The sequence below is a fragment of the Paenibacillus sp. GCM10027628 genome (assembly GCF_042676385.1).
In the GTDB taxonomy this organism is placed as follows: Bacteria; Bacillota; Bacilli; order Paenibacillales; family NBRC-103111; genus Paenibacillus_E.
This window is the reverse complement of the sequence record NZ_JBHTHA010000026.1, coordinates 57,672-115,342: the sequence shown is the minus strand read 5'-3', so window position 1 is coordinate 115,342 and position 57,671 is coordinate 57,672. Positions and strand designations below refer to the sequence as shown.

The window sequence follows — 57,671 nt, the reverse complement described above, 5'->3', positions numbered from 1 at the left end:
GCAAAGCGATTAGGTGGTTGTTATGATATAATTAGAAATTAAATGAATTCCTTTTAGGAGTGAGTGTTATGTCAGTTAAAACGGGCCAAGAACTTCAGGAAGTTCTTAAGAAGGCAAGTCAGTCGGTTCGAGAGAAAGCAAAATCCACAGGTGCACCCCTGTATTATTTGCGTAATGGTAAACGAATACGTGAAGACGCAAATGGGAAAAAGTACGCTCTTGTAATCGATTCTGAAGGCAATTTGTTAGAGTTTGACATGGAATAGAGGTGTTTACTTTGCCTGAAATCTATATATTTGCTGGTTGTAATGGAGCTGGGAAATCAACACTGATCGATCATTTTGGTGGTGGATTTGGTATCATTATTAATCCCGATCAGATTGCCAAACAATTAAATCCTACCGATCCGCGAAGTGTCGATTTATCAGCTGGGAAAAAAGCGGTCGATGAAATTCGTAAATCTTTGGAGCAAAAGCAATCATTTGCGATGGAGACAACATTATCTGGGAAATTTGTTATAAGGCAAATGATAGCGGCAAAAGAATCAGGATATAAAGTATATCTTTACTACATTGGTCTTCAGGATGTTCAGATGCATATTGACCGTGTAAGGACTCGCGTTCTGGAGGGTGGACATTTTATTGCTGCTGAAGATATTATTCGTCGATATGACATTTCCCTCAAAAATTTAAAGAATGCTATTTTGGTCGCTGATATATCTGTTATATTGGATAATTCCGGGGAAGAGTATGAAATATTATTGGAAATTGAGTATGGCCAAACAAAATACCATTCTAAGCTATTACCACAATGGCTGAAAGGAATAGTACAATAGAGATCTGCAGATGCGCTAAGCACGTATACTGCAGATTCTTTGTTTTATGTCATGCAAACGAATTTTACGGAGTGGATATGAGCCTCCGCTTGACATCAAAAATTACTCTGTGTTATATAGAAATTAAGAATTAGCACTCTAACTATTTGAGTGCCAGCATACGAAGCGCTTTATTTTGAAAGGAGACCCATTCATGGAAAAAAAGCAATTTCAGGCCGAATCGAAACGACTTCTCGAAATGATGATCAATTCCATTTATTCGCAGCGGGAAATCTTTTTAAGAGAGCTCATTTCGAATGCGAGTGATGCCATTGACAAAATTTATTACAAAGCTTTAACCGATGACCAGTTGACGTTTAACCAGGAAGATTATTACGTCAGAGTAACGGCAGACAAAGCAAGCCGAACATTGACGATCTCCGACACGGGTATCGGGATGACCAAAGAAGACCTTGAAAATAACCTGGGGGTTATCGCCAAGAGCGGTTCCTTAGCTTTCAAAAAAGAAAATGAAGCCAAAGACGGGCACAATATCATTGGCCAATTCGGTGTGGGCTTCTACTCCGCGTTTATGGTGGCGGATGTCGTTACCGTAATCAGTAAGGCGCTCGGCAGCAATGAGGCCTTCAAATGGGAGTCCGAGGGCGCGGACGGATACACGATTGTCCCTTACGCGAAAGATACGGTCGGTACCGAGATTACTTTAAAAATCAAAGAGAACACCGAGGATGATCAATATGACGAGTATTTAGATGAGTACCGTTTAAAAGCGATCATCAAAAAGTACTCTGACTTCATCCGCTACCCGATCAAGATGGATGTGACTGGGCGGAGACCTAAAGAAGGCAGCGACAACGAATTCGAGGACTATAGCGAAGAACAAACCGTCAACAGCATGGTCCCGATCTGGCGCAAAAATAAAAATGAACTCACACCTGAAGATTATGAGAATTTTTATTTTGAGAAGCGCTACGGTTTCGACAAGCCGATCAAGCATATCCATATCAGTGCCGATGGCGCGGTGGTTTACAATGCGATTCTATTTATCCCGGAGAATACGCCGTTCGATTATTACACGAAGGAATATGAGAAGGGCTTAGAGCTTTATTCCAATGGCGTACTGATCATGAACAAGTGTGCAGACTTGCTTCCCGACTATTTCAGCTTTGTCAAAGGGATGGTCGACTCGGAAAATTTATCGCTTAACATTTCCAGAGAAATTCTGCAGCAGGACCGCCAGTTAACCCTGATCGCCAAAAACATCAAGAACAAAATCAAGAGTCAATTGCTGAGCTTATTGAAGGATGAGAGAGAAAAGTATGAAAAATTCTATAAATCGTTTGGCAGACAGTTGAAGTTCGGCGTCTACAGCGATTATGGAACGCATAAGGAAGATCTTCAGGATTTGCTGTTGTTCTACTCTTCCAAAGAGAAGAAGCTGGTGACCTTAGACGAGTACGTATCGAGAATGCCGGAAGATCAGAAGTACATTTACTATGCTTCCGGAGAATCGATTGAGCGCATTGAGAAGCTGCCGCAAACCGAGCTGGTAGCCGACAAGGGTTATGAGATCTTATACTTCACCGATGATATCGATGAGTTTGCGATCAAGATGATCATGTCCTATAAAGAAAAAGAGTTCAAATCGGTATCGAGCGGCGACTTAGGAATCGAGCCGGATGCCGATCAGAATCAGTCCGATGCCGAAGAGAACGATAGTAAAGATTTATTTGCTTATATGAACGACATTCTTACCGGCAAAGTGAAAAACGTCAAAGCGTCCAAGCGTCTGAAATCCCATCCGGTCTGCCTGTCCACGGAAGGTGAAGTCACGATCGAGATGGAAAAAATATTGAAAGCCATGCCGAACAACCAAGACGTGAAAGCGGACAAGGTTCTGGAAATCAACGTTCATCATGAGGTCTTCCAATCCTTGAAGGATGCGTATCAAAAAGATAAAGAGAAGCTGAATCTGTACACCAATCTATTGTACAATCAAGCGCTTCTGATCGAAGGCTTGACGATTCAAGATCCTGTAGAGTTTACCAATGATATTTGCAAGATCATGGTTTAATCAGGCTTGCACTGAGACAAATAACCCGCACTGGCATAACCCGCACTGGCATAACCCGTGCGGGTTATTTGTCATTTTTTCTGATATGCCGTCATTTTAAATAAATGTAAAAAAGTGCTACCCAGCACAGATAGACTTTATTATAATGTAAATAGATTGTAACCACGCTTTAACAAAGTCAGGACGAAGGAGGCTCGCCTTGAATGCTTTGGATGAACGGATCCGGCAGTTGATGGACAAGCACCGGATTGTTGGTTTAGCGGCCTCCGTGATAGAGGATGGGCACCGGCTTTGGAGCGGAGGGTATGGATGGGCGAATCTCGCCAGACGTGTTCCGGTTTCGGAGCATACCGTTTTCCGGATTGCTTCCATATCCAAGACGGTGGTTGCAACGGCAGTCATGCAGCTCGTGGAAAAAGAGCTATGCCATCTCCATCAGGATATCGGTGAAATACTAGGATTTCCGGTGCGGAATCCCAAATACCCGGATGTTTCGGTAACGCTTTCACAAATCATGACGCATACTTCCGGGCTTCAGGACGAATACGTTCGCTTTGTCGTCGATTCGCGTAACGAGAATCCGCCCAAGATCAAACTCGCGGATATCCTGTTGCCCGAAGGGCCGTATTATACGGAGCGCCTTTGGGGAGACGGAAAGCCTGGAGATCCAAGCCGGTTTGAGTACTCAAATCTTGGGGCCGCGGTTCTGGCAACGGTTGTGGAGAAGCTTTCGGGTGAACGGTTCGACCTGTATTGTAAACGGCATCTGTTCGAACCGCTTCAGATGAACGAGACAAGCTTCAATATCGGCGATTTCACGAATATGGACGATATTGCCGTGCTCTACGAATATGCAGAGGCCGAGGACCGGTTTTTTGTCGGTACTGACGATTTCGGGGGCAAGAAGCCGGATGCCATCGATTACAGCAGCTACGTACCGGGCACTAATGGAGCATTGTTCAGTCCTCAAGGAGGACTTCGGACGTCTGTACACGACTTGACCCGGTTTATGGAGGCGCACGCGGGGGGCGGCGAGTTGAACGGGATCCGGATCTTGAAGCCGGAGACGGCGGAGCTCATGCATACCCCTCAGTGGGCAGGACATCGGATGGATGGCTTCTTCCGCAATAGCGGGCTTCAATTTCAGATTACCGACGATCTGATCCCCGGACAACGCTTGGTTGGGCATGCAGGCGATGCTTATGGACTGCTCAGTGATATGTATTTTCACAAGCAAGAGAGATGGGGCCTCATTCTGGTGATGAACGGTCTTGTTCAGACCAAAGGGCAAGGCGTCTATTTTGAGGCGGAGGAAGAGCTTGCGCAGCTATTGCATGCTGCCTTTCTGAGCTAGCTCCGGACCCAAAGAGATTCGCTGTTTACAACATGTTATTATGATGTTAGAATATGTTACATCCTAAGGTTTTGGCTGTCTGGCGGTCGTTGGAAGCACCACTTCCCACATCCCGCACAGACGTTGGCTGATGATCGAGCGGATGCAGCAGAAGCCAGTTTTGCTCCGCAATAGCTGAAGGAGAGTGGCCTGGTGTTATACGACAAAGATACGGTTTATATCATCGGCGACGCGCAAGCTTCCGTGAACAATCCGATTACCCAGCAGTACAACGCGTTTTTTATCGGACTTGTTGTAGATACGACGAGCCATAAAATCGTGGATGCCGGATGTTCATCGACGATTCCGCTCACCTCGGAATTTGTCCGCTCCATCTTTATCGGCCACAATATGCTGCTGTTAGAAGGGGTAGCGGAGGAAATCCGGCGCAGGTATCACGGATCGTCCCAGAAAGCATTAATCGTCGCTTACAAGGACGCGCAAAAAAAATATAAAATAGCACTTAACGGCCGGGAAGAACTGGGCAACCAAGCTACCGGTACAGTGTGAGCTGCTTTATTTATCCGTATGGCAACATACACGTAAATAAAACCCGGCAGATGGTTCTTTGGGAGTAGTCGTCCCAAAGCTGTTTGCGGGGTTTTTGTCATTTGACCAAATAGGAGGATCACCCATGAAACTGTATATTTCCATCGATATGGAAGGCATCACCGGACTAGTCGATAACACTTTTGTTGATTCCAGACAGTACAACTACACGCGTGGGCAGCACATCATGACGAATGAGGCCAATCATGTGATCGGCACGGCTTTTGATGAAGGATGGCAGGAAGTCATTGTCAATGACAGTCATTCGAAAATGAACAATTTGCTGATCGAGAAGCTTCACCCTGAAACGCAATTGATCTCGGGCGATGTCAAACCTTTTTCCATGGTACAGGGACTGGATGCCTCTTATACTGGGGCTGCTTTTCTGGGCTATCATACGAGAGCGGCAAGAAAAGGCGTCCTTAGCCATACGATGATCTTCGGCGTACAGAACATGTACATCAACGAGATGGCGATCGGCGAGATGGGTTTCAATGCTTATGTGGCCGGACATTACGGCGTGCCAGTGCTTTTGGTGGCGGGAGACGACGAAACCGCCATCGAAGCGGAAGAGCTGATTCCGGGCGTCACGACAGCCATCGTGAAAAAGCGCATATCGCGGACTGCGGCGCTGTGCTTGACCCCGCAAAAGAGCGGAGAGCTGCTTCGCGAGAAAACGAAAGAAGCGCTGGCGAACGCCGATAAGGTGAAGCCGCTTGTGCCTCCGGAGAATCCGGTGCTGACGATTGAATTCGCAAATTACGGCCAAGCCGAATGGGCCAACCTGATGCCGGGGACGACGATTGATGCCAATAGCCCTGTCGTCACATATCAGGCCAAAAACATTTTGGAAGCTTATCAAGCCATGCTGGTCATGACTGAGTTGGCGATGCGAACGGCATTTTGTTAAGAAGCGGGTGATCCGGTGACACAATTTATTCTTCGCAGATTTATTTCCATGGTGGTCACACTTTGGCTGATTATCACCATTACGTTTTTCCTGATGCATGCCGTACCGGGGTCGCCATTTGAAAAAGACGGCAAGAATTCGAATCCGACCGCGGTTCAGAACATGATGGAATTTTACAATTTAGATAAGCCCCTCCCCGTCCAATACCTGATGTATTTAAAATCGCTGTTGACTTTGGATCTCGGGCCTTCCATCGGGCATTTCCCCGATAGTGTAAATTCGATGATCGAGCGGGGATTTCCGGTTTCCTTCAAACTCGGCATAGTATCCATCCTGTTTGCCATCGTTTCGGGCATAGCGCTCGGAACGGTCGCCGCCTTAAGGCAGAACCGGCTGATCGACTACTTCGCGATGGTCTTTGCCGTCATCGGGATCGCGGTGCCGAACTTCATTGTGGCGACATTGTTGATCAAATATGTGGCAGTGGAGTGGAAAATGCTGCCGGTCGCCACGTGGGGCAGTTGGAAGCACGTGATTCTGCCGGCACTTGCGCTGTCAACCGGACCGCTGGCGATCATCGCCAGACTGACCCGGGCCAACATGGTGGAAGTGCTGACGGCTGACTACATCGAAATGGCAAGGGCCAAAGGTCTCTCGCCCGCGACGATTGTCATTAAGCATGCGCTTCGCAATGCGGTACTGCCGGTCATCACGCTTCTGGGCGCTTTGGTCGCCAACATTCTCACCGGAAGTTTCGTTATTGAGAAAATTTTCGCCATTCCGGGAATGGGCAAATATTTCGTTGACGGCATTAATAATCGTGATTATGCGGTCATTATGGGTACGACCGTTTTCTACAGCGCTCTTTTGATCTTTATGATGTTCTTGGTGGATATCGCCTACGGTCTCATTGACCCCCGCATCAAGCTGCACAGAAAAGAGGGATAAGGATGAGCATTCCGGATTCATTATTTGTAGCTATGCCCAATCGGCCGGGAAATGCGGAAAAGATTGTCCGGCCTAGGCTGTCATTCTGGCAGGAAGCCTGGCTGAAGCTGCTTAAAAACAAGCTGGCCATGGCGGGCCTTATCGTCATTATTTTGATGGCACTCCTCGCCATCTTCGGCCCTATGCTAACCGACCAAAGTTACTCCAAGCAGGTGCTGCTGGAGACCAACCAGAAACCGAACGCCGTGCACTGGTTCGGTACCGATGAGCTCGGGCGCGACGTCTACGCCCGCATCCTCTACGGTGCCCGCATCTCGTTATTTATCGGGCTTATGGCGGCGTTGATCGATTTTCTGATCGGTATCGTTTATGGGGGCATCTCCGGTTACTTCGGGGGTCGCATCGACAACCTGATGATGCGGTTCGTGGATCTTTTGTATGGAATCCCTTATTTGTTGATCGTTATCTTGCTGATGGTCGTGATGGGTCCGGGCCTTCTAACGATCATCGTGGCCTTAAGCGCCACCGGCTGGATCGGCATGGCTCGAATCGTTAGGGGACAAGTGCTGAGCTTGAAATCCGCCGAGTACGTATTGGCGGCGCGGACACTTGGCGGAGGTGCAGGCTACATGATCCGTAAGCATTTGCTGCCTAATGCGCTAGGGGTCATTATCGTGCAGGTGACGTTTTCCGTTCCGTCTGCGATCTTTGCGGAAGCTTTTCTCAGCTTCCTTGGCCTCGGCATTCAGCCTCCGTTAGCAAGCTGGGGTGTCATGGCCAACGATGGTCTTCCGACCATTTTATCCGGACACTGGTGGAGGCTGTTTTACCCGGCGTTCTTCATTTCGCTGACGATGCTTGCCTTTAATCTGGTGGGCGACGGTTTGCAGGATGCGTTCAATCCAAGGCAGAGGAGGTAGCAAAATGAAAGCAACGAACCCGTCTGACGTGCTGCTGAACGTGAATAATCTGCATGTCTCGTTTACGACCTACGGCGGCGAAGTCCAGGCCGTCCGCGGTGTCAGCTTTAAACTGAATGAGGGAGAGACGCTGGCCATCGTAGGCGAATCCGGCTGTGGCAAAAGCGTAACCGCCCGCAGCGTCATGAGGCTGCTCCCCGAGCACAGCTCCAAGATCAAGGAAGGCAGCATCCGCTTCAAAGGCAAGGAGCTGACCAAGCTGAGCGAGAAGCAGCTGAGGGAGCTGCGCGGATCTGAAATATCCATGATCTTTCAGGATGCGATGACAGCCTTGAATCCGACCCTCTCCATTGGCGAGCAGATTATGGAAGGGATCATCCGCCATCAGAAGCTATCGCGTGCCGAAGCGCGCAAGCAAGCGCTAGACATGCTCGGGCTTGTGGGCATAACCAACCCTGAAATGCGTCTCAAGCAGTATTTGCATGAGTTCAGCGGCGGCATGAGGCAGCGGATCATGATCGCGATTGCGGCGGTTTGCAACCCCTCCATCCTCATTGCTGATGAGCCGACAACTGCTCTGGATGTAACGATTCAGGCGCAAATCATCGACCTGTTCAAAATGCTCCAGAAACAGACCGGCGTCTCGATCATCATCATCACGCACGATCTCGGCGTCGTTGCCAAAATCGCCGATCGGGTGAACGTCATGTACGCCGGCAAGATTGTCGAAACCGGGACGGTTACGGAGCTGTTTCACAATCCGCAGCATCCGTATACCAAAGGGCTGCTCGCTTCCATGCCGCGTCTGGACATGGACAGGAAGCTACCGCTCACACCGATCCCGGGAACGCCGCCGGATCTGTTCGCTCCGCCCCAGGGCTGCGCTTTTGCAGCGCGCTGCAGTTACGCCATGGCGGTTTGCGGAGCGTATCAGCCTGAAGAAACCCGGGTGTCTCACAGCCACTCCGTAGCCTGCTGGCTACAAGATCCGCGTGCCAAAGCTGTATTCCGGCCGCCAAACACAACGGAAGTTGGAGCCGAGGCGGTTTTAGGATAAACAACATCATTTATAAAAGGGAGATGTGTGCATGAAAAAAGGTTTTGCATTGCTTATCAGCTGTACATTGATTGTCGGTTCATTACTAGCGGGGTGCAGTAAAGATCAAGGGGCCGAGCCTAAGGCGACGACTAGCGGCGGAAAAGACGCGAAGCCCAAAATCCTCACGTACAACAATTTAAAAGAGCCGACATCGATCGACCCTCCTATTGGCTTTGACCAAGTTTCTTATGATGTTGTCAACAATGCGTTTGAAGGACTGACTCGCCTCGGCAAGGATCAAAATCCGGAGCCGGCCATGGCGAAAGAGTGGAAGGTCGCGCCCGACGGCAAGAAATACACATTCACGCTGCGCGACGGCATCAAATGGTCGAACGGCGAGCCGCTGAAAGCAGCCGATTTTGAATACGCGTGGAAGCGTCTGCTCGACCCTAAAACCGCTTCCGATGCGGCTTTTCTTGCCTATCCCATTGAAGGCGCGGAGGCTTATAACTCCGGCAAAGGCACTGCCGATGACGTGAAAGTAAAAGCTCTTGACGACAAGACGCTCGAAGTGACTCTGGCACAGCCTGCTTCTTGGCTGATAGGGATGGTAGCCAGTCCTGCATTTTTCCCAGTAAATAAAGCCGCCGTGGAAAAGAATGCGAAATGGGCCGGCGAAGCGGCAACGATTGTCAGCAACGGGCCTTTCAAAATTGCCGAGTGGAAGCATAATGATGAACTCAAAATGGTTAAAAACGATCAATATTGGGATGCCGCCAATGTGAAGCTGGATGGCGTGACGTTTAAAATGGTCAATGATTCCAGCACGGCTTACCAATTATTCAGCACCGGCGAGCTGAACACGTCCAATACGACCGGAGCTTTCCCGGCTGACATGAGCGATAAACTGTTTGCCGATAATAAAGTAAAGGTTGAAGACGGGGCGGGCACCGCGTTCTACCGCTTTAATACGAAGTTGGCGCCATTCAACAACGTCAACATTCGTAAAGCATTCGTCGCTGCGGTAGACAGACAGAAACTTGTTGATTTGGTATTGAAGCAAAAACAGCAACCTGCTGTCGGTTTTGTTTCTCCCGGACTTAAAGATCCTGCGGGCGGGGATTTCCGCAAAGTCGGCGGAAGTCTGATTAAATTCGACGCAGCCGAAGCCAAAAGCCTTTTGGCGAAAGGAATGCAGGAAGCCGGCTATACGACGCTGCCGGAAGTCACCTTGACTTATAATACTAACGATGTCAGCCAAAGAATCGCTCAGGCGCTTCAAGCCATGTTCAAAGATAACTTGGGCATTGACGTGAAAGTAGCCGGCAAAGAAGGAAAAGTAATGACAGACGAGCAGAAGAAGCTGCAGCTCCAATTGTCCCGTTCTTCGTTCCTTCCGGACTTTGCCGATCCGATCAACTTCCTGGACGGATTCCAATCGACAAACCCGTTCAGCCGAACAGGTTGGGTCAATCCGCAATATGATAAATTGATTAAAGACGCATATAATGAACCAAATGATGCCAAACGTTACCAAATGATGCACGATGCGGAGAAAATTTTGATGGATGAAGCTCCGATTTTGCCGCTTTATTTCTACAATAACGTTTACCTGCAAAACGATAAGGTTGAGGGTGTCGTCCTACACGCTTTCGGTTTTATCGACTTTAAATGGGCGAACTTGAAATAATCACGGTTAGGGGTGCGCACCTGTAGAGGGTGCTTCCCCTTTTTTTTCAAGCGGGTAAGGAGGGAATGTCGTTGATGGATGAGCTTATCAAGCCTCGGCGGTTAAGCCCGGGGGATACGGTTGGCATCACAGCGCCGGCAAGCCCGGTCGACTGGGAACAAACGATAGCGGCTGCGTCCTATCTGGAGAGGCTGGGGCTGCGAGTTCGGCTTGGAAGCACGCTGTCCGAGCAGTACGGTTACCTTGCAGGAACCGATGAGCAGCGAGCGACTGAATTGAATGCGATGTTCGCCGATCCGGACATCAAAGCGATCATCTGCGCACGTGGAGGCTACGGCACCGGAAGAATTGCAGATCGGCTCGACTATGCGCTTATCCGGGCCAACCCCAAAATATTTTGGGGTTATAGCGATATTACTTTTTTGCATGCGGCAATAGGACGTTGCGCGGGATTGATTACGTTTCACGGACCTATGCTGATCGATCTGGGAAAAGAGGATTTGCACCCGCTGACGGTGCAAAACTTTGAAACGCTCCTGCGGCCTTCGGTTCTCCGTTATACGGAAGAGATCTCCACTTTGCAAGCTTTAGTGGAAGGTGAAGCATATGGGTCCCTCGTCGGCGGGAACATCTCCTTGATCGCAAGCACTCTTGGAACTCCGTATGAACTGGACACGAAAGGCAAAATTCTTTTTATGGAAGATATCGACGAAGAACCTTACCGGTTAGACCGGATGTTAAACCAATTGAAGCAGGCTGGAAAATTTGCCGATGCGGCGGGCATTTTGATTTGCGATTTTAACAATTGCGTACCTAACAAACGTAAAGTATCGCTTACGTTAGAGCAGATTTTTAACGACCACATCGTTTCCGCAGGGAAACCTACCCTCTCTGGATTTAAAATTGGCCACTGCTCCCCGAATATTGCGGTTCCCATCGGAATCGCAGCAAGGATGAGCACGTTTGATAAGGTGCTGGAATGCACGGAACCGGGTATAGCATGAGGAGGCAACTAGCATGAATATACAAAAGATTGAAGTCATGAGGCAGGCCACGCCGCTTAAAAAACCGTTTAAAACAGCGCTGCGAACCGTGTATGAAGCGGAGTCCATTCTGGTCCGCATTCAGACAGACGATGGCAGGTTCGGTTGGGGTGAGGCGCCTGCGACCATCGTCATCACGGGAGATAGTTTGGAAAGTATCCATTCGGCCATTGTCCATACGTTTACTCCGCTTTTAATCGGCAAAAATCTGCTCGCCTACGAGCGCATTTTGCAGGAAATTCATCACTCGATGATCGGTAGCAGCAGTGCCAAAGCCGCAGTGGATATGGCTGTCTACGATCTGGTTGCGCAGTATTGCGGTCTGCCCTTGTATCAGTTCCTAGGAGGGTATAAAGATCAGATCGAGACGGACTTCACGGTAAGCGTCAACTCCCCCAAGGAAATGGGAGAGGACGCCATTCGATATGTGCGCGAAGGATTTAACGTGTTAAAGATCAAGGTCGGCAAAGATAACATTCAAGAGGATATCGAAAGAATCAAGGAAATTCGCAGTTGCATCGGGAACGGCGTGAAAATTCGCGTCGATGCCAATCAGGGCTGGCAGGTGAAGGATGCGATCCGCACGATCCGCCGTATGGAGGACTTGGGGCTTGATATCGAACTGGTGGAGCAGCCGGTGAAAGCTACTGATATTGAAGGGTTGAAAACGGTTACGGATGCCGTTGAAACGCCGATTATGGCCGATGAGAGCGTCTTTTCTCCCGCGCAGGCCTTTGAAGTCCTAAAGCACCGCGCAGCCGATTTGATCAATATCAAGCTGATGAAATCAGGCGGTATTTATAAAGCGCAGATCATCAACCATATCGCCGAAGAATTCGGGGTCGAGTGTATGGTCGGCAGCATGATCGAATCGCGCGTAGCCGTAACGGCTGCCGCCCATCTTGCGGCAAGCAAGAAGAACATTACACGCTTCGATTTCGATGCCCCGCTGATGATGCTGAACGATATTGTAGTTGGCGGTGTACAATATGACGGCCGGATGATGACGTTCCCTAAGGAACCCGGACTTGGCATCCTTGATGTCGTCCACAGCCAAAGCGTGGTGGGATCATGAGCCGGCATCAACGAATGACAGTGGCTGTTTCTGTCGCAACCGTATGGACGAGGCCGGAGTCTCCGAGGCCTTTGGATGAGCCTGCTTTGAGGAATCCCGCCGGCATCAGAGAATGGCTAGCGGGCATGACGCTGGACGATAAGCTGGATCTGTGTTTAGCGAACCGTGTGCAGACGCAGATCCTTTACGGTGCTTCCGTTCTCGCTGTGGAGGAAGCGGGAGATTGGGTCAAGGTGCTCATTCCCCAGCAGACTACTCGCAAGGAATCATTGGGCTATCCGGGCTGGGTGCCGAGATGCCAGTTGGTTCCCGAGACCGGGTCGCCTGCCGGCCCGCAGCGTGCAGAGGTGGTATCCGATAAAGCTTGGTTGTATGCGAATCCCAATCCGGCCGAAGCTTTGATCGAATTGAGCTATCTGACCTCCCTGCCTGTACTGAAAGTTACAGAGGAATGGGTGACGGTGAAGACGCCGGAAGGTGTGGGATATGTGAAAGCGGGAGAGATCCGCTTAATCAACGGTCCCCTGGCACCTAAGCCTGGAGAAAGCCACATCGGACGCGCCATCGTGGAACAGGGAAGCAGGTTCCTTAATCTGCCTTATCTGTGGGGCGGCATGTCTTCATTTGGTTACGATTGCTCCGGTTTTGCCTACAATATGCACAGATATGTTGGGATATCGATCCCAAGGGATGCCTCGGATCAAGCCAACCAGGGGATCCTCGTTGCGAAAGAACAGCTGGAACCGGGTGATCTTCTCTTTTTCGCAGAGGAGGAAGGCAAGGGAGCCGTCCACCACGTAGGGATTTATGCCGGAGACAATCGGATGATCCATTCGCCTGAAACGATAAAATCAATTGAAATCGTCGATTTGAGCAGCTTTCATCTGGCTAAAGAGCACTGTGTATCCAGGCGTTACTGGGGATAGTGCGGGTTCTACAATGAAGTGAAAATAAATCGTCCCGACCCCTCATATACATAGATACAAGCGAAGGAGGGGTCAGGGATGTGGTTGTTAATCCTTATCATCGTCGGATGTCTTTCCGGCTTTTTGCTGTTTAGAAAAAATACGCTGACCATCTGTCGTGAACCCGGTCAGGAATTTGGTAAACTGTCCGTGATCATCCCCGCCCGCAATGAAGAGTGTAATTTGCCGACTCTTCTCCATTCACTAAGGCTTCAAACCTATCAACCGTACGAAATTATCGTTGTAGATGATTTCTCGGACGACCGAACGAAAGAAATAGCCGAAAGCTATGGGGTCAAGGTCATAGCGAACAGCAGCCTTCCGCAGGGATGGACAGGTAAGAATTGGGCGGTATGGAACGGTTATTTGCATGCTTCCGGTGATACTTTCGCTTTTCTGGATGCCGATATACGGCTGGCTCCTGGCGCGTTGGCTTCGCTGATGAAGGCGAGGAAGCACTCGGAGGGCGTCGTTTCCGTCGTTCCTTTTCACCATACGGGGAAGTTGTACGAAAAGCTCGCGATGATTACAAATATACTGGGGGCATTTGCATTTACGTCACCATTTGAAAGTAATAATCCGAAAAAGGGTCTTTACGGCTCCTGCATCCTGACCTCAAGGGAAGACTACGAAAAAATCAATGGTCATGCAAGCATTAAAGCTGAAATATTGGATGATCTGTTCCTGGGCTCCAAATTTATGGAGGCCAGCATCCCAATTGCCAACTATATCGGCTTTGGCTTAGTTTCGTTTCGGATGTACCCGCAAGGCATCAAAAGCGAAATCGAAGGCTTTAGTAAAGGAGCCGTTTTAAGCACTTCAACGCTGAGTCTTTGGACGGTCATTCCCATTGCCATCTGGGTGGTGGGGTTGCTGGCTTCTGAAACGGTGTTTATTTTCGCCGGCACTTCGTGGGCTGTGCCTCTGCTCATCGGCTATCTTCTCTATATGCTTCAATTATTTTACCTCGTTAAATATATAGGTGTGTTCGGGATTCTCATGCCTGTTCTGCATATTGTTTCTTCGTTGTTTTTCCTCGTAATCATGCTGTATTCAGCCTATCAAGTGCTCTTTCTCGGGCACGTCAGATGGAAAGGAAGGCTCATCCGAGTGGGAGGCCGGCAGGATACATGATCATTTTATTGACTGTGGGTGCATGTCTATCCGGCTCTCTTATGTTTTCGTATTGGATGGGTCTACTTGTTAAGAAAAATCTAAAAGCCGTCGGCGACGGAAATCCGGGCGCCTTGAACCTGTGGAAAGCTTCGGGCTACAAGCTTGGTATTGCTGGCATTTTACTGGACTTTTTAAAAGGGTATCTTCCGATCTTTTTGCTTGTTGGAAGCGATTATGCCCAAGGCTATGCAATCGTGCCGCTTGCCATAGCCCCTATACTGGGGCATGCCTTCTCGCCGTTTCTGAAAGGAAAAGGCGGCAAGGCCATTGCCGTCACTTTCGGCGTATGGAGCGCGTTGACCCGGTTCGAAGTTTCATTGGTCTATGCAGTGATTTTAGCGTTGTTTGTGGCGGCCACACGTTTGATAAACAAAAGCAAGCCCAAATCCGCGGAGATGGATGGCTTGCAGGTCGTAAGCGGCATGCTGCTCCTCTTTGTCTATTTATACTTGAGGGAGTTTTCAGGCGCGATCCTGTGGATTTGGTTTGGAAATGCAGTTATCTTGATTTATACGCATAGACGCGAGCTTGCCGTTTGGCTGAAAAGATGGTAAAAGAAAAAGCCCCCGGTATGAGGGGCTTTTCACGCATCTTCTACTTCTTCTTCCGTTCGGCGGCCCATGCATCCAACTGCCGCTGTTTCTCCTCGATGACTTTCTCCGCACCGGCCCCTTTCAAGGCTTGCAACAGCGCGGGAAGAATTTGCTCAGGATCGTACTCTCCGGAATTGAGCGCGCCTGCGTACTGAAGGAGGACGTTCCCGCATGCGATCACTTCATTTTTTACCATGTCGGGGTTAAAAACGAATCCAAGGGCCAGAGATTTGTCTGCCGATTGATTAAAGATTCGGTATTTTTCCCACAGGTTGGGATCGTCACTCGGCCAAATATAGGAGTTCAGCTGGTTGCCGAACATCCACGGCAAGTTGAGATTATAACCGATGGTTTTGGCTGTTTCGCCGGGCGGGTAGTCGATGAGGTTATCCGCTTTTTTCACATAATGTTTGCCTTCTATTCCCCAGTCCAGCAGGTTTAGCAAATACTTATCGGTGTAAAGCAAATTCAGAAACATCATCGCCCGTTCCGGATCACGGGAAGTTCGGGGGATAGCGAACATGGCGCTGGTTACGTCTCCGGTCGTCGTATAGGGCTTAGTCAGCTCTACTGTCACCATAGGGAATCCGGTATTCCGCGACTCCTGCGTATCAAAGCCGGGCTTGATGGATTGCGCGTAGGCAAATGCTTTGCCGGCCTTGACCGCTTCGAATTCATCCTGCCGGGTGGTCGAGCCATCTTTGTTAATGTAGCCGGACTTATACCAGCTGTGCATGGTTTTGGCATACTTCAGATAGGTTTGAGTCTCATACAGATTTATGACTTTCAATTCCTTGCTCTCACGGTCGATCACTCCCGGTCCTCCGCTGGAATCCAGCATATCGAACTTCCCGTAGCCATTCAGCACGGTCAAGGGAGAACGGTCGTATTTGACCTGCAGCGGCACCATGCCGGGCTCGTTATCCTTGATCTTTTTCCAGATCGGCTCAAAATCTTCAAGCTCATGAACGGTAGAGAGATCGATGTTGTATTTGTCGACGAGGTCTTTTCGCATCACGATGCCCTTGGTCGAAGCGAATTCTTTATTGGTCATCACGCCGTATATGCTGCCTTTGACGCGTCCGTTTTCGCTGTAAGTGGGGTCGAGTATGTTTGTAATGTCGTGTCCGTACCGCCCAAGCAGGTCATCTAAGGGAATGATTTGTTGTTTAGCGACTTCCTGCCCGAGGTACAACCAGGAGGACGTAAACATTAAGTCGAATTGCTCGTTTGAGAGGAACATGAGGTTGGTTTTATCCAACCAGACGGACTGGTCGATCGGCCGTAATTCAATTGTGGCATTTATTTTCTTTTTCAAATAAGCGTTCATCGTGTCTTGCACTTCGGGCAGATCTTTAGGAACGACGCCGATTGGAAAGACCATCACCATATGGTAAGGCGGCAGTTTTGCCGCTGTTTCGTTCAGCTGTTCGCTCACGGGTGAGGGAGAGATGGCTGCATGAGGTGCGGTCTCCGTGTTGTCACAGGACAGGAGCAAGGTTGAACATATTAGGCTGGTGGTCAAAACGGCTGCGGTTTTGCTGATGAGTTTCAATGCGGATACCCCCTACTAGACCTAATATACCAAATAACGATAGGCATAAAAAGAAGGAATCAGGTAGCGGATGTGGAATTGACGGGATGTAAAGGAGGCAGTGAAACTGTCATGAAAAGAGGAACTCTTCGCTCTCAGCTTATTTTGGGTTTTGCTCTGGTCACCGTTCCGCTTGTCATTTTATTAATATGGAATAATATGTATGCGACCAAGGTCGTACATTCTCAAGTCGCGCAGTCAAATAAAAATATGCTGACGATGTATATGAATCAAATCGATCAGGTGCTGGAAGAGCTGGACAAGTATTTGTATAGAACGGCGAATCAGGATAACGATTTGATTTCGCTCAGCGCTTTTGACAAGGACAATCCGGAGTCTTATTATGCGAAGATTCGTACGTTGAATGCGATGTATTTGAATACGAACTATTATAAAGATGCTGACGTGCTGTTTGCCTACAGTTCCAAATATAGTGATTTGCTGGTGGCCCCGCAGCCGTACATGAATAATGAACGTAAGGAATCTATTAAAGCAAGATTGGAAAAGCTGATGCTCGATACGGGGACCCGCAGCACGCTGCAGCGCTCCTGGCAGCTGATTTATCAAGATCATCAATACTCGCTTGTGCGGCTTGTCGATACAGGCTATGAATCGTATATTGGCGCATGGGTGGACATTGATCGGCTCATGGTCCCGCTGAATTTGCTCCATCTGGGGGAGCGCGGGCAGGCTCTGTTTTTGTCTAAGGAGGGTACGGTCCTTAATGCCCTTAAAGATAAAGAATTCCAGACACGTCTTCAACAAGCCAAAGACTGGAAAGTGGATGTGACGAATGAGGATCAACCTTTTCAGATCGTGCGTCTGGCCGAAAAGTATTTGCTCGTTGTTCAGCCATCGCATCATGCGGACATCTATTTGTCCGTGATGATTCCCGAACGCAATTTGCTGGAAGGGCTGACTTTTTTCCAACGAATTAACTACTACGTGCCTGTTTTGGCGCTTGTTATTTTGTTATTTTATTTGTTGTTTCTGGAGCGGTTTATTTTGAAACCTATTGCTCAGTTGATCAAGGGCATGCGGAGGATTTACTCCGGGGATTTGTCCGTACGGTTTATGAATGACAGATTGATGGAATTCAGGGTGATTGGCGATACGTTCAATAACATGGTTACACAGATTGAAGTGCTTAAGATCGATATCTATGAAGAGCAAATCCGTACGAAAAAAGCGGAGCTTAAGCATCTGCAGACACAAATTCACCCGCATTTCTTCATGAATTCTTTGAATATCGTCTACAATTTGGCGCAAACGAAGAACTTTGAACTTATTCAGCAGATGGCGATTCATCTGGTTAAATATTTCCGCTTCGCCATTCGCACGCACCTTTCCTCCGTCACGATATCGGAAGAACTGGATCATATTCGAAGCTATCTGGCTGTGCAGCAAGTGCGGTTTCCGGAGCATCTCTCCTTTCACATTGAGATAGAGCCTGAACTGCAAAGCTACCGCATGCCGCCTTCTACGATTCAGCCTCTCGTGGAAAATGCGATGATTCACGGATTCTCGGTCAATCCATCGCAATCGTTCCACATCCGGATTGAAGTTCGATCCGATCCTGACTCAGAGTCACACATTCTTGTTCAGGTACATGACAACGGGAAGGGGATACCGGAGGAGAAGCTCAGGATGCTGCAATCCCAGAGTTATTTTGAGGAAGAGGGCAATGACCATATCGGCTTGTGGAATGTGATGCGCAGGTGTAAGCTTTACTACAAATCAAATGTAGACATGGTGCTGGAGCGGGCGGAGCCTAGTGGTTCGATCGTTACGCTGAGGCTTCCGCGCCAGAGTACGGATGAGTGAGGGATAGCCATGTACACAGCTCTGCTGGTGGATGACGAGATTTTTGCGATCAAAGGGATGATCTCGGGCGTGAACTGGGATCGCCTATGCATACATGAGGTTTACGAGGCTTACCATGCAGCGACCGCAAAGGAAAGACTGCTGCAATCGCACATTGACGTGATGATTTGCGATATTGAAATGCCGGATGAGACGGGGCTGGAGCTGGTCGAGTGGGTCAAGTCCAATAAGCCGGAAGTCGTTGTGCTGTTCTTGACCTGCCATGCTGATTTTGCCTTCGCACAGAAGGCGATTCACTTGGGCAGCTATGATTATTTACTGAAGCCGGTTATTTTTGGCGAGTTGGAGCAGGTGCTGCAGGGCGCTTTGGATAGTATTCAGGAGCGCAGGGAGTTGAAAGAGACCGCTGAGCATCTAAAAAAATATCAATCGATGTGGGAGCACAAAAAGACGGCATTGATCGAACGCTTCTGGCAGGATATCCTATGCCAGCGCTTGCTGCCGAATGAGGCGACACTGCGCTCCGCTTTCGAGGAGTACCAGCTTCCCCTTGAGGCACATTCCCATGTGACGCTGATTTTGATAAGCGTGGAGCAGTGGGAGAAGCATCTTAGCGCCAGAGATGAGGAAATCATGAGCTTTGCGCTGCGCAACGCTGCGGAAGAGATGATAATCGGCAGCACAAACCGCGGGCATGTGGTCGAAGACAACCGGGGGAATATGATCGTCATGCTTTACAGCAATAGCGCAGCTTCCGGTCGTGAGGAAGAACTCAGCGAAACTTGCTTGCGCTATATGCAAGCCTGCCGGCAATATTTATACTGCCAGCTTTCTTGTTACATCAGTGAGGTTGTGCCGCTTCGCGACATTATGAAATCGTATCACTCCTTGCTGGAGTGGGAACATAAAAATGTAGTTCAGCAGAATCGGGTCATGTTTTATCGCGACTATCGCAATCCGCAGCAGGAGGGCCTGCCGAGCATTTCCTTAATGGATTGGGCGGACTGGTTTGAGAAAGGCGATCGGGAGAAATTGTTTGAGCTGGTTGAACAGCAGGTGGTCGCGTTCGGTGAACGGCAGGTGACGATCGAAACATTGGAAGCCTTTTATCACGGGTTCCTGCAAGTCGTCTATTACGTGCTTCATCGAAAGGGGCTTCCCGCGCAAATGCTCTATAAGGACAGGGCCATGTCGGATGCAGCCGTTGTAACGAAATCACTTTCTTTGCTGGAGCAATGGATGAAGCAAATGATCGGGAATGTCACCGGGCTCCTGTTCTCCAAGCGGCCGCCGAATTCGATCGTGCAGAAGATCAAAGACTACATCGCCAGCCATCTGGATGTGGATTTTACGAGGGAGGACCTGGCTGAGTACGTATTCTTGAACCCGGCGTATATCTCACGACTGTTCAAAGCGGAGACGGAGCTTTCCTTATCGGACTACATCTTGCAGGAACGCATGCATAAAGCTTCCGAGCTGCTGTTGGAAACAGACCAACCGGTGAGCCAAATCGCCGTGAACCTGGGGTATGGCAACTTCTCATATTTTGCGAGAATGTTCAAACGGGTATATGGCGTGACGCCGCAGGAGTATCGAAAGAAATAGGGGTTTGAAACTGAAGGTCGCGTCTACAGCCGAATTACATAAATTGCCTAGCGGATTCGGCTAGGCTCTTTGACATTGTGCTACGAAGCAAGATTACACCAAGAATTTTTTTCGTGCCTCAGTAACGGAACGTGGGTGCGTTATAAGTGGGGATGACTGCTTTATAGATGCTTTAACGGAACGTCAATATCTTATTCACACAAAACTGGGTTTTTGAGCTCAAATGCAGCTATATAGCGAATCGTAGTTACATTTTACTTCGACAATGTGAATGATTCTGAGCAATAGCGTACTGTTGTTCCTCTTAGATTAATAATCTATCTCCGAAATTAGGTGGCGTTAATATTGAAGCATGTATGTTCGAACTCTTTCTTGTCCACTCATTGCAATCAACAATTCCATATCGACTAGTTTATGTAAAATGGTTCTAGCATGTCTTGTACTGATTTTAAGGTGTGCAGATAATTCTAATGGGGTAAAGGGACGGAGAAGCCTGCGCGCAAACCGAAGCGTTTCGCTCTCCAGCCAAGTGAGCTCATCCGGAACGCTCAAAGAAATGAACTTACCAATGAACGAGAGGATAAGCTGCTGACAATGCTTTGGCGTTTCCATCATCAATGAGTAAGCGATCGGCATAATTACCCATCCATCTAACGCAAGATGACAATGCCGCAAGCAAAGATCCTTAAACCTCCAGGCTTCTATATCCCGTGCATGGGAACCGAATACTTGAACTTCTATGACCCCCTTGGCCGCACCTGGCATGTACGCAAGATCCAAGTAACGATATCCGTTGGCAAAATCACGAACCTCCCATTCCGGATAAAGGTGCTCGAAATGTCCAACTATAGGGAACCAAATTGATCGAAGAAATTCCATCTCTCCGTGTCCAAGCCCTTTAACTAATCTCTCCCGTCTTCTGCCATTCGTTTCGGCGGTGATTTGCGTTTGCATGAAGTTTTCATATGCCTGTTCGAATCTCACATGCGACAACCTCCCTTTCAACTGGTACCAAAAGAAAACGCCGCCCTATCCTGTGCGTTCAGTCCGATTGAACTGCTGCACATCGATAAGAGCGGCGTATACTTTACGGCCGTTTTTTTATAAAAAGTATATCACAAAAGTGTGGCTCATGGTAGGTGATTTGAGATAGACACGCCCAATGTACGGTATCAGGTAGTCACAATCGTATCATTTGAGGTCACAGAATTGGTAGGGCGAACTCCGGATTGAAAATATAATGAGATTACCAATCAAGGAGGATGAACCGCGACCATGACGACCAAACCATTTACGCATAAACGCACGTTCTGGAAACAGATGAACAGGTACAAAGCCCTCTGGCTGATGGCGCTGCCGGGCATCCTGTATTTGCTGCTTAACAACTATTTGCCGATGTTCGGCACCATCATTGCCTTTAAAAATATCAACTACGCCAAAGGCATATGGAAAAGCGACTGGGTCGGCTTTAAAAATTTTGAATACTTGTTCAGTACCAGCGACGCATTCATCATTACTCGGAACACGCTGCTCTACAATGCGGTTTTTATCGTGATCACCCTCATCTGCTCCGTCAGTCTGGCGATCATGCTTAATGAAGTCAGAAAACAGCTGGCCAAGAAATTTTATCAAAGCGCCTTGCTGCTTCCCTATTTTTTATCCGCCGTTATCGTTGCGTATCTGGTTTACAGCTTACTGAGCTCAGAGTATGGATTCCTGAACAAAATCGTCCTGCCGCTCTTCGGTCTCGATCCGGTTTCCTGGTACAACGAGCCCAAATACTGGCCTTACATTTTGGTCATTGTGAACACATGGAAGGGCGTCGGTTACTCCTGTGTCATCTACATTGCAGCCATTGTCGGTATCGACAGTGAGTATTACGAGGCTGCCGTAATCGATGGGGCGAGCAAGTGGCAGCAAATCCGCCACATTACAATTCCGCTGCTAATGCCGGTCATTACCACCATGGTGCTCTTATCTATCGGACGCATTTTCTATGCGGATTTCGGCTTGTTCTATCAAGTGCCGCTCGATTCTGGCATGCTGCTTCCGGTAACCAACGTAATTGACACCTATGTGTATAGGGGCTTGCTCCAGCTCGGAGATCTGGGGATGTCCTCCGCCGCCGGTCTGTATCAGTCGCTTGTCGGATTCGTATTGGTGCTTGTGTCAAATGCGGTCGTTCGCAAATTTAATCGCGATCAGGCGCTGTTCTAAGAAGGAGGAGAGTTCGCTTGGCAAGTCATAATAAAACGCACTGGCTGCTACATCTGGTCTTCATTTGCATCGCATGTACGACGATTCTGCCGATCATTCTCGTCTTCATGGTGTCGATCACGGATGAAACGACGATCACCCAAAACGGTTACTCCTTTTTTCCGCACAAAATTAGCTTCGAGGCCTACAAGTACCTATTCCTGGATTCGATGACGATTATTAGGGCGTATGGGGTCACGATTTTTATAACCATCGTCGGTACGATCGTCGGCCTTATGCTGACGGCACTGCTGGCCTATCCGATATCCCGTAGGGATTTTCCTTATAAAAATATGCTGACCTTCTTCGTGTTCTTCACGATGCTGTTCAACGGCGGCTTAGTCCCTTGGTATCTCGTGTTTACCAAGCTGATTCCGCTCAAGGATACGATCTGGAGTTTGGTTATCCCAGGGCTGCTCTTAAACGGGTTTTTCGTCCTGATTATGCGTACCTTCTTCGCAAACTCGATACCGATGGCGATCATCGAATCAGCTTACATGGATGGAGCCAGCGAAGCCAGAATCTTTTTCCGGATTGTGCTTCCCTTATCCACGCCTGTACTGGCAACAATTGGCTTATTCAACACACTCGGGTACTGGAACGATTGGTTCAACAGTTTGGTTTTTCTCACCGATTCCAAGTACTACAGTCTGCAATATCTGCTAAATAAAATTTTGCTCAACATCCAGTTTCTCTCCCAAAACTCACGCAATACGAATGCTTCGCAAATCATGGCGACGCTGCCGACCGAAACGGTGCGCATGGCGATGGCGATCATTGGTGTGGGTCCGATTGTTCTAGCCTATCCGTTCTTCCAAAAGTATTTCGTCAAGGGCTTGACGGTAGGCGCTGTAAAAGGGTAAAGCCGATTCAATTCGGTTTATCATACTACAAATTTTCCATTAATGGAGGGGTATCCGTGTTTCAACCAAAAAGAAAACTGGTTTCCATCGCTTCATCGGCGTTAGTTTTATCCTTAGCGCTATCGGCTTGCTCGAGCGGCGCCAAACCTGCTGCCGAAACAAGCACTAGCACACCGAAACAGGAGGCGGCTGCGACTACAGAAGCGAAAGCGACATCATCCGCTAAAGATTTGAAACCATACAAATTGGTCATGATTTTCCCATCCGGCGTTGTGCCGAAAGATTTGCCTGCGGTTCAAGACGAGATGAACAAGTATTTGACGGAAAAAATTAATGCAACGATTGAAATTCGTCCGATCGATTGGGGCGCGTGGACGAACAAAACGAACCTGATGTTCGCTTCCGGCGAGCAATTCGACCTGATGTTTACCGCCTCTTGGTATGGTTTAGGCCAAGAAGCGGCCAAAGGCCAAATCATCCCATTGGACGATTTGATCAATAAGTACGGTCAAGGCATCAAAAGCGTGCTCGACCCCGCTTACGTAGAAGGCGGCAAGCTGAACGGCAAATCCTACGGCGTCGTGGCGAACAAAGAGTTTGCGGCTACGAAAGGCGTCGTTATGCGCAAAGACCTCGTCGATAAATATAAAATCGACCTGACAGCGGTCAAAGAGCTGAAGGATCTCGAGCCTATTTTCAAAACGATCAAAGATAACGAACCGGGCATCACGCCGCTTCAGGTGAAAAATGACCGTTCCCCGGCCAGTGCTATTCTAGGATACGGACTGTTCGATATGCTGGGCGATGGACCGGGCGTGCTGGATCGTGAAAGCAAAGAGCTGAAGGTCATCGACATGTTTGAAACGCCGAAATTCATGGAAGCGGTTAAACTCATGAACAAGTGGTATAAACTGGGGTATATCAATAAAGACGGAGCTACAAACAAAGACAGCGAGTTCTTGGCTGTGAAAGCCGGCAAAGCCTTCGCTTACGGCGAATCCATGAAGCCGGGATTTGAAATGCAGGAAACGCGCAACACCGGTATGCCGATGGTGACCGTCGAACTGACGAAGCCATACACGACTACAGGCGATACTACCAGCGCGATGTTTGCCATCCCGAACACGTCCAAAGATCCGGAGCGAGCGATGATGTTCCTGAACTTGCTTTACACGGATAAACACTTGTTGAACTTGCTCGACTGGGGGATTGAAGGCAAACACTATGTGAAAGCAGGCGACAACATTATCGACTATCCGCAAGGCGTGGACGCCGCATCCGTTGGTTACAACCTGAACCTGCCATGGATGTTCGGTAACCAACTGAACTCCTTTATCTGGAAAACCGAAGATCCTAAGATCTGGGATCGTTATAAAGAGTTTAATACCGGCGCTCAAAAATCGATCGCACTCGGCTTTGTTTTTGATCCGGAGAAGGTGAAAAACGAAATTGCCGCTACGAACAATGTGGCTACGCAATTCACCGGCGGCTTGTACACGGGGACGATCGATCCTGAGAAATTTGTCCCTGAGTTTGTCAGCAAAATGAAAGCGGCAGGGATGGATAAAATTATTGCCGAGAAGCAAAGACAACTGGATGAATGGGCTAAAACGAATAAAAAATAATACGCAATCACGCTAGCTTATACTGTGAACGGCAATCGCCTTGCACCTATCCCTTACTGGGAGATGGAGTAAGGCGATTTTTATTTAGAACTGTTTATTCCTAAATCTTGGATATGGTTGAATCCCCATTTGCACATGGAAGATAAAACAGGTTTCAGACTTTCTCCGTATTCCGAGAGTGAGTACTCCACCTTAGGAGGCACTTGTTCATACTCTACGCGCTGAATGAGACCGTCTTGTTCCAATTGCTTCAATTGGGCAGTTAATACTTTATATGATATGTTGGGGATTAACTTTTTAATTGAATTGTACCGAAGCGTCTGATCCGTTAAGTGATAGAGAATCAGAGTTTTCCATTTGCCTCCAAGAACCTCTAGTGTCGCCTCCACAGAGCAATTATAATTTGTTTTCACCGACAAAACCCTCCTGTACGTTTACTCTTACCTAAAAGTGCGTTCTTGTTAATATTTTCATCTGTTAGTAATATGAAGTTGTTGAATGTGCAAATTACCAGAAAAAGGAGCGCAAATTCATGGTCGTAGAGATTATTCGTTACAATGTGCCTGCCGGTCAAGAGGAAGAGTTTTTAAATGCTTATCAGGAAGCGAGCCAATATCTGGATCGTTCGCAACATTGTTTGAGCTACGAAGTGATAAAAGGAATGGAGGAACCCAATCGCTATATCGTTCGTATCGAGTGGGATTCATTGGATGGGCATATGAAAGGGTTTCGAACGGGTTCTGATTTTCAGCCATTCTTCGCGCATGTCCGTCCCTTTTTTAATGCCATTGAAGAAATGAAGCATTATACTGTCACTAAAATAAACAGCGCAGGGAAGTAATAATTCAGTAATGGTCGCTGGCGTAGATTGCCATCTAAATCGAATATACCGGAGAAAAACTTCCCTGACTATAGCTGTCAGGGAAGTTTTTCTATTATGACATTAGTTGATAACCGGTAGGGGGTTGGGAAATGAGTAGCATTGAAGCAGATAAACAGGACAAGATTGGATTCGTATTTATTCATGGCGCAGGTCTTGAAAGCAGGATATGGGAACAGGTCGTAACAGGATTGGAATCTCCTTATTTACTTGTTAATTTTCCGCAGAGTCATGGTGAGAAGAAGGGAAGACAAGGGCTTTCACTTTATGATTATACGGCACATATCAATAGGCAAATTCAAGCCTGGAATGTTCAAAAATTTATCATCGTCGCGCATTCGTTGGGAGGAATTCTCGCTCTTAAAGTCGCCGAGGATCTATCGGATCGGCTTGTGGGATTGGTGGCGATTGGGGCGATGATTCCTCGCGGGGGAGGGTCATTTCTCTCGGTTTTGCCATTTGCAAAACGAACATTGATGCGCGTTATTCTGCGTATGTTTGGAACACAACCACCGGAATCAGCCATTCGCAAGGGGCTTTGTAATGATCTTTCGCCTGAACAAGCAGCTGAAATCGTGCGCTGTTTTGTCCCGGAGTCCGCTCGCGTTTATACGGATCGGATAGGAGCACCCACTCCGCAAGTACCGAAACTGTATCTGAAATTAACAAACGATCGAGAGTTGACTCTGTCTGTGCAGGATAAAATGATTGCCAATCTTGCCCCTCAGCATGTCGAAATGCTTGAAACAGGGCATTTGCCTATGCTCAGTAAACCAGACGAATTGCGTCGTGCTTTAATGATGTTTTTGTCTCAATTGGATGGAAATATACCCGGAATAAGGGGCTAAAGTAACTTGATTCTGCCTCATGATGCGAGAAAACCGAATTAAAAGTAATTTGATTGGTTAAAATAATGAAAAAAGCGAAAAAATCCTCACCACCCGAATCCCATCGACTGAATTTGCTTCATATAGGAAGCCAAGTTCTTTTATGCATCGGGTTACCCTTATGGGATGGATTTTGTCGTGCGCGTTGCGGAAGTGGAAGGATAAAGTCAACGGGCCATATGCCTTCTTGACAGTTCCTTGCCGCGCGTGTGAGAATAAAGTTATATCTTATTTAACTAAAAAGTGAGTGATCGCGATGTTGTATCGGCAGGATGAGGATACCGGACAATCGCATAAAGCCCTCTTTTATAAAAAGGGACCGTATGGAAGCTAATAACTTCCGTGCGGTCCCTTTCTTTTGTTAAAGCGAGAAAGGAGTCGGAGGAGACGATGGCAATGGTATATAAACAGCAGGAAAATAACGCTGAAGTGACTCCGGTTTTATTAGACGGGGAGCTGTTGACAACGGAATTGGTGGCGGCGGTTGTTTATGATCGCATACCTGTCTTACTTGATGATGAGGCATTGAAACGAGTGGTTTCATGCCGCCAAATGGTGGAGGGACTGGTCACCACAAGCCAAGTGGTCTATGGCGTCACGACCGGGTTCGGCAAATTCAGCGATGTGCATATCTCGCCGGAAGATGCAGCGCAGCTGCAGGTAAACCTGATCCGCAGCCACGCTTGCGCCGTCGGCAGACCGCTGCCGGAGCCGACAGTGCGCGCACTCATGATGCTGCGCGCCAATGCGCTCGCAAAGGGGCATTCCGGCATCCGCCCGGAAACGCTGCAGCTGCTCCTCGACTGCATCAACAGCGGAGTACACCCGGTGGTACCGGAACAGGGCTCGCTTGGCGCTAGCGGCGACTTGGCGCCACTGTCTCACCTGGCGCTTGTCCTGATGGGCGAAGGAGAGGCGTTCTTCCATGGCGAACGACTGCCAGGTGCTGAAGCTCTTGCTAAAGCAGGGCTCAAACCGATCACTTTGCAAGCCAAAGAGGGGCTTGCTCTGATTAACGGCACCCAGATTATGACGTCCATCGGCATATTGGCATTGATTAAAGCGCAGCGCCTCGCGAAAATGGCCGATGTCATCGCGTCGCTGACCGTCGAATGCTTGCGCGGCATTCCGGATGCTTTTGCCGAAGAGGTGCAGCGTGTACGGCCTTATCCGGAACAGATCGGAGTGGCCCAAAACCTCCGCACGCTGCTGCAGGGCAGCAAGCTGACTACACGCCAAGGCGAAATTCGCGTACAAGATGCCTACTCATTGCGCTGCTTGCCGCAAGTACACGGCGCAACACGCCAAGTGCTTGCTTACGCCCAAGATAAGCTTGCCGTTGAGATCAATTCGGCTACCGACAACCCTCTGTTATTCGTCCAAGAAGGTCTTGTCATCTCCGGGGGCAACTTTCATGGGCAACCGATCGCGTTTGCCATGGATTTTCTAAAAATCGGCATGAGCGAGCTCGCGAACATTTCCGAACGCCGTACCGAACGGCTGGTCAATCCGGCGCTGTCTGGCGGGCTGCCTGCCTTCTTGAGCCATAACCCTGGGGTTGGTTCCGGTATGATGATTACCCAATACGTCAGCGCATCGCTGGTTTCGGAAAATAAAGTCCTCGCACATCCTTCCAGTGTGGACTCGATCCCTTCTTCGGCGAATCAGGAGGACCATGTGTCGATGGGCACAACAGCCGCACGGCATGCCGTACAGGTCATCGACAACGTGTCCAAGGTGCTGGCAATCGAGCTCATCTGCGCTGCTGAAGCCGCCGAGTTTATCGGGGCCGAGGGGCTTGCTCCGGCAACCCGGGTTCTGTACGACCAGTTGCGGGCACTCGTCCCACCGGTCGTGGAAGACCGCTCCACTTCGCGGGATATCGAGAACGTGGCGGCTGCTTTGCTGGAAGGGGAATGGCTGCAATCGGTAGAGACGGTTACGGGGATGCTTTATTAATCCCGATTTTGACAACTCTCTTTTGCATCCGACTCCGCACCTGTGTAAGATAAGACTTATGAGGTTTACAAGTAAGAGGAGGGGCTCTGTGGTTTTCGGTGCACGTGTGTGGAAAACAGGGATTGCGGTTACATTGGCTTTATATATTAGTGCTTGGTTAAATTTTACACCTCCAGTTATTGCTGCCGTGGCGGCGATCTTTGCGATGCAGCCCTCGATTTACCGGTCTTGGCGCTATTTTCTCGAGCAGTTGCAGACGAACGTCCTGGGGGCTGTGCTGGCTCTACTGGCCGGCATGTTTTTCTCCAATAATATCATTGCAATCGGGATCGTGTGTATTCTCGTCATCCTCATCTGCTTAAGAATGGGGATGGAAGAAACGATTGGACTTACGTTAGTTACGGTCGTGGCGGTGATGGAGGCTTCGGCGGAGTGGAATTTCGCCCTCAATCGCTTTTTGCTGAGCTTAATCGGTATTGGCTGCGCGTTCGTGATCAATGTCCTCTTTTTCCCGCCAAAACCTAAAGAACAATTTGCCGTGCAAATTCAGTCGGCCTTCAGTAAAATGTCGCTTCTCCTGCGGACGGTCATTTCCAATGAAATGAAGGAAACGGTGTTTCGGGAAGAAAAGGAAGGGCTGCGGAGCGCCTTGCATGCTTTGGCGGATAAGTATAAGCTCATGGAAGAAGAAGTGAAAAAGCTCAAACGAGCCGGATTCAGCCGCATCCGCCACCTTGTCATCTACAAGCAAAAGCTGCTTGCGATGCACAAAGGGCTCGATGTGCTGGAAGCCGTGGATGAGCACTATTTTCAAGCGCGTACGCCTGAGGTTGATAGCTATTTCGACGGCCATCTGGAGAAGCTGATCAAATTTCATGAGCATGTGCTGCTAAAGTTCGATGACAAGCTGAAGGCGGATAGTTCAGAAGGTTTGGAGATGGAACAGGAGAACGAGCGCTTCATGACCATGCTCATTGAGCGGTACAATGAACGGCCTGCGGGTATGCTGCGATTGTCCGTGGTAGCGGCGGCGTTATACGACTACGGCCATCAAGTGGCAAGGCTGGATAAGCTGGTTGAGCATCTGCATCGCGGGGAAACGGAAGAAAAGGAACCTTTGGATATTTTGCTTAAAAGCATTAGGTTGAAGTAAAGGTTCAGGCTCCATTGCTTTCAGACCAGCTCTGAAGCAGGGGGGCTTTTTATTGTGATGGGGAGAAGCTTCCGAGAGCGCCATTCGTTCCGACCTCCCGGAAAATAGTGGAAAACCCTATCGAAAGTAAGAGATTGCGTGTACAATATATGGGTTAAACGTATACTGTTTTTGTTTCGGAAAGGATGAAGGAAATGAACAAGCGCCTGAGCGCGAAAGACCAGAAAGCGCTTCTCAACGCCGTAGAAAAGGCGAAAGAGACGCAGCAAAAAATGGAGGCTAAAGCAGGGGGGAAGCGTTGGCCCGAATTTGAAGTGCCGCTTTCGCTCGCTGAAGGCCTTGCCGGGCTGTCCAAGAGTGAATTGACCGAAATCAGGACTTTTCTGGCGGTAAAAGGCGTTAGCTCGCTGAATAAACAACAGTTAGCGGACGTATTGGAGCAGCAGATTCCAAAAGCACTTCCCGAGCTTTTACATAAATTCGACGAGACCCGTTATCAAATTTTAAAGCAGATTGCTGCGCGCGGCGGTTATACGTATTCGTTGATCGAATCCGATCAAGTTGCTTATTTCCAAAGTAGAGGGCTGATTTTCCAGGGCAAGCATAGAGGGAAACATGCACTGATTATCCCGCAAGAAGTTGCACAAAGCTTCCAAAGCCTCAACCATTCGGTGTTTCGCGAATCGATCAGAAGGAATACGGAATGGGTCAAACTGACGCATGGTTTGTTGTTTTACTATGGAGTTGCTAGCCTGGATGAATTGGTAGGATTTATTAGTCAGTTGACGGGTATGCATGTGGAAATGGATGAGTACTTTTCCATTATAGAGGATTCTATTCCGTTCTATGAGCGGATCGATCACGGTCCAGAAGGCTTCTACAGCCAACTAATGATGAGTGACAATCAAGTGGTTCAGGGGCAGAAGTCCAGATTGGATTTGTCCTTCTATCCGTTCACCAAGATCCAGCTTCTGCAAGCAGGCGAGCCCGAATACGTCGACCGGAACCCAAGCCACAAAGCATTCGTAGATTTTATCCGAAAAAACTACACCATCTCTTGGGAGGAGGCGGATTTAATCGTCGAAATGTGTGCGGATGACATTCGTCTCGGACGTTCGCCAGGGTATCTGCTCAAATCGCTTCAGGAGCAATTGGAGATTAATGATTTGGTTCTGACGCAGGGCTTTATGAACCATATTTCGGATCTAAATAACAATACCCGCCAGTGGCTGCTCAAGGGCTATACGCCAAATGAACTTTCCCCTGCAAGCGCGCCTATTGCTCTGATGCAGCAGCCGCCGGCCAAAGCGGAAGTATTCAATTTTGCTTCCCGGCAAAAAGTTGGGCGAAACGACCCTTGTCCGTGCGGCAGCGGCAAGAAGCATAAGAAATGCTGCGGAGCTTGATAACTGCAACTTCTATATAAATAAACGATCGTTTTCCGGCATCGGCCGGGGCGGTCGTTTATTTTTTTGGATTGAAAAAATCTATTAGACAACACTGAGAAACCAATGGTAAATTTAGGGTCATATCGCACTTAGTCGATAGGATTAATAAAAATTATTGAATGCCTTAGTACTCAAGCGGCAGAGAGCAACGAAAGGTGGATGCAGCATGGAGCTGTACTGGAAACGTAATCTTCATATGTTGTGGCTGGGCTTATTTTTTAACCACATGGCGTATACCCTTTCGGTGCCGTTTTTCCCTATATTTTTGCAAAATAATCTTGGGATTCAAAGCGGGCTGGAGGCTTGGTCTGGCATCTCCATTTCGATCAGCTTTCTGATCAGTGGGTTGTGCGCCCCCTTCTGGGGTTCGCTTGCCGATAAATACGGCAGGAAACCAATGCTGATTCGCTCTGGCATAGGTCTAGCCTTGGCGCACTTCGCCAACTTTTTCGTTCATGATCCTTACATGTTCATTGTTGTCCGGATTTTCCAGGGGCTAATGGCAGGCTTTAGTCCTGCCTCGATCGCATTAGTTGGCACCAATACGCCGGAGAAGCATGTCGGTTACGCACTAGGCGTCATATCGACCTCAACGGCAGCAGGCGGCATTCTAGGACCGCTGGCGGGTGGCGTGTTGAGTCATTGGATGGGATTGCGGGAATGCTTCGTGGCATCGGGCGTCATTACGTTACTATCTGCATTTATCGTTCTGGTAGGAGTTAAAGAGGTTCACGAACGACAAGCCGGGGTCCGTTTAAGTGTGATTAGTGACCTTAAACAAGCGGCGGGCAACACACGCTTGATGCGGATTTTTGGGCTCACCTTATTGGTATCGACTTCAGTTTTGATTCTGGAGCCGCTGCTGACGATCTATGTCGTGCAAATCGGCGGCAATATCGACAGTGCATCGCTAAGCTCAGGCATAGTTTTCTCAGCGGTTGGCGTAGCTACGGTCATTATGGGTCCCCGTTGGGGCATCATAGGCGGTCGAATCGGCTATGACAAAATACTCTTCATCGGCTTGATAGGCGGAGGCATCGGCAACCTGCTTCAGCTAGGCGTCAATCAACTTGTCGGCTTTGGCATCCTTCGTTTCAGTTATGGGCTGTTTTTTGCGGCCGTTTATCCGGCTTTGAATGCGCTCATCGTCAAATATGCGGATACTGATTTCCGCGGAAGGGCGGTCAGTTTGAACCAATCGGCAAATCAGTTCGGTATCGTGATAGGTCCGCTGCTTGGCGGCTTTCTAGGGGGCTGGATCGGAATTCCCTTTGTTTTCGCGATTACAGGTTTAGCGCTGCTAGGTGCGGCGTTTGTGGTGAAGCTGAGCAGCGCCAGACTAGTGGAGCAGTCGTTTCGCAGTTGATTTTACCGCCACTTTAGTCCTGGGAGGAAAGTGTCAGTTCATGTCGAATAATCAAAGCAACCAGAATTTGGACATAAGGAGCTTATTATGATTAGACTACTATCAAAATGGACAGTGGCTTTTGTTTTCCTGGTGGGTTTGTTAGTTGCGTTGCAAGTACCGAACAAAGTATCTGCTTCTACATCAGGAGTATCCATTCACATTACTGTAATCAACAGCAATGAGGCACCTGTGGGGAGAGTTCGTGTCGGGCTAACAGGGGCAACTGCGCCATCAAGTATCCCATTTCCCCTTTCGGTCCAAACAGACGATGAGGGCAGAGCCTCTTTTGACAACCTGCCTGCAGGCAGCTACAAAATTCAAGTATTAACTTCAAGAGACTTGAATCAATCGCTCATAACTTCATTTCTAAATGAAGGTGATACTTACTCTGGCAATATAACTTTTGATTGGAAGTTCGAAGATTTTCCGAAACTGTCCTTTTCATTTCAAGACACTTTATCTAATGATGTTAATAAAATCGCAGGCATCATCACCTGGTCAATATATAAGAATTTTGAGTATTTTAATGGGACCAAGGTTCTTTATGGTTTTTTTGACAATGAAGAGAAGCTAGTGGGTGAATTGCAAGATTCAGGTAGCACGCTAGTGTCTGATAACGGCACGTTTAATTTGCCTCCCACGCCTATTCCAACTGGGGCGACTAGAATCGGCATACAACTCCAAGATGGCGATTTCACGGTTGCCAAACAAACGATGCCAATTTGGAAAACAGCCATGTACGCGCCTGTTGGTTTGAAATTTACGGATTTGAATCCGCATGGAGGCGTCGTTGACGGACTGTTAACCTGGAGCGGTTCCGCGGATGATTCTCAAGTAGCGGGATACCGTGTCTTTTATCGCGAGCAAGGAGACGAGATTACAGATCATTTATTAGGCGTAATAGCCAAAAGAGCTGACAAAACCTATCAATTTCGCGTAACCGACATTCCGTCTAATTTGGCTTACTTTGCGATTGGAGCAAACAATGCCAAAGGGGAAGAACTATATAGTACGCTGGTACTCTCTGATAACCAATTGGCGGACACCGTAACGAATGTGACTTATTCGGAAAGTATACCGGTTCCTACAGGTTTTACGGGCTACACGATGGCAAACCCACAAGGGATAATAACTGGCTCTTTTGGATGGAGCGTCCCTACAGGCAATGCCGTCACCAGTGCTATACAAGGCTATCATTTGTATTTTGCCGATGCTCAAGGACGTTTTCTTCAACCCATTAGCAAGGTTTACTTGCCCAAAGGCTGGTCATATCTTTCTTATCAATTCAATGATTCGACCGTCCTACCAACCGGTGCTAAGCAGATTGCAAATACGACCATAAATTTGGAAGGTCAAGAAAGTGCGCCAGTCTATGTTCCAATTAATATGATGGACCCTCACCCGGAATTACATTCCGCTCGCTCTATCCAATTTACGGATTGGGACGAGCATCAAGGAAAAATCCATGGTTCTTTATCATGGCAACACGCAGTGGATGAATCGATGGTAAAAGAGTACGTCGCTTATTTTACCGACGTTAACTGGCACAGGCTCGGTGAAATTGGCAGGGCAGCCAAGGATGGCCCTCTGGTTATATCCATTCCAGCATCTACAGCTGTCCCACAAGGAGCTGCCAACATTTCTTTGTACACTGTTTTTACTACAGATCCCAGCAACATATCTAGTACTTGGTCTGGCATTGGTCTTACCGATAACACCTCCCAATCGCAGGTGCAAAATGCGCTTAGAAATAAATATTTTCCAATCACGTCTACAATGCCCACAATCGACATTAGCCGAATAACAACAGCCCTTACCCAATCATCGAACCCGTTTGGGAATATCGACAAGGAAGACGTTGCAAAATTGCTTTCTCTTATTTCACCTCAATTTTTGCATTAAAGCAGAGCGGGCGAAGGAACTACTCCTTAGCCCGCTTTTTGTTCATGAATAGCCCATAGATACTATATGTGCCCTAATGCGTGGACTTTTGACTAGTTCCTTTGGTTACCTGTAATTGCCAAGAAATGAATTGACAAAATTTGATATTCGTTGACATAATGGGAAAGAAGAGATAGAATACCTGTTTTTCTAAATGGAATTTTATTAATTTCTGCACTCTTTCATAGTTGAGAAGGGGGATTAGATGAATAAAGAAACTTGGATCTCAGAATCAAAGTGGAGATGTGAAAAGCTAGGTATTGATCCTTACGCAATCCCCTCCTTTTCCACCTTTTTATCAGAAACCGAACTGAATCAAAAACGGGGGGATTATGAAGAGATATTGTCCGTCATCAACTTTTTCGTCCATAAATTGCTGGAACTCATGAAGGGGATTCCGCTGCTTATCATGATTTCGGACGAGAAGGGCTGTATCCTGGAGATGGCGGGAGACGAAGCGATTAAAAGTGTAGTCAACGAATCCGGAATTCAGGTCGGTCTCGTGTTCAATGAACATGAAGCAGGAACGAACAGCATTAATCTGGCTCTTGAACACAGATATGCGTTTCAACTTGTCGGAGAAGATCATTATTATCAATTTCTCACATCCTCCGCATGTTATTCGGTCCCATTCCAATATACGGATATATCCAATTTGCTCGGTACGATAACGATTATGACGACCATCGATCAGCATAATCCTTTTTTGCTGGCGATGCTCAGCACGGTCGTAGATTCTATCGAGAGAGAGTTGCTTCTGAAAAAACAAAACCGAAGATTACATATTTTGAATCAAGTGGTCATCGAGACGACTCGCAACGGTATCATTATTACGGACCGCGAGGGCGTCATAACCGAGTTTAATAAATTTGCCGAAATCATAACGGGCTCCAAGAAGCATGATGTGATTTTCAAACCGATCCGCGATATGAATACCAAACGGTTCATCAGCGAAGTTTTGCATACGGGAAAAGAATACGAAGATATGGAATTGATGCTGCCGCCCAAAGAGGGACAAGATGAGCTTGTATGCCTGTTTGACGCTTTTCCCATACACGATGAGAATATGCAGATTATGGGCGCATTCGCACAATTTCGGGATATCACGGAACGTTATCATACACAGAAGCAAATCAACTATCTGGCCTATCATGATGATCTAACTGGATTGCCGAATCGAAGATTTTTCGCGGGGCATGTCGCGGAATTGCTGAAGCATGGTGCGAACGAAAACTGTATCTTTGCGATCATGTTTCTGGATCTGGATAGTTTCAAGAAAATCAATGATACCTTAGGTCATAACAATGGGGACGTGCTGCTTAAGCTTGTAGCTGACCGTCTAAAGATATGCTGTCATGCCCCTAACCAACTGGTATCCAGAATGGGTGGGGACGAATTCACGATCGTCTTGAAGGAGATTACCCAACATATGGACGCCATTCATGTGGCGGAACAAATCATTCAAGCGTTTGAGAAACCGTTTGCTGTAGATGGATACGAGTTCTACATTACAGCCAGCATAGGAATTGCCTTCTATCCTCATGATGGCTTGAATGCTGAAACCTTGATGAAAAACGCCGACATCGCCCTCTACCGAGCCAAAGACGAAGGCAAGAACAACTACAGCATCTTCAAGCCTACCCAGAATAGCGGCGGCCTTGAACGCCTTACACTCGAAAATTCCATCCGCAAAGCCCTTCAGCTAGAGGAGTTTGTGCTATATTACCAACCTCAAATCGATATTCGAACAGGAGAAGTCATCGGTACCGAAGCGCTAGTTCGTTGGAATCACCCAACCCTCGGCCTAGTCCCTCCTGGCAAATTCATCCCGATTGCGGAAGAAACAGGGCTCATCGTTCCACTTGGGGAATGGGTACTGAGAACCGCGTGCCGACAAAATCAGATATGGAAAGATAAGGGGTTCGTACCTACCAAGGTATCGGTCAATCTTTCCTCTCGCCAATTTTCAAAGCACAATTTGGTCGACACCGTCAAAGAAATTCTGTTAGACACCCAACTGGATCCGCAATACCTGGAGCTGGAAATTACAGAGTCAATGACAATGAATGTTGAGATTGCGATTGAAGTGCTAGGGAAGCTGAAAGAATTAGGCATACAGATTTGTATCGATGATTTTGGAACAGGATATAGCAATCTCTACTATTTGAAATTGTTTTCGATTGACCGGCTGAAGATTGACCAGTCCTTCGTCCGTGACATTATGACGGATACGAATGATGCGGATATCGTGGCTACGATTATAGCCATGGCACATAAGCTCGGGATTGATGTCATCGCCGAAGGGGTCGAGACGAGGGATCAATTGGACTTTTTGCAAAGCCAGAATTGCCGCGAAGTGCAAGGTTTTTACTATCATCGGCCTTTACCTGCAGATCAAATTGAACAGTTATTCACGAAAACAACGGCCATGAAAACTAATTCGTAAAGGTGAAAAGATGAAAAAGAGAGTCTATACCATACTGGTTGAGCATTTTAAAAACTGGGGAGTCACGCATGTATTCGGTATTCCCGGCAAGTCGATTTCTCCGCTAATGCTGGAGTTGGAAAACCACGAAATTGAATACGTGCTGGGCCGTCACGAAACCGGTTGCGGGTTCGAGGCCTCCGGTTATGCGCTCGCAAAGAAAACGATGGGCATAGCCATCGGTACGTCAGGCCCTGGCGGGACGAATCTGATCACGGCGGCCGGGCAGGCCAAAGAGTTCCAATTGCCGGTGTTGTTCATTACCGGACAACCTTCAATGAAAGACACAGGCCGGGCCTTGAGCCAGGATTCCAGCCAATTCGGCACGGATCTGGTTAAAATGTTTGAACCCGTGACTCTATTCAGCGCTCGTATTGAGCGGGGTGACCTGCTTCCTCTTTATCTCAAACATGCCCTGGAAAAAGCGTACGCAGGTGAAAAAGGTCCCGTCCATCTGTGCATCCCCTTTGATGTGCTAATGGAGGAAGTGGAGTCGTTTTATCTTCCGCTGCCCGACCACATCTCTCCCGTCGTATCACGTGATATCGATAAAGCGATCGCTATGCTCGACGAGGCGAAGAAACCGGTCCTTTTCCTTGGAAAAGGCGCCGTCATGTCGGATGTATATGCCGAACTACGGACCATTGCCGAGCATTGGGGAATCCCTGTTGTTACGACGCCGGGAGGCAAAGGTGCATTTCCGACCAAGCACCCGCTTTATCTAGGTGGATATGGTCTAGGCGGTTCCAAACAAGTGACGGCTTACATGAAATCCGGTATCGATCTGATGATCGTCGTCGGAAGTAAGCTGTGCGACATGCAGCTATCCGGCTTTACGGCCGATATGGAACCCGACAAGGTGCTGCAGTTTGAGTACGACCTCACATTCGCAGGCAAAACGATCCAAGCGCCGACGCGAGTCATTCTTGGTGACATTCATTACAACCTTAGCCAATTAGTCAAAAAGAGCGGTGCCACGGCCAGACAGCACGCACCGTTAATGGCTCTTGAAGAGGCGGCGGCAACGTCGGCGCAAACGGAAACCGTTTTGACAGCGGGAACAGCCTTCAGAAGCTTGCGCGCTGCGCTTCCTAAGGAAGCTGTTCTGTTCGGAGATGCGGGCAGCCATTCGTTTCATGCCGTACAAAATTTTGAGATCATCGAGCCCGGAACGTTCTATTTTGACGAAGTGTTCATTGCCATGGGCGCAGCGATCGGTTATTCCATTGGTGCGAAAATTGCGGATCCCAGCCGACCTGTTGTATGCGTAACCGGAGACGGCTGCATCATGATGCATGGGACGGAGATTTCTACAGCCGTGAATCATGGGGCGCCAGTCATTTTCTTCGTTCTGAATAACGGGCGATTAGATATGGTCGATAAAGGAATGTCTTACAATACGGGGCGATCTGTCGGCGCTGTGTATGAACGGCCGCTGGATGTCAGTCTATTTGCTTTATCCATGGGTGCTTCAGCATATCGTTGTGAAAATGAGACGGACATCAGGAACGCTGTTCAGGCAGCCTTACAATCGAAAACGGCAACGGTCATTGAAGTTATGGTTGATCCGTTAGAAATTCCGCCTATTCTTACGAGATTGCTTAGCTTGGATTAACATTGAGGAAAACCCCATCATTCATTCGGATGGGGTTTTGTCATAGGCTATTGGATAAAAGGAGGTTAACGAAAAATGTCCAAAATTGAAGGTCAACAGGGTTCATTATGTGAACTGCAAACAACAAAATATCCTCATCAAATTATGGAGGCAATCAGAATGAGTATCGGTGTAGAACCCCATTCTACACAATTGGACTGTCGAATTAAGGATATGTCCAAGGTCGAGGTTATGGATAGATATCTTATTTCCAGTCAGAAGAAATTAAAAGGCAGTGAGATTAGGAAAGTGATAAACGATATTTATCGAATCAACTTAGATACAATTTCCGCAAATGGTGAAGGCAGCCTACTAACGACATATCCCCTTGATATCATGGAGCGTGTTAGAGAAACCCAAAATGATAACCCTGCTTCAACTGAGCTCGATCCTCAAATCATGGCAATGACAAAAGTAGAAGTTATGGATAGATACCTACATTCCTATGGCGAACAGATAACAGGATCGCAAATTAGAAATATGATTAATGGGATATTTGGTGTAAATCTAGATGGAATCGCTTCGCTGGATAAAGCCAGATTATCTATCTTTTCAAAAGGGCAATGGATATCACGTAACGATACTGACATATTTGTTCTCTACACTGGAAGGGGTGACGTAGATTTAAAAGTTTGTGCTACATTGTATTTGATTGAAAAAATAGGATCAGACCAATTTCCCAGCGAACTTCATGATTTTTTAACAGAAAAAGGGTTCTCTTATGATGAGGAAATGAAAGCTTACCATTATTCAAATCCAACGGGTCAATCAGTTTCTGACGCTTTCAAAGGACAACTGATAGGAACGCTTATAACCTATATCAAGGATCATTATGGTGAGTAACTTAACCATATGAAAGCACTTACGTATGGATCGGCCATTTGATATAATGAACGTGATTTTGGTTCGTCTTTGTAAGAATAGTGAAGGAGGCGTTTCACCCATGCTGAAAAGAACGATCGGTCGTTTGGGTTACGAGAGCTCTGTTTTAATGTTCGGGGCCGCAAGCCTAGGGAACGTCACCCAGGAAGAAGCGGATGCATCCATTACTTATGCCTTGCAGCATGGCGTTAACCATTTTGATACGGCAGCCAGTTACGGGGATGCGGAGCTGCGCATGGGACCGGCTATTAGCCGGGTGCGTAATGACATTTTCTTGGCGACAAAGACAGGGCAGCGCACCAAGAAGGAAGCGAAAGAAGAGATCTACCGCTCATTAGAGCGTATGCAGGTGGACTCGGTTGATCTTCTTCAACTTCATGCGGTGGGTTCATTGGATGAATTAGACCGCTGCACGGAAAAAGGCGGCGCTTTGGAAGCCGCAGTAGAAGCAAAAGCTGAAGGGATTGTTAAAGAAATCGGCATTACAGGCCATGGACATCAGGCGCCGGTCGTTCATCTGGAAGCACTTCGCCGGTTTCCGTTTGCCACTGTGCTGCTACCTCTCAACTATTACATGTACAGTCTGCCTGAGTACCGTGAGGCATTCGATGCTTTGATGGAAGAGGCTAATCGGCAATCGGCCGCCGTACGCGTAATCAAAGCCATTGCGAAAGCCCCGTGGACAGAAGGGCAGAGCCGGCCTTACGCAACTTGGTATGAGCCCTTCGACCAGCAGGAAGTCATTGATGCCTGTGTGCATTTTGTACTATCCTTCCCCGGGGTCAGCGGTTTTGCCAGCGCGGGAGACATTCATTTGTTCCCCAAAATCGTCGATGCCGTTCAGCGTTATGGTTCGATGAGCGACGAAGAAGCGGCACGCATCCTGAGCTCCATTAGCGGGTATACAACTATTTTCGATGCACCGACATCGATTGCATAAATAAAAAACGTGTCTGATCCATTTTCGGATTTGACGCGTTTTTTTTGTGCTATAATGAACGTATGTTCGTGAAATGAATGAAATTCATATATCTTAATGAATGGTGATCATTATGAAACTAGAACGGCTAATCTCCATTACATACGCGTTGTTAAATCACGAGGTTTTGTCGGCATCGGAGCTTGCAGAGAAGTATCAGGTTTCGCAAAGGACGATATACCGCGATATTGAGGCTATATGTGCGGCTGGCATCCCTGTCGTATCTTATCAAGGCGTCAATGGCGGTTATGGCATCATCAAAGAATACAAGATGGATAAAAGCTTGCTCGGTTCTAACGATATTGAATCGTTAATCACTTTGCTTCACAGTACGGCTACCGTGTTCAAAGATGACAAAACGACAGAAACGATTCACAGGCTTCAAACGATTCAACGCGATACCCATTCGCAGAGCTTGACCATGGACTTAGGCAGTTGGCGGGCCAATAACGATGATTTGTATACGCTTCGGTCAGCGATCAGCACACGAAATGTCGTAAGATTCGGTTACATGAATGGCAAGGATGAAAGAAGTCTTCGAACGGTTGAGCCGGTCAGCTTGCTGTTTAAGTATTACGCCTGGTTCTTGCACGGGTATTGCAGATCACGTCAAGACTACCGGATGTTTAAGCTTTCGAGAATGACGGAGTTGGTTGCTCTGCCGGAAATCTTTCATCGGAATCACACGACGCCTCCGGGTGAGCTTTCTGTAGAAAACAATCAGCAAGAAAAAATGGAAGATGCTGTACTGCACTTTGCCGGCGGCTCCTTCGCACGGGCGCTTGATTACTTTTATGCCGAAGATAAAAGGTACAATGAGGACGGGAGCCTGACGATAAGGGTCATCAACCCTTCGGATGTGGATTGGTTAGTAGCATCAGTTCTAAGCTTTGGAGAAGATGTGGAGGTACTGGAGCCGCTCACGCTTAGGAAGCTTGTTCAAACTAAAATAGCAAAAATGTTAAAACGTTACGAAGAAGTATGACACGCAGCTGTCATACTTTTTTTCATACAATGAGGTCAAACAAACACCTTGTATGAAAAAGGAGTGCATAACAATGCCAAATCATCCTTATTTTCTCGAAGGAAAAATAGCACAACACAATCAACAACTTAAAGAAATTGACCGCGATGCCTGGGAATGGACCCGGTCCTTTGCAAGAAAACCTCGAATCTCCCTGTGGGGTTTATTAGGATTGATTGGTCTCTAAGCCCGAAATAATTTGCTTTAACTACCATCTTCCTAAGCGTCGCTTACAGCTAACACGCTGCGAATATGTATAAGCGATAAAGGAGAGAGGTACGATGAGCAAGAGGTTTTGGAAGAATCGCAAATTATGGACGATTTTAATTGGAGTGGTCTTAGCTGGGACCGGCGCTTTAAGTTTGGCAGGGTTCATATACATCCGGGGGCTCGACGTGTCCAAACTGAATCAACCGCTTCCCGAGGCAACGCTCGTGTTGGATAAATTCGGCAAACCGGCATCGCAATTGTCCGCATCGAAGGTAGACCCCGTACAGCTGTCGCAAATGCCCAAAGCATTGACGGATGCTGTCGTGGCGGTAGAAGATCGAAGATTTTTTGAGCACTCGGGTATCGATGTGAAGTCCATTCTCCGAGCAGTGATGCGCGATGTCGTCCGTGGCGGTTACTCGGAGGGTGCCAGTACAATCACGCAGCAGTTGGCGCGCAACCTGTTCTTAAATGCGGACAAAACGATAGGGCGTAAACTGAAGGAAGCGGCATACGCGATTAAAATCGATATGACTTTCAGCAAAAATGAAATCCTGGAGATGTATTTGAACAGCATCTATTTCGGAGAGGGGAGTTGGGGCGTACAGGGGGCCGCTAAAACGTATTTTAACAAAAACGTTCAGGATTTAACCTTGCAGGAGGCCGCGGTTCTAGCAGCACTGCCTAAGGCTCCAAGCAAGTATTCGCCATTCCAGGACGAGGCTCAGGCGCTCGAGAGGAGAAATACCGTCCTTTTGCTCATGCGCGATGAAGGGAAGATCACGCAGCAGGCGTACGATACGGCGAAGGCCGCCCCGCTTGGCGTCGTAAAAGTCGGCAAGGAAGATGACTTGAAGGGGCGCTATCCGGGGTATGTCGACGCGGTGATACGAGAGGCCGTTAATGTATATGGCTTTACGGAGGAGCAGCTGCTAACGGGCGGGCTGCGGATTACGACGGAGCTGGATCCTTCGGTTCAGCAGGCCGTCACCGATGTTTACAACGATGATCAGTTGTTTCCGGAGAGTAAGCCTGATCAGCTTATTCAGAGCGGTGCGGTTATTCTGGACCAGCAAACGGGCGGCATTCGTGCGCTTGCCGGAGGACGCGGCGACGGGGTCTTTCGCGGGTTTAGCCGTGCTACGCAGCTCAGAAGGCAGCCCGGTTCCACGTTCAAACCGCTTGTTGTCTACGGACCGGCACTCGAAAAAGGTTATACCCCTTATTCGGTTCTCTACGATGGTCCGCTCAATATCGACGGCTACCAGCCAGCGGATTGGGATCATCAATCACGAGGGCAGGTGACGATGCAGGAGGCGATTACTTCTTCATGGAACGTTCCAGCTGTCTGGCTGCTTCATGAGATGGGTATCGACAGTGGTCTCAAATTCGTCCAATCCTTAGGGATTACACTGCCGGCTAAGGATCGACAGCTGGGTATTGCGCTCGGGGGGCTCTCGGAGGGCGTATCGCCTCTCCAGATGGCGCAAGCGTTCAGCACCTTTGCCGCCAAAGGAATCTTGCATCAAGCACATACCATTACGAAGATCGAGACTGGCGACGGTCATGTACTAATTCAAGCTAGCACGAAGGGTGTGCAAGTCATGAAGCCGGAGACGGCTTATACCATGACGGGTATGCTGCAGCAGGTAGTAGCGGGCGGGACGGGTAAAAATGCGGCGATGAACCGCCCGGTGGCAGGCAAATCCGGGACTACACAATTGCCCGGAACGGATGAATTCAAAGGGCTCGGCACCAGCAGCGCCAAAGATGCTTGGTTCGTAGGCTATACGCCGGAGCTTACGGCTGCGGTATGGGTGGGTTACGATCGGACGGATCGCACCCACTATCTGACCACATCCGGCGGTGCAGTGCCGGCGGTGCTGTTCAGGGAAATGATGACTCGTGCGTTGGCACAGGCGCCTGTCGTTGCTTTTGACATGCCGAACATACAAGCGGCTCCGGCATCGGCTGATTTTGACGCTTCTTCCATTTTAGAACAGGCGCAGAATGAGAAAAAAGGCAATGAGCACGGGCATGGCAAAGGCAAGAAAAAATGAGCCCAGGCGAGAAGTGAAAAAAGAGGTAGAGCAGGATGTTTCTGCTCTACCTCTTTTCGGTTTTCACGATCGTTATTAATCATCATGTTTATTGCCATGCTGCTTCTCGTTCTTTTTATGGTTATCCTGTTTCTCTGCTTTTTTATCATGGTTGCCGTTGTTGTTATTACTGTTGTTATTGTTATTGTTATTGTTATTGTTGTTGTTGTTGTTGTTGTTGTTGTTGTTGTTGTTGAAGTTATTGCTATGCTCATTCTTCTGGGAATCGCCCTGATCATTATCTTCTTCTTTGCCATTGCCCTTCTCATCATCATCTTGCTTCTGCAAGGAGGATGCTTGCTTCCAGTTGGATTTCATTTGGATATTCAGCTTACTGGCATCGAGTCCATAATGATCGGCAAGCTCAGCAAGGATCTGCTGTTCTGCGTTTGAAGATTTCAGGTCGACTGTGGCAAGAAGCATCTGAATCCAAGCAGCGGCCTCATTGCCTTTTAAATGGACCATTCCGGAGCCCTCAGGCTTAATGTTAAGGTCGTATGACTGACTGCCATTGCCGCCGGGAGCTTGTTGAATATGCAGCTTGAAATGCTTGCCATCGATTTTCAGGTCAAAGCCGTCCAAACCGGGATACACCTCATTCACTTGCGGTGCTGGCACTTGAGATGGGGTGCTCGTTGCCGGTGCGGATGCGGTCGGTACTTTCGGCAAAGCCCCTGTTGAGACTTCATTTCCACCGGAAGCTGCAGGTGAAGACGTCGGTGTCGGCGTCGGTGACGCTTGGACAGGCGGTTTCGGTTCAGCAACCGCAGCGCCTTCTGATGCAGCTTTGACATAAGCGGCTTGCTGCTTGTTGTTCAGGATCAATTCAATTTTATCGCCTGTTTTCAGGTCGGACAATTGCGCTTTTTGTTCGTTGCGATATACCCATACCGATTTGGCTAACGTAATGGTTTGATCACCGCTGTCCGTTGTCACAGTCACCTTCGTATTGGTGGAATCAACGGATTTGAATGTCCCCTCAATGGCCGTGGAGACCTGGGCGCTGGATGACGTTGAAGCATAGGCCGTCCAACCCCCGAACAGCAACAACCCAATCGTGATCGCAAGTATTGTGATTCGTAATTTTTGATTCATGATGAAACACCTCCACCAACAACTTTCGATAGCGGGAGGGGTTTTAAGGCGGTATGAAGACAAATCGGGGGCTAATCCGTCCCGCTCTGCAAACGCTGCATGAATTCCTCAGCAGCGCTGTAACCCTGCTGGCGCAAATACCAACTGTTGGCTGCGGCCTCAACAAGCCCGGCCACATCCCGTCCTGGCTGCAGCTGGATTTCGATGTGAGGAATCCGAATATCCATGTATTCCGTGAACTTAGGTTCCAGTTCCAAATCGTTATTGAGCGCATCTTCCTGCCACTTGGTCAGCTCGATATCCAGCACGATGCGCGTCTCTTCCTGGAATGCTTTTCTTCCATACAGACGCGATACATTAATGAGTCCGATGCTGCGCAGTGCCAGAAATTCCTTTGTCTTCCCGTTATGTGTGCCGAGAATCGTCTCCGGGCTGATTTTCTTGAGCACGACGATATCGTCAGCAACGAGCCGATGCCCTCGACGAATTAATGTGTGGGCAGTTTCGCTTTTGCCGACGCCGGATTTGCCCCGAAGCAGAATGCCGATCCCTGACACATTGACGCAGACACCGTGAACAGCGATCTCTGGAGCGAGCGATTTGCTCAAATAAATATCGACCAGCTCCTGAAACTTTGTCGTCGGGGCAGGCGTGCGCAGGAGCGGGATTTTCTCCTCCTCGCAGTATTTCTTTAAATATTTCAGGCCCTCCTGGTTTCGCGTTACGACAAAACAAGGCGGGTGGTATTTGACAATGTTGCCGATGTGCAGATTCCTTTCGTGCTCAGTCAGTTTATGCAGGTAAGTAATTTCTTTACTGCCAAGCAGCTGAACGTGCTCTTGCGGAAAATATTCAAAAAAACCGACAAATTCCAAGCCGGGGCGATGCGCTCTAGTTTTGGTAATGGTGCGGTGTAATTCCGAATGTCCAGCGAGCACTTCGAGCGAGAAGCGATCCACTAAATCTTTGACTGTGACAGGCTTCACCCATTGTTCCTCCTTGATCAAACATGATTCATAGATTCGCTAAAAGATAGCACAAATCCTCCCTGAAAGCGCTTAAAGTTTGTGAAGTTTCAGTCTTCCTGTCGTCACATGATGGATGCTATAACATATTGGTATAAATAGGTGAAAAATGTTGACGTCTGCTAGGGGAAGTCTTATAATTTTAATAAAGTAAATTACAAATGTTGGAAGAAAATTCGTAGAATTAAGAACCCAATAAAGGAGTTCAGTTGATGGTTTTTGATGGGATATTAATAGGTTTAATCGTCGGTTTCATTCGTGCCGGTTTGAAAAACGGACTCCATGCGTTGTCTGAAGTTCGCATTCGAGGCGGATTGATATTTCCACTCCTGTTTATCGTTCAATTGCTTTTAATTTATTTACAAGATCATAGCCACTTTCTAGCGCAAAATAACGGATATTTGTTTATGGTTGTCTATTTACTCGGCCTATATCTGATTTGGCTGAATCGTCATGAGAAAGGCTTCTGGTTCATCTTCGCCGGTGTCGCCCTGAATACGCTCGTCATGTTGGTTAATGGCGGTCGAATGCCAGTTTCTGAGGAAGCGGCGTCCGTACTGGACCCTATCTATATCAAAATGCTTAAAGAGGATCCTGTCGTATATAAACATATCCTCATGACGGAATCGACCCGTCTTCCTTTTCTCGGAGACATCATCTCCTTGTCATCCCCCTATCCAAGAAGGCAGGCTATCAGCATCGGGGATGTCATTATGAATTTCGGTATTTTCATTTATCTACAAAAAGTGATGCTCGTACACAAAGTACAAGCTGCACTTGTAGAAATAAAGTAAACTTACATACCAAAATAGTTATGAAAGGAGAGGGTCTTGATGAAAAAATTACTAGAAATGAAATACAGCCGTGTCATAATTAACGCGATTATTGTTGCTTCTGTAATTATCTCTCTTTCTTCCGGGTTCAGAATTGGTGCGCCATAAGATAAAATGTTAAAGTCCATCTATACTTGTGTTAATATTAAGGGAAACAGGAAATTTTCTGTTTCCCTTAAATTCTTTTCACAGCTAATAGCGAGGAAAGGTCGTATGCATTCATGGAGGCCGCACGAAAAATTATTACCCGTCTATATCAACCTAGTAACTGCTATGCACTATTAGTAATCTTAACAGGTGCATTCGTATTTGTAGCGAGCTTTAAATTGTCTCTGCCTGCATTTACACTAAATGATTGGGTCATGATTTACTCGTTGGTTGCAGCAGTTCTCATCCTTCATTATTTTATTTTTCAATTGCCCCCGGAAGGGAACTATCAATCGATGGACTCTTCGGTTTTTCTCGCTACGATATTTGTTTTCGGTACGGGCTTTGCTTTAACCGTTCTGCTGCTCAGTGAGTTGATCGTTATGCTTTTCGATCGAAGAACGAAATGGTGGCAACATCTTGTCAATTTCTCCATCTATACGCTAATGATTTCCGGGGCTAGTCTTGTCTATTACTTTTTTGGGGGAGAGCTAGGGCAGTTCGATTCCAATCATTTATATGCTTATTTGTTTGCATTAATGGCATATTTTTGTACGAATGTTGTTTTAATCGGCATTTATTTCTTTCTTTTACATAAAGGTAAACTGTTTGATATTATATGGGACTTTTTTAAAGATGCACTTTTTGCTTACTTAAGTACACTTTTGCTTTCTATAGTTTTGGTTGTGTTAGTTACAAATAATCGATATTTCGGATTATTCTTATTCCTGGCAATCGCCAGTCTGCTCTCACATGCTTTTAGACGTTTATTTCTGATGTATAATGAATTAAGCGAAAAGGCGAATAAAGATCATCGTACGGGGCTTTTCAGCCACAGCTACTTTGAAGAAAAATTAGAGCAAGCTATTCGTGAATATCGCGAGCAAGATCGTCCTTTCTCGTTAGCACTGCTGGATTTGGACGATTTTAGAAAATATAATGACGCTTTCGGTCACCCGCAAGGCGACAAGCTCTTAAGTTTTTTCGGCAAACTCATCAAGGTGGAGTGTGAATCCAGGCAGCTCCTGGCCGCACGATATGGCGGGGAAGAGTTTGCCATCATTATGCCTGAGTATTCGAAGGCAAAGGCGTTCGCCTATCTGAATGAACTTAGAAAGAAAATCAACGATACCCCATTCGATGGCGTAGAAGTATTTCCTCATGGCTGTATTTCGTTCTCTGCCGGCATTTATGAAGTGAGCAGAGATAATTATTATAAATCGCAGCTTGTCGATTTGGCTGACCGAGCCTTATCCATGGCTAAAGAAAAAGGGAAGAATACGGTGCTGATCTACGGCGAGCAAAGCCAACTGCCGCAAAGCATCGAGCAGGAAATCCATGATTTGGAGCAGCAGTTGAAAATTTTTCTATCCAAGGACGTTTATACGTTTAAGCATTCCAAGCGGGTTTACTCGTATGCAGTCGATATGGCTGAGGTGCTTGAACTGAGTGATGATGATCGTCGATTGTTGATCCTGGGTGCTTTGATTCATGATATTGGGAAGCTGGAGATCCCAAGGGACGTACTCAACAAGAAGTCGAAACTTACGGCGGACGAATGGGAAATGGTCAAGAAGCACGTGCTGTGGGGCAAAGAAATCGTTTTGGCAACCGGTAAATACAAGGATCTCGTGCCTCTGGTTGAATTGCACCATGAACGCTACGACGGGACCGGTTACCCGTATGGTTTGAAGAATGAAGAAATTCCTAAGCTTGCAAGATTGTTGTGCATCATAGATTCCTTCGATGCCATGACAACGGAGCGCCCTTATCAAGTTACGAAGACAATAGAGGAAGCGATTGAGGAGTTACAACGTTTTGCGGGAAAACAATTCGATCCCGAGCTTGTCGTCCCCTTCATTCAGTACATCCAAACCAAGATGACCACTGGCTTAACGCTTGATCTGAGAGGATCTGAAGAAGCGATCTAAGTGGGCTTAACTCCCTGATTGGGGAGTTTTTTTTGTTGCATAATCATGTGACGTTGGTATGATGAAAGTAGAATAAGCATGTTCGAAAGGGGTCAATATGAATGGAAGTTGCCTATAAAAACTGCCAAAGCTGCGGAATGCCGCTTACGCGTGACGAAAATGGCGGCGGTACGGAGAAGAACGGAGCCAAAAGCAAGGTGTACTGCAGTCATTGTTACCAGAACGGTGAGTTTACACTGCCGGATCTGACAGCGGAGCAAATGAAAGAACGAGTCAAGCAAAAGCTCGTAGAGTTCGGCTTCCCACGTTTTCTCACCGGACTTTTTACTAGAAATATACACAAATTAGAGCGCTGGTCCAAATGAATGATTCTATGGTCAATCATGCTAGAGAAGAATGACAGTTACCCAGGTACAGTCGTGCAGCCGCAAGCGTTCAAAAAGCATTCGCTGCAGATAGATGACCGATGCTATTATTCGTTAATAAAGACGCTCGAGTAGAGAAGAATGAAATGCCTAAACAGTCGGTAATGCCCTATATTCTACAGTTCCCCCTTTCCTGTCGTGGAAAGAACCAAGGACGCTAATTAGAGAACATTTTGACGCAATTGGTGGGTAAATGACCACCAATCAGGCTTCGAACGAATAAAAGTCCATAATTAGCGAAGATTGTTCGCTGTTTATGGACTTTTGTTCTTTCGAGCCCCGAAATGGCTATTTCTCCGAAATTTAGCGTCAAACTGGTTCGCTAATAGCGACCCTTGTTCTTTATCAAGCGAGTGACCCGAAGGTTACCCTCTCATTTCTTTGAAAGTAGCCGATGGTTGCAAGATGTGCAATCGAATCTGCAGAAGAGCAAGCCAAAAGGGTCGGTTTTCTTAACCAAAAATAGCGAGATCTTGTGCTGCGATCAAAGCTTGGGTGCGTGATGAGACGCCGAGCTTCGCATAGACCCGGGATAAATAGACTTTTACCGTTCCTTCGGATAATGATAGCTTATCTGCGATCTCGCGATTCGTTGCACCTTGCCGTATTAAATTGAGTACGCTGATTTCGCTTCTGCTCAAAGGCTCGATAAGTACGGATGAAGCTGAAGGCTGAGGCTTGGAAGCGTCGCTCACAACACCTGCTCCAGCCAGTAATCCTAATAGCGTCTGAACATAAGTTTCGGACACGGTTTCACCTTTCAGTTCCTCGCTATGTCTCAGCTTGCCATACATCTCTAAAAGCTCAGCCATCGCCTCTCCCTCATCCACAAAGCTGCGGATATATCCGTTCCTCTCTCCGATCTGGAGAGCTTCGTGCAGATGATGCAGGGCAGCCTTGCGCTGTCCGCGCTGCATTTCCATACGCGCTTGGAGTATCGCAATTTCGGCCATGCTCGAAAGCAAAGATTCTCTCGCCGCTTGCGGTTTCATCGCCTGTAGCAGGCGGAGAGCTTCGCTTTCCTTCCGACTCGCACCCAGCAATCTAACGAAGGTCAAATATGCATATTCTTTGTTGAATGTAGGTCTATCTTTTGAGGATAGCTTTAAATATGCGGCAGCTTTCTTTGCTTGCGCCAGTTGTCCGGCAGAAAGCCAGATCTGAATTTGAAAGGCTCTTAGCGCCTCAAGCCAATGAAATTCCGAAAGCTTCACAACCGTATCGATGGCTTCTTGAATCAGATGCTGAGCCCAATCTGTATCTCCCTTCGCGAGATGAATGCGTGCTTCCGTAATATGGTGAGGCACAAATAAGCCTGGTGTTTGCCTAAACTGCGGCGCACGTTCAATGACCCGAAGCAAATCGTAGCTTTCATCCAAACGGTTCCATTCATAATAACCCTCGCAAAGAGACTGCTTCAGATACAAGTTAATCAAAGAGTTATGCCAACCGTGTGCTTCGAGAACTGCGGCGAATTGCTTACCGATTGTTTCCGTATCGCTGGACAGCACGCCTTTCAATCCAAAGGCAGTTCGCCGGACCAGCGGTTCGGAACTGTTATAGTTAAAGTTATAAAACAAAGTGTTCTCCGGCATCATATCGGCCATTTCTATGCCGGCTGCAAACCGGAACCATTGTTCGAAGTTTCCGCTGGCGAATACCAGATTCGAGCGAACGAACAGTATGCCACTCTGAAGTTCGTTACGACGTTGAGGCTGTTCCACAGACTCGCATTCGCGTTCTACGCTTTCCAGTTCTATTTCTGCGCGAGGCAGTTGACCGGTTACGATCAAAATGAAAGCATAAATTAATGACATTTCAGGTGACAGCTTGTGAGTCGTTTGTGTCGTTGGCATGCTTTCGAACCAGCGAAGCAGCGTGGAGAACTCGCCTCTTTGCAGGACGGCCATCAGATGCTCTTCGAGCAGGCTTTGCATCAATGAAAAGTCCTGAGCCGCAATCGCGTGATCAATAGCCTCATCCTTAAACCCTCGTGCCGCAAAGCTAAGGCTTGCCCGACGATGGGCTTCTAACCAAAAAGGGTAATTCTGTCTTTTTAACAGACTGCGCAAAAACTGGGAAAAAACATGATGATAACGAAACCATACATTCTGCTCATCCAGGGGAATGTGGAACAAATTGAGCATCCGGAGAGCTTCCAGCATCTTTAAGCTGTCCGTGCGTCCGGTAACGGCATCGCAGACGCTGACATCCATACGGTCCAAAACGGACGTTGTGAGCACGAAGTCATAGATTTCATGAGGGAGCTTAGAGACGACTTCCTGCAAAAGGTAGTCCGCAATTTTGCGAGAGTCCCCTTGGAATCCCTCAATAAATTGATCATAGTTGGCCTCGGTTCGCAAAGAGATGGAGGCCAGTTGAAGCGCCGTAACCCAGCCTTCCGTCCGTTGCACTAATTTCTCTATATGGGAAGGGGAAAGAGGTAGCTTGGCTACTTCCCGGTAGAAGGCTTCCGTTTCCGTTAGGGTGAATTGGAGCTTCACAGCGTCGAGTTGCGTATGTTCGCTTCTAGCGACCCATTTCGCCGTTGAGAAAGGCAGTTCCATGCGGCTTGCAATAAGTATATGAGCAGAGTCAGGCAAGTACTCGATCAGATAGCTGACGCTATCGTGAATGCGCGGATCCGTGATGGTATGGTAATCGTCAAGGATGATCGCAATGGGTTTACCATATGCAAACAGCTCGTTGATCAGCGCATCAAGGAAAGTCGGCGTAGATAAGTTTGGAAGTGCTTGTGCGAGCGTTCGAAGCGGTGTATCTGCCGGCGGGACAAATTTAGCCGCCAATGCATGGACAACATAACGCCAAAAACGCATCGGATCATCGTCCATAACATCCAAAGAAACCCAGGCGCAGGGGGCGTCTACAGCTTGTTCCCACTGGCTCAACAGCGTCGATTTACCGAATCCGGCCGGCGCGCAAACTGTCGTTAATCGTCCTTTCATGCCTTCCATCATCATTCTTATTAAACGCTCTCGGTTAACCAAGTTTTCTTTTGTACCGGGAGCGTGCATTTTCGTTTGCAGTAAGTGCAGATCCGAGCGTTGAAACATGAACGATCCTCCCATTATTCGACAACATGTATACTTACAGTATATCGTGTTTTGTGCGAAAATGCGTGAGAAGATCTGTTGATGCCCCTAGCGGGTTGAAGACAAATAACGCTTTGCGCCAACTAGGCACAAAGCGTTGTGATTGTTCGAACTCTACCGGTTTTATGTAGATACGGCTATTTATGGACGCCGCATTTTTTTGCAAGTGTCGGCCATGTCGAGACAAACATGTTTTCCCACCTGTCTTCGGGCAATACTTTAATCCATCTTGCGATTTGATCCAAGCCCATCTCGCATAATGTGTTCATAACTTCTTCTTTTTCGCACACGGCTTTTGTTGCCAACATCCCAAACCACCTCAGTCGATTGTATTCAAACAATTATGTATATGCCGCGTTTTGAAAATATGTTCCATTTTTTCATGAAATCAATCAATTGTAAGAGAATGGGCTTTTTCACATGAGGGCTAAACCCTGGATCTGCGGTTGCATAATAAATTATTTCTGACTCTTATGCAGGATAGGCTGTGCAGCAAGGAGCACCTGATCCAACTCGTCATCGTGGATTTCAATTTCGCCGTAACGCACTTGATTGTAAGCTTCGGTGATCGCATGGACGGCTTGCTCAGACAGTTGGAACTCATTCTTCAAATGTTGCCCTGTTTCGTTCGGGGTCAGCGCCTTGTTGTGGACATAGCCATGGCCCGCAGCGTGCCCGATCAAGAGGGCATAGAGAAAACGGACGCGTTGACGGTTGTTTTCCAGATGGGCCCATTTCAGTTGGCGTTCCTTTTCTCTGGACCACATCTGTGTCAGTTGGTTCCACCACAAGCGAGGTATTTCTTTCCATTCGAGCAAGTTTTCCTTTTCATCCGTAAAATCCATGGACTCCGTGGAACGTTTGTTTTGACGCGTTCGATGAAGTAATCGACGGACAAAAGCGAGAATGATGGGAGCCAGTTTAGAAGCAAGCAAATATAGGACCAAAAGGATGAAAACGACACCGATGACGGATCCGGCGATGACCTCAATGCGCTGAAGCAAGATGTCGAACCAGCTTGGTTCGGCTGTGGGCTCAGGCGGCGGAAATAAAGGCTGCTGTATCGCAGGACTCGGCTGTGGCGGCAAGTCGGGCGGTGAATCCGTATGCAGCATGCGGAAGATCCAGGCGAAAAACGCATGAATGAAGGCGGCCGCTCCCTGCTTCAACTGTTGAAAATAAGCGACGATGGCAACGATGACGATGAGTAGAAGGAGCCAAATGCGTCCAAATCGCCGAACCGTTACGGAGAGTGCGGCTTGTGCCTGCTCGGTGCTCGCAAGAGTTGCACGCAGCAATTGAGTTCGGTTGATAGCGAACAAGATGATAACCAAAGTGCAGAAGCCGAACCCGTTCATCCAGCCGATCCACGGGTGGAAAGGGTCTATTCGCCCCATAATGGGGACGCCGATGAAGTAAATCACGCAGGGGAAGATGAATGCGTTAGTCGGAAACAGTTCCGTCCATTCCGCTTTTGTAAATTGGATGCCGCGAAAGGCGGGCAGTATGCCGATAACGGCAAATACCCCACTTTGCCAACCGTTGCCCTGCAGCAAACAAGCCAATCCATAGCTCACGACCGCTGCAAACAGCAGCTCAAAGATACGCCTGGTTAATAAACGTGTGCTTCCGCCGATAGTGCCTGCTGCATAACAAAATAAAAGTTGAAGGCTAGTCATCCAGATCGGAGTATCCGCGACATACAATTGGATTAATACGAGAATCGGGAAATAAAGGATTAGCTCGATCGAACCCCATAGCATTGTCATACCTAAACTTTGTATCAAACGCTGCTTATTAGATTGCCGCATCGGAAGGATCCGCCTCCTGTCCAATGAGATCAACGAGGCTGTGCTGCAGTGGTACGACCAACACGGTATGCCCCAAGGCTTCAAGCTCTCGGATGCTCTCCTGCATACTTGTAGAAACGAAGGAGGTCAGGAGCACGATATCCATGGCAGACCCGTCATGAATGATCCAATTATCCAAAAAATCTGGACACGTTCGGCAGCAGGATACGGTCAGCTTCGCCATTGTCTCGAACATGGCATCAAGATGGGGCAAGCCGCCTTCCGGGGTTATAAATACAGGAATACCAGGTTCGCTTTGCAAGGCGCCGGTATAGCCGAATCCGACCGGTATGCCTTGACTTACGGCATAATCGGCAAGCGTGGCGGCGTAGGAGAGACCTTTCTCGACTAATTCGGGGTCGGTCACCGCATCCCACATCGTCTCGGTAATTTGGGTATTGACCACCAGGAGCAGCCGCGGATCTGCGGTGAAATCGCGATTGTGTACTTGGAGCCGCTGGCTGCGGGCTGTAGCCTTCCAGTGAATGCTGCTCATCGTATCACCGTAATGATATTCGCGCACACCCGATGAAAGAAACGGATCCTGTAGTATCCACCGTTTTACAGCGATATCGCCCTGCCATCGGCTGGAGGGAAGAGGGATGTCTTCCCATCGCACCAACTGAGGATAGACAAGCAGCTCCAGATTCAAGCGTTTTGTCATCCCTCCGGCTTGCAGGCCGACCATGTCGCCAATCGATATGGCAACGGATTCGAGCTTATACCAGCCGCGCTTCGCACAGAGAATCTGGTGGCGTCTAACAATTTTCGTATACGGCATAAGGCTGAACAGGCTTCGGTGATTTTGCGAAATAGCCCCGCTGCTAACCTCAAGATTCGCTTGTTTCGAGAAACGGAGTCCTGCATGCAGCGTAGACTCCAGTCGCAGCCAAGGGAGCGGAGCCAACTTAGGATTGGCAATCGTTTCGACCATCACCACCTCTTCTCCGGCATGACAGCGGGTTTTGTTAAAAGTCCGCTCGATCCGCAGCCCCGCTAAACCCCAGCGGGCGTAGAATCGATGCTGGGCAAGAACCAGAACGATGGCAATAAGCAGAATCCAGCTTATGCCCATCGGCTACCCCAGCTTCGCTTCCGTCGGAACGGAAGCTGAAGCTATAATGCGGTCCAGCAGTGCATGCACCTGCTGGTCCCCCTGGCGCGAGCGCGTGCGAAGCAGCACGCGGTGCGCCCATACGGGCTTGACCATGCCCTTGATGTCATCGGGCAGGACGTAATCGCGGCCGCGCAGCGCCGCGTAGACCTGCGCCGATTTCATCAAGGCGCGAACGCCGCGCGGGCTCACGCCGAGCGCGGCGTCGGGATGCGTGCGCGTCGCTTCCGCGAGCTGCACGATGTACTGCAGCAGGTCGTCGCTAACGCGCACCTGCGTGTATAGATGCTGAGCTTCTAGCAGCTCGGCACGGCTCACAACCGGCAGCAGCTGATCCAGCGGATCGCGCTGCTGGTAGATCTTCAAAATCTGCAGCTGCTCCGCCGCCGACGGGTAGCCCATGCTGAGCTTCATCAGGAAGCGATCGAGCTGCGCTTCCGGCAGCGGGAACGTACCCTGATTCTCCACTGGATTTTGCGTCGCAATGACGAGAAACGGCGTCTCGAGGCTGCGCGTCTCGCCGTCAATACTCACTTGCCGCTCTTCCATACACTCCAGCAAGCTGGACTGCGTGCGCGGCGTCGCCCTGTTAATCTCATCGGCAAGCACGATGTGAGCAAATAAAGGTCCTGGGCGAAACTCGAATTCGCCCAGCTTCTGGTTGAAGTAATTGATTCCGCTTACATCCGACGGCAGCAGGTCCGGCGTAAACTGGATGCGCTTCATCGTGCCGTCGAGCGAGCGAGCTAACGCTTTGGCAAGCTGGGTTTTGCCGGTTCCCGGCACATCCTCAAGCAAAATATGGCCGGAGGCGATCAAGGCGATCAGGATGAGCTCGACAGTCTCGTCTTTGCCGACAATGACGCGCCCTACATTTTCTTTGATACGTGCGGCTAATTTTTCAATTTGTGCGAGATCCAACTTTTGATCACTCCTTGATGGTTTTACAAATAAACCTCGTGCCAAGCGACTTGAGCAACAGTAAGAATTCAGCAGTGAGAATCTGTCTTTCGATCAGTGATCATTGCAAGTAGTGCTTTCCTAATTTTAACAGAAAATCAGTATTCGTTGTGAAAAATACCGACTCCCCCATAATTACTAACGTATCTAGTTGTATAATCGATAGGCAGTTAGTACAATGATGGTGAAAACGCGAATGCTTACGAAGTGAGTTTTCACGCGAAAAGTCTTAGTTAATGCTTACGATGCAAGTTTTCTCACGAAACTTTTAGGGGGATATATATGTACAAGCTGATACTGGTGGATGACGAAGAAGATGTGCGGGAAGGCGTCGTCCGCGAAGTAGACTGGGAAGCTATCGGCTTCGAGGTGATAGATAAAGCGGAGAATGGCCGGGAAGCTTTGGAGATGGTTGAGCGGCTGCAGCCGGACGTGGTGGTAACGGACATTCAGATGCCGTTTATGAACGGACTGCAATTTGCCGAAGCGATTCGAGAGCGCTTTCCTACGATTAAAATCATTATCCTCACCGGACATGATGAGTTTGAATACGCTCAGAAGGCCATCAAGCTGCACATTGATGAATATGTGCTCAAGCCTTTTTCGGCGCAAGAGCTGATTAATACTTTACTCAAGGTGAAAGCTCAGATTCAAGAGGAAGTGGCGCACCGGGAAGACGTGCAGCTGCTGAAGGAGCATTACCGCAAAAGCATGCCCGTGCTGAAGGAGAACTTCCTGGCGGCGCTGATGAACCGCAAGCTTCCGCGGGATGAAGTGCTTGATAAAGCAGCGAATTATGGCATTAGGCTGGACGGAAACAGCTTCGTGGTGGCGGTCGTCAGTATGGATGGCGTGTTGATTCATGAAGATGATGTGGAGAACCGGAGCGAGCTGGCGAAGTCGATTTCCTTGAAATATTCGGAGGATCAGGCGCTGAAATATTTTGCCCTGTTAAATATTTCCGAGGAAATAGTCGAAAAGCGCGAGTTGGGTCTTGTTTTCATGCATAACGATCAAGTCGTCGTATTGGCTATACGCCAAACCGGAGATCGGGGAGCTGCTCTTCAGGAAACGATGAAGGTGCTGGAAGAGGTGCGCCAGAACGTCGAGAAGTACCTCAAGTTCTCTGTAACAGTCGGCATTGGTTCGACGATGAAAGATGTTGCGAAATCCAGCTACTCTTACGAAGATG

At 48.1% G+C, this 57,671-nt stretch carries 48 protein-coding genes (1 of these 48 only partly in view); 38 read left to right on the top strand and 10 right to left on the bottom strand.

Annotated features, from left to right (window positions below):
• Positions 1 to 68 precede the first annotated feature (68 nt).
• From ACFQZT_RS19025 to ACFQZT_RS18955, 15 genes are all read left to right on the top strand, one after another.
• Positions 69 to 266 carry a hypothetical protein gene (locus tag ACFQZT_RS19025; RefSeq protein WP_379302425.1) on the top strand — a complete coding sequence of 66 codons (198 nt, stop codon included), beginning with the start codon at positions 69 to 71 and terminating at the stop codon, positions 264 to 266.
• A 2-nt stretch (positions 267 to 268) separates the two neighbouring features.
• Positions 269 to 835, top strand: a complete 567-nt coding sequence (locus tag ACFQZT_RS19020) for an ATPase (protein ID WP_379302424.1) — start codon at positions 269 to 271, stop codon at positions 833 to 835.
• Positions 836 to 1,028: 193 nt separating this feature from the next.
• Positions 1,029 to 2,909, top strand: a complete 1,881-nt coding sequence (gene htpG / locus ACFQZT_RS19015) for a molecular chaperone HtpG (RefSeq protein ID WP_379302423.1) — start codon at positions 1,029 to 1,031, stop codon at positions 2,907 to 2,909.
• 199 nt (positions 2,910 to 3,108) lie between these two features.
• Positions 3,109 to 4,263: a serine hydrolase domain-containing protein gene (locus tag ACFQZT_RS19010; protein ID WP_379302422.1), complete on the top strand. Its 1,155-nt coding sequence runs from the start codon at positions 3,109 to 3,111 to the stop codon at positions 4,261 to 4,263.
• Between the two features lie 192 nt (positions 4,264 to 4,455).
• The gene (locus ACFQZT_RS19005) at positions 4,456 to 4,812 is read left to right on the top strand and encodes a DUF3870 domain-containing protein (protein WP_379302421.1); all 357 of its coding nucleotides are present in this window, start codon (positions 4,456 to 4,458) and stop codon (positions 4,810 to 4,812) included.
• 124 nt (positions 4,813 to 4,936) lie between these two features.
• Positions 4,937 to 5,761, top strand: coding sequence for a M55 family metallopeptidase (locus tag ACFQZT_RS19000; RefSeq protein WP_379302420.1), 825 nt, complete (start codon positions 4,937 to 4,939; stop codon positions 5,759 to 5,761).
• Between the two features lie 15 nt (positions 5,762 to 5,776).
• Entirely contained in the window at positions 5,777 to 6,709 is a 933-nt protein-coding gene (locus ACFQZT_RS18995; protein WP_379302419.1) for an ABC transporter permease, read from the top strand.
• 2 nt (positions 6,710 to 6,711) lie between these two features.
• Positions 6,712 to 7,629, top strand: coding sequence for an ABC transporter permease (locus tag ACFQZT_RS18990; RefSeq protein ID WP_379302418.1), 918 nt, complete (start codon positions 6,712 to 6,714; stop codon positions 7,627 to 7,629).
• A 4-nt stretch (positions 7,630 to 7,633) separates the two neighbouring features.
• Positions 7,634 to 8,686, top strand: a complete 1,053-nt coding sequence (locus ACFQZT_RS18985; protein ID WP_379302417.1) for an ABC transporter ATP-binding protein — start codon at positions 7,634 to 7,636, stop codon at positions 8,684 to 8,686.
• A 31-nt stretch (positions 8,687 to 8,717) separates the two neighbouring features.
• Positions 8,718 to 10,358, top strand: coding sequence for a peptide ABC transporter substrate-binding protein (locus ACFQZT_RS18980; RefSeq protein ID WP_379302416.1), 1,641 nt, complete (start codon positions 8,718 to 8,720; stop codon positions 10,356 to 10,358).
• Positions 10,359 to 10,432: 74 nt separating this feature from the next.
• Positions 10,433 to 11,362, top strand: coding sequence for a S66 peptidase family protein (locus tag ACFQZT_RS18975; RefSeq protein WP_379302478.1), 930 nt, complete (start codon positions 10,433 to 10,435; stop codon positions 11,360 to 11,362).
• Positions 11,363 to 11,375: 13 nt separating this feature from the next.
• Positions 11,376 to 12,476: a dipeptide epimerase gene (locus ACFQZT_RS18970; protein WP_379302415.1), complete on the top strand. Its 1,101-nt coding sequence runs from the start codon at positions 11,376 to 11,378 to the stop codon at positions 12,474 to 12,476.
• Complete coding sequence (locus tag ACFQZT_RS18965; protein WP_379302414.1) at positions 12,473 to 13,402, top strand: C40 family peptidase; 930 nt, start codon at positions 12,473 to 12,475, stop codon at positions 13,400 to 13,402. Before ACFQZT_RS18970 ends, ACFQZT_RS18965 begins: the two co-directional genes overlap by 4 nt.
• Positions 13,403 to 13,480: 78 nt before the next feature.
• Positions 13,481 to 14,575, top strand: a complete 1,095-nt coding sequence (locus tag ACFQZT_RS18960; RefSeq protein ID WP_379302413.1) for a glycosyltransferase family 2 protein — start codon at positions 13,481 to 13,483, stop codon at positions 14,573 to 14,575.
• Entirely contained in the window at positions 14,572 to 15,171 is a 600-nt protein-coding gene (locus ACFQZT_RS18955) for a glycerol-3-phosphate acyltransferase (RefSeq protein ID WP_379302412.1), read from the top strand. The genes ACFQZT_RS18960 and ACFQZT_RS18955 overlap by 4 nt, the downstream gene beginning before the upstream one ends.
• Before the next feature lie 40 nt (positions 15,172 to 15,211).
• Here the strand turns inward: ACFQZT_RS18955 and ACFQZT_RS18950 are convergent, their stop codons facing one another.
• A complete protein-coding gene (locus tag ACFQZT_RS18950) occupies positions 15,212 to 16,765 on the bottom strand; it encodes an ABC transporter substrate-binding protein (protein ID WP_379302411.1) in 1,554 nt (517 codons plus the stop codon).
• A gap of 111 nt (positions 16,766 to 16,876) precedes the next feature.
• On the opposite strand from ACFQZT_RS18950, the gene ACFQZT_RS18945 reads away from it, so the two are divergent.
• Entirely contained in the window at positions 16,877 to 18,628 is a 1,752-nt protein-coding gene (locus ACFQZT_RS18945) for a sensor histidine kinase (protein WP_379302410.1), read from the top strand.
• A gap of 9 nt (positions 18,629 to 18,637) precedes the next feature.
• On the top strand, positions 18,638 to 20,233 hold the full coding sequence (locus ACFQZT_RS18940) for a response regulator transcription factor (RefSeq protein ID WP_379302409.1): 1,596 nt from the start codon (positions 18,638 to 18,640) through the stop codon (positions 20,231 to 20,233).
• A gap of 339 nt (positions 20,234 to 20,572) precedes the next feature.
• Here the strand turns inward: ACFQZT_RS18940 and ACFQZT_RS18935 are convergent, their stop codons facing one another.
• The gene (locus ACFQZT_RS18935; protein ID WP_379302477.1) at positions 20,573 to 21,187 is read right to left on the bottom strand and encodes a transcriptional regulator; all 615 of its coding nucleotides are present in this window, start codon (positions 21,185 to 21,187) and stop codon (positions 20,573 to 20,575) included.
• A gap of 321 nt (positions 21,188 to 21,508) precedes the next feature.
• Here ACFQZT_RS18935 and ACFQZT_RS18930 point away from each other — a divergent pair, with 321 nt between their 5' ends.
• The 3 genes from ACFQZT_RS18930 to ACFQZT_RS18920 are packed head-to-tail and all read left to right on the top strand — an operon-like array spanning position 21,509 to position 24,977.
• Positions 21,509 to 22,450: an ABC transporter permease gene (locus tag ACFQZT_RS18930; protein WP_379302408.1), complete on the top strand. Its 942-nt coding sequence runs from the start codon at positions 21,509 to 21,511 to the stop codon at positions 22,448 to 22,450.
• A gap of 17 nt (positions 22,451 to 22,467) precedes the next feature.
• Entirely contained in the window at positions 22,468 to 23,352 is an 885-nt protein-coding gene (locus tag ACFQZT_RS18925; protein ID WP_379302407.1) for a carbohydrate ABC transporter permease, read from the top strand.
• 56 nt (positions 23,353 to 23,408) lie between these two features.
• Positions 23,409 to 24,977 carry an ABC transporter substrate-binding protein gene (locus ACFQZT_RS18920; protein WP_379302406.1) on the top strand — a complete coding sequence of 523 codons (1,569 nt, stop codon included), beginning with the start codon at positions 23,409 to 23,411 and terminating at the stop codon, positions 24,975 to 24,977.
• Between the two features lie 80 nt (positions 24,978 to 25,057).
• Here the strand turns inward: ACFQZT_RS18920 and ACFQZT_RS18915 are convergent, their stop codons facing one another.
• A complete protein-coding gene (locus ACFQZT_RS18915; RefSeq protein ID WP_379302405.1) occupies positions 25,058 to 25,390 on the bottom strand; it encodes a winged helix-turn-helix transcriptional regulator in 333 nt (110 codons plus the stop codon).
• 119 nt (positions 25,391 to 25,509) lie between these two features.
• Here ACFQZT_RS18915 and ACFQZT_RS18910 point away from each other — a divergent pair, with 119 nt between their 5' ends.
• The 14 genes from ACFQZT_RS18910 (at position 25,510) to ACFQZT_RS18845 (ending at position 43,947) form a co-directional block, all read left to right on the top strand.
• The gene (locus tag ACFQZT_RS18910; RefSeq protein WP_379302404.1) at positions 25,510 to 25,818 is read left to right on the top strand and encodes an antibiotic biosynthesis monooxygenase family protein; all 309 of its coding nucleotides are present in this window, start codon (positions 25,510 to 25,512) and stop codon (positions 25,816 to 25,818) included.
• 131 nt (positions 25,819 to 25,949) lie between these two features.
• Positions 25,950 to 26,705 (top strand): alpha/beta fold hydrolase, encoded by a 756-nt coding sequence (locus ACFQZT_RS18905; protein WP_379302403.1) that lies wholly within the window; start codon positions 25,950 to 25,952, stop codon positions 26,703 to 26,705.
• Between the two features lie 435 nt (positions 26,706 to 27,140).
• On the top strand, positions 27,141 to 28,703 hold the full coding sequence (gene hutH / locus ACFQZT_RS18900; RefSeq protein ID WP_379302476.1) for a histidine ammonia-lyase: 1,563 nt from the start codon (positions 27,141 to 27,143) through the stop codon (positions 28,701 to 28,703).
• Positions 28,704 to 28,791: 88 nt separating this feature from the next.
• Positions 28,792 to 29,856, top strand: a complete 1,065-nt coding sequence (locus ACFQZT_RS18895; protein ID WP_379302402.1) for an FUSC family protein — start codon at positions 28,792 to 28,794, stop codon at positions 29,854 to 29,856.
• A 194-nt stretch (positions 29,857 to 30,050) separates the two neighbouring features.
• On the top strand, positions 30,051 to 31,262 hold the full coding sequence (locus ACFQZT_RS18890) for a YecA family protein (protein WP_379302401.1): 1,212 nt from the start codon (positions 30,051 to 30,053) through the stop codon (positions 31,260 to 31,262).
• Positions 31,263 to 31,470: 208 nt separating this feature from the next.
• Complete coding sequence (locus ACFQZT_RS18885; RefSeq protein ID WP_379302400.1) at positions 31,471 to 32,670, top strand: MFS transporter; 1,200 nt, start codon at positions 31,471 to 31,473, stop codon at positions 32,668 to 32,670.
• An 87-nt stretch (positions 32,671 to 32,757) separates the two neighbouring features.
• The gene (locus ACFQZT_RS18880; RefSeq protein ID WP_379302399.1) at positions 32,758 to 34,614 is read left to right on the top strand and encodes a carboxypeptidase-like regulatory domain-containing protein; all 1,857 of its coding nucleotides are present in this window, start codon (positions 32,758 to 32,760) and stop codon (positions 34,612 to 34,614) included.
• Between the two features lie 244 nt (positions 34,615 to 34,858).
• Positions 34,859 to 37,099 (top strand): EAL domain-containing protein, encoded by a 2,241-nt coding sequence (locus ACFQZT_RS18875; protein ID WP_379302398.1) that lies wholly within the window; start codon positions 34,859 to 34,861, stop codon positions 37,097 to 37,099.
• 10 nt (positions 37,100 to 37,109) lie between these two features.
• Positions 37,110 to 38,753 (top strand): thiamine pyrophosphate-binding protein, encoded by a 1,644-nt coding sequence (locus ACFQZT_RS18870; RefSeq protein WP_379302397.1) that lies wholly within the window; start codon positions 37,110 to 37,112, stop codon positions 38,751 to 38,753.
• Positions 38,754 to 38,828: 75 nt separating this feature from the next.
• Positions 38,829 to 39,635, top strand: coding sequence for a hypothetical protein (locus ACFQZT_RS18865; protein WP_379302396.1), 807 nt, complete (start codon positions 38,829 to 38,831; stop codon positions 39,633 to 39,635).
• A gap of 100 nt (positions 39,636 to 39,735) precedes the next feature.
• Positions 39,736 to 40,614, top strand: coding sequence for an aldo/keto reductase (locus tag ACFQZT_RS18860; RefSeq protein WP_379302395.1), 879 nt, complete (start codon positions 39,736 to 39,738; stop codon positions 40,612 to 40,614).
• Between the two features lie 112 nt (positions 40,615 to 40,726).
• Positions 40,727 to 41,638: a helix-turn-helix transcriptional regulator gene (locus ACFQZT_RS18855; protein WP_379302394.1), complete on the top strand. Its 912-nt coding sequence runs from the start codon at positions 40,727 to 40,729 to the stop codon at positions 41,636 to 41,638.
• A gap of 73 nt (positions 41,639 to 41,711) precedes the next feature.
• Positions 41,712 to 41,864 carry a hypothetical protein gene (locus tag ACFQZT_RS18850; RefSeq protein ID WP_379302393.1) on the top strand — a complete coding sequence of 51 codons (153 nt, stop codon included), beginning with the start codon at positions 41,712 to 41,714 and terminating at the stop codon, positions 41,862 to 41,864.
• 94 nt (positions 41,865 to 41,958) lie between these two features.
• The gene (locus tag ACFQZT_RS18845) at positions 41,959 to 43,947 is read left to right on the top strand and encodes a transglycosylase domain-containing protein (protein WP_379302392.1); all 1,989 of its coding nucleotides are present in this window, start codon (positions 41,959 to 41,961) and stop codon (positions 43,945 to 43,947) included.
• Positions 43,948 to 44,022: 75 nt separating this feature from the next.
• On the opposite strand, the gene ACFQZT_RS18840 is transcribed toward ACFQZT_RS18845, so the two are convergent.
• Together ACFQZT_RS18840 and hprK are read right to left on the bottom strand one after the other, a co-directional pair.
• Positions 44,023 to 45,081 carry a hypothetical protein gene (locus ACFQZT_RS18840; protein WP_379302391.1) on the bottom strand — a complete coding sequence of 353 codons (1,059 nt, stop codon included), beginning with the start codon at positions 45,079 to 45,081 and terminating at the stop codon, positions 44,023 to 44,025.
• A 71-nt stretch (positions 45,082 to 45,152) separates the two neighbouring features.
• On the bottom strand, positions 45,153 to 46,067 hold the full coding sequence (gene hprK / locus ACFQZT_RS18835) for an HPr(Ser) kinase/phosphatase (RefSeq protein ID WP_379302390.1): 915 nt from the start codon (positions 46,065 to 46,067) through the stop codon (positions 45,153 to 45,155).
• A gap of 251 nt (positions 46,068 to 46,318) precedes the next feature.
• On the opposite strand from hprK, the gene ACFQZT_RS18830 reads away from it, so the two are divergent.
• The 3 genes from ACFQZT_RS18830 (at position 46,319) to ACFQZT_RS18820 (ending at position 49,382) form a co-directional block, all read left to right on the top strand.
• The gene (locus tag ACFQZT_RS18830) at positions 46,319 to 46,900 is read left to right on the top strand and encodes a DUF5317 domain-containing protein (RefSeq protein ID WP_379302389.1); all 582 of its coding nucleotides are present in this window, start codon (positions 46,319 to 46,321) and stop codon (positions 46,898 to 46,900) included.
• Positions 46,901 to 47,160: 260 nt separating this feature from the next.
• Positions 47,161 to 49,017 carry a bifunctional diguanylate cyclase/phosphohydrolase gene (locus ACFQZT_RS18825; RefSeq protein ID WP_379302388.1) on the top strand — a complete coding sequence of 619 codons (1,857 nt, stop codon included), beginning with the start codon at positions 47,161 to 47,163 and terminating at the stop codon, positions 49,015 to 49,017.
• A 101-nt stretch (positions 49,018 to 49,118) separates the two neighbouring features.
• Positions 49,119 to 49,382, top strand: coding sequence for a zinc ribbon domain-containing protein (locus ACFQZT_RS18820; RefSeq protein WP_379302387.1), 264 nt, complete (start codon positions 49,119 to 49,121; stop codon positions 49,380 to 49,382).
• A 512-nt stretch (positions 49,383 to 49,894) separates the two neighbouring features.
• On the opposite strand, the gene ACFQZT_RS18815 is transcribed toward ACFQZT_RS18820, so the two are convergent.
• The 5 genes from ACFQZT_RS18815 to ACFQZT_RS18795 form a co-directional block, all read right to left on the bottom strand.
• Positions 49,895 to 52,516: a winged helix-turn-helix domain-containing protein gene (locus tag ACFQZT_RS18815; protein WP_379302386.1), complete on the bottom strand. Its 2,622-nt coding sequence runs from the start codon at positions 52,514 to 52,516 to the stop codon at positions 49,895 to 49,897.
• A 176-nt stretch (positions 52,517 to 52,692) separates the two neighbouring features.
• Complete coding sequence (locus ACFQZT_RS18810) at positions 52,693 to 52,863, bottom strand: hypothetical protein (RefSeq protein WP_379302385.1); 171 nt, start codon at positions 52,861 to 52,863, stop codon at positions 52,693 to 52,695.
• A 150-nt stretch (positions 52,864 to 53,013) separates the two neighbouring features.
• A complete protein-coding gene (locus ACFQZT_RS18805) occupies positions 53,014 to 54,366 on the bottom strand; it encodes a DUF4129 domain-containing protein (RefSeq protein WP_379302384.1) in 1,353 nt (450 codons plus the stop codon).
• A complete protein-coding gene (locus ACFQZT_RS18800) occupies positions 54,353 to 55,480 on the bottom strand; it encodes a DUF58 domain-containing protein (RefSeq protein WP_379302383.1) in 1,128 nt (375 codons plus the stop codon). Before ACFQZT_RS18800 ends, ACFQZT_RS18805 begins: the two co-directional genes overlap by 14 nt.
• Positions 55,481 to 55,483: 3 nt before the next feature.
• Entirely contained in the window at positions 55,484 to 56,440 is a 957-nt protein-coding gene (locus ACFQZT_RS18795; RefSeq protein ID WP_379302382.1) for an AAA family ATPase, read from the bottom strand.
• 321 nt (positions 56,441 to 56,761) lie between these two features.
• Here ACFQZT_RS18795 and ACFQZT_RS18790 point away from each other — a divergent pair, with 321 nt between their 5' ends.
• Positions 56,762 to 57,671, top strand: the 5' portion of a protein-coding gene (locus tag ACFQZT_RS18790) for a response regulator (RefSeq protein WP_379302381.1). Its footprint extends 746 nt past the window's final position; only the first 910 of its 1,656 coding nucleotides appear in the window; its start codon is at positions 56,762 to 56,764; the stop codon falls past the right edge of the window.

Excerpts from the sequence above, each read along its gene's own strand:
- ACFQZT_RS18855 (WP_379302394.1), top strand. The coding sequence starts at position 40,727 with ATGAAACTAGAACGGCTAATCTCCATTACATACGCGTTGTTAAATCAC.
- ACFQZT_RS18975 (WP_379302478.1), top strand. The coding sequence starts at position 10,433 with ATGGATGAGCTTATCAAGCCTCGGCGGTTAAGCCCGGGGGATACGGTT.
- ACFQZT_RS18875 (WP_379302398.1), top strand. The coding sequence starts at position 34,859 with ATGAATAAAGAAACTTGGATCTCAGAATCAAAGTGGAGATGTGAAAAG.
- ACFQZT_RS18945 (WP_379302410.1), top strand. The coding sequence starts at position 16,877 with ATGAAAAGAGGAACTCTTCGCTCTCAGCTTATTTTGGGTTTTGCTCTG.
- ACFQZT_RS18840 (WP_379302391.1), bottom strand. The coding sequence starts at position 45,081 with ATGAATCAAAAATTACGAATCACAATACTTGCGATCACGATTGGGTTG.
- ACFQZT_RS18970 (WP_379302415.1), top strand. The coding sequence starts at position 11,376 with ATGAATATACAAAAGATTGAAGTCATGAGGCAGGCCACGCCGCTTAAA.
- ACFQZT_RS18820 (WP_379302387.1), top strand. The coding sequence starts at position 49,119 with ATGGAAGTTGCCTATAAAAACTGCCAAAGCTGCGGAATGCCGCTTACG.
- ACFQZT_RS18810 (WP_379302385.1), bottom strand. The coding sequence starts at position 52,863 with ATGTTGGCAACAAAAGCCGTGTGCGAAAAAGAAGAAGTTATGAACACA.
- hutH (WP_379302476.1), top strand. The coding sequence starts at position 27,141 with ATGGTATATAAACAGCAGGAAAATAACGCTGAAGTGACTCCGGTTTTA.
- ACFQZT_RS18910 (WP_379302404.1), top strand. The coding sequence starts at position 25,510 with ATGGTCGTAGAGATTATTCGTTACAATGTGCCTGCCGGTCAAGAGGAA.
- ACFQZT_RS18940 (WP_379302409.1), top strand. The coding sequence starts at position 18,638 with ATGTACACAGCTCTGCTGGTGGATGACGAGATTTTTGCGATCAAAGGG.
- ACFQZT_RS18865 (WP_379302396.1), top strand. The coding sequence starts at position 38,829 with ATGTCCAAAATTGAAGGTCAACAGGGTTCATTATGTGAACTGCAAACA.
- ACFQZT_RS18880 (WP_379302399.1), top strand. The coding sequence starts at position 32,758 with ATGATTAGACTACTATCAAAATGGACAGTGGCTTTTGTTTTCCTGGTG.
- ACFQZT_RS18960 (WP_379302413.1), top strand. The coding sequence starts at position 13,481 with ATGTGGTTGTTAATCCTTATCATCGTCGGATGTCTTTCCGGCTTTTTG.
- ACFQZT_RS18990 (WP_379302418.1), top strand. The coding sequence starts at position 6,712 with ATGAGCATTCCGGATTCATTATTTGTAGCTATGCCCAATCGGCCGGGA.
- ACFQZT_RS18800 (WP_379302383.1), bottom strand. The coding sequence starts at position 55,480 with ATGGGCATAAGCTGGATTCTGCTTATTGCCATCGTTCTGGTTCTTGCC.
- ACFQZT_RS18955 (WP_379302412.1), top strand. The coding sequence starts at position 14,572 with ATGATCATTTTATTGACTGTGGGTGCATGTCTATCCGGCTCTCTTATG.
- ACFQZT_RS18980 (WP_379302416.1), top strand. The coding sequence starts at position 8,718 with ATGAAAAAAGGTTTTGCATTGCTTATCAGCTGTACATTGATTGTCGGT.
- ACFQZT_RS18930 (WP_379302408.1), top strand. The coding sequence starts at position 21,509 with ATGACGACCAAACCATTTACGCATAAACGCACGTTCTGGAAACAGATG.
- ACFQZT_RS18985 (WP_379302417.1), top strand. The coding sequence starts at position 7,634 with ATGAAAGCAACGAACCCGTCTGACGTGCTGCTGAACGTGAATAATCTG.
- ACFQZT_RS18845 (WP_379302392.1), top strand. The coding sequence starts at position 41,959 with ATGAGCAAGAGGTTTTGGAAGAATCGCAAATTATGGACGATTTTAATT.
- ACFQZT_RS19000 (WP_379302420.1), top strand. The coding sequence starts at position 4,937 with ATGAAACTGTATATTTCCATCGATATGGAAGGCATCACCGGACTAGTC.
- ACFQZT_RS18965 (WP_379302414.1), top strand. The coding sequence starts at position 12,473 with ATGAGCCGGCATCAACGAATGACAGTGGCTGTTTCTGTCGCAACCGTA.
- ACFQZT_RS18830 (WP_379302389.1), top strand. The coding sequence starts at position 46,319 with ATGGTTTTTGATGGGATATTAATAGGTTTAATCGTCGGTTTCATTCGT.
- ACFQZT_RS18805 (WP_379302384.1), bottom strand. The coding sequence starts at position 54,366 with ATGCGGCAATCTAATAAGCAGCGTTTGATACAAAGTTTAGGTATGACA.
- ACFQZT_RS18850 (WP_379302393.1), top strand. The coding sequence starts at position 41,712 with ATGCCAAATCATCCTTATTTTCTCGAAGGAAAAATAGCACAACACAAT.
- ACFQZT_RS18885 (WP_379302400.1), top strand. The coding sequence starts at position 31,471 with ATGGAGCTGTACTGGAAACGTAATCTTCATATGTTGTGGCTGGGCTTA.
- ACFQZT_RS18905 (WP_379302403.1), top strand. The coding sequence starts at position 25,950 with ATGAGTAGCATTGAAGCAGATAAACAGGACAAGATTGGATTCGTATTT.
- ACFQZT_RS18815 (WP_379302386.1), bottom strand. The coding sequence starts at position 52,516 with ATGTTTCAACGCTCGGATCTGCACTTACTGCAAACGAAAATGCACGCT.
- ACFQZT_RS19025 (WP_379302425.1), top strand. The coding sequence starts at position 69 with ATGTCAGTTAAAACGGGCCAAGAACTTCAGGAAGTTCTTAAGAAGGCA.
- ACFQZT_RS18890 (WP_379302401.1), top strand. The coding sequence starts at position 30,051 with ATGAACAAGCGCCTGAGCGCGAAAGACCAGAAAGCGCTTCTCAACGCC.
- htpG (WP_379302423.1), top strand. The coding sequence starts at position 1,029 with ATGGAAAAAAAGCAATTTCAGGCCGAATCGAAACGACTTCTCGAAATG.
- ACFQZT_RS18935 (WP_379302477.1), bottom strand. The coding sequence starts at position 21,187 with ATGCAAACGCAAATCACCGCCGAAACGAATGGCAGAAGACGGGAGAGA.
- ACFQZT_RS18870 (WP_379302397.1), top strand. The coding sequence starts at position 37,110 with ATGAAAAAGAGAGTCTATACCATACTGGTTGAGCATTTTAAAAACTGG.
- ACFQZT_RS18825 (WP_379302388.1), top strand. The coding sequence starts at position 47,161 with ATGGAGGCCGCACGAAAAATTATTACCCGTCTATATCAACCTAGTAAC.
- ACFQZT_RS18860 (WP_379302395.1), top strand. The coding sequence starts at position 39,736 with ATGCTGAAAAGAACGATCGGTCGTTTGGGTTACGAGAGCTCTGTTTTA.